The organism is Pseudomonas sp. NPDC077186, assembly GCF_044543505.1.
Taxonomy (GTDB): Bacteria; Pseudomonadota; Gammaproteobacteria; order Pseudomonadales; family Pseudomonadaceae; genus Aquipseudomonas.
The window spans coordinates 56,525-110,671 of the sequence record NZ_JBITWE010000007.1 but is presented as its reverse complement, the minus strand read 5'-3'; the positions used below and the strand labels follow the sequence as shown (position 1 = coordinate 110,671).

At 65.3% G+C, this 54,147-nt stretch carries 52 protein-coding genes, 3 tRNA genes and 2 pseudogenes (1 of these 57 running past the window's edge); 23 read left to right on the top strand and 34 right to left on the bottom strand.

All coding sequences use genetic code 11. The features are described from left to right. From ACIGKL_RS22475 to ACIGKL_RS22465, 3 genes and pseudogenes are all read left to right on the top strand, one after another. On the top strand, window positions 1–41 hold the final stretch of the coding sequence (locus ACIGKL_RS22475) for an integrase (protein ID WP_025986894.1). 160 nt of this gene lie to the left of the window's left edge; only the last 41 of its 201 coding nucleotides appear in the window; its start codon lies off the left edge, out of view; its stop codon occupies window positions 39–41. 109 nt (window positions 42–150) lie between these two features. Next, a pseudogene (locus tag ACIGKL_RS22470) lies at window positions 151–366 on the top strand (transposase domain-containing protein); the annotation flags it as partial. Window positions 367–369: 3 nt separating this feature from the next. Then, the gene (locus tag ACIGKL_RS22465; RefSeq protein WP_019396669.1) at window positions 370–948 is read left to right on the top strand and encodes a plasmid pRiA4b ORF-3 family protein; all 579 of its coding nucleotides are present in this window, start codon (window positions 370–372) and stop codon (window positions 946–948) included. Between the two features lie 84 nt (window positions 949–1,032). On the opposite strand, the gene ACIGKL_RS22460 is transcribed toward ACIGKL_RS22465, so the two are convergent. The 6 genes from ACIGKL_RS22460 to ACIGKL_RS22435 form a co-directional block, all read right to left on the bottom strand. Then, entirely contained in the window at window positions 1,033–1,329 is a 297-nt protein-coding gene (locus ACIGKL_RS22460) for a hypothetical protein (RefSeq protein ID WP_019396668.1), read from the bottom strand. After that, complete coding sequence (locus tag ACIGKL_RS22455; protein ID WP_019396667.1) at window positions 1,330–1,689, bottom strand: hypothetical protein; 360 nt, start codon at window positions 1,687–1,689, stop codon at window positions 1,330–1,332. It lies immediately after the preceding gene. Between the two features lie 176 nt (window positions 1,690–1,865). Then, window positions 1,866–3,152, bottom strand: a complete 1,287-nt coding sequence (locus ACIGKL_RS22450; protein ID WP_108193586.1) for a site-specific integrase — start codon at window positions 3,150–3,152, stop codon at window positions 1,866–1,868. Further along, window positions 3,149–3,688, bottom strand: a complete 540-nt coding sequence (locus tag ACIGKL_RS22445) for a hypothetical protein (protein WP_032489556.1) — start codon at window positions 3,686–3,688, stop codon at window positions 3,149–3,151. Before ACIGKL_RS22445 ends, ACIGKL_RS22450 begins: the two co-directional genes overlap by 4 nt. A 1-nt stretch (window position 3,689) precedes the next feature. Further along, window positions 3,690–5,552 carry a hypothetical protein gene (locus tag ACIGKL_RS22440; RefSeq protein WP_167137546.1) on the bottom strand — a complete coding sequence of 621 codons (1,863 nt, stop codon included), beginning with the start codon at window positions 5,550–5,552 and terminating at the stop codon, window positions 3,690–3,692. Further along, a complete protein-coding gene (locus ACIGKL_RS22435) occupies window positions 5,545–7,173 on the bottom strand; it encodes a hypothetical protein (protein ID WP_169715795.1) in 1,629 nt (542 codons plus the stop codon). The genes ACIGKL_RS22440 and ACIGKL_RS22435 overlap by 8 nt, the downstream gene beginning before the upstream one ends. A 266-nt stretch (window positions 7,174–7,439) precedes the next feature. On the opposite strand from ACIGKL_RS22435, the pseudogene ACIGKL_RS22430 reads away from it, so the two are divergent. Together ACIGKL_RS22430 and recX are read left to right on the top strand one after the other, a co-directional pair. Next, window positions 7,440–7,991 (top strand): annotated as a pseudogene (locus ACIGKL_RS22430) (DNA recombination/repair protein RecA); the annotation flags it as partial. Window positions 7,992–8,002: 11 nt separating this feature from the next. Continuing rightward, complete coding sequence (recX, locus tag ACIGKL_RS22425) at window positions 8,003–8,464, top strand: recombination regulator RecX (protein WP_021441849.1); 462 nt, start codon at window positions 8,003–8,005, stop codon at window positions 8,462–8,464. A gap of 83 nt (window positions 8,465–8,547) precedes the next feature. On the opposite strand, the gene ACIGKL_RS22420 is transcribed toward recX, so the two are convergent. Beyond that, the gene (locus tag ACIGKL_RS22420) at window positions 8,548–9,423 is read right to left on the bottom strand and encodes a DUF6685 family protein (RefSeq protein ID WP_397488631.1); all 876 of its coding nucleotides are present in this window, start codon (window positions 9,421–9,423) and stop codon (window positions 8,548–8,550) included. 141 nt (window positions 9,424–9,564) lie between these two features. On the opposite strand from ACIGKL_RS22420, the gene ACIGKL_RS22415 reads away from it, so the two are divergent. Together ACIGKL_RS22415 and ACIGKL_RS22410 are read left to right on the top strand one after the other, a co-directional pair. After that, window positions 9,565–9,786, top strand: a complete 222-nt coding sequence (locus tag ACIGKL_RS22415; RefSeq protein ID WP_397488630.1) for a DUF2835 domain-containing protein — start codon at window positions 9,565–9,567, stop codon at window positions 9,784–9,786. A gap of 84 nt (window positions 9,787–9,870) precedes the next feature. Continuing rightward, window positions 9,871–10,893 (top strand): quinone-dependent dihydroorotate dehydrogenase, encoded by a 1,023-nt coding sequence (locus ACIGKL_RS22410; RefSeq protein ID WP_397488629.1) that lies wholly within the window; start codon window positions 9,871–9,873, stop codon window positions 10,891–10,893. A gap of 71 nt (window positions 10,894–10,964) precedes the next feature. On the opposite strand, the gene rmf is transcribed toward ACIGKL_RS22410, so the two are convergent. Further along, a complete protein-coding gene (gene rmf, locus ACIGKL_RS22405) occupies window positions 10,965–11,180 on the bottom strand; it encodes a ribosome modulation factor (RefSeq protein WP_003244273.1) in 216 nt (71 codons plus the stop codon). Window positions 11,181–11,598: 418 nt separating this feature from the next. On the opposite strand from rmf, the gene rlmKL reads away from it, so the two are divergent. Next, complete coding sequence (gene rlmKL / locus ACIGKL_RS22400) at window positions 11,599–13,776, top strand: bifunctional 23S rRNA (guanine(2069)-N(7))-methyltransferase RlmK/23S rRNA (guanine(2445)-N(2))-methyltransferase RlmL (RefSeq protein ID WP_397488628.1); 2,178 nt, start codon at window positions 11,599–11,601, stop codon at window positions 13,774–13,776. 85 nt (window positions 13,777–13,861) lie between these two features. Here the strand turns inward: rlmKL and dacB are convergent, their stop codons facing one another. Further along, window positions 13,862–15,298: a D-alanyl-D-alanine carboxypeptidase/D-alanyl-D-alanine-endopeptidase gene (dacB, locus tag ACIGKL_RS22395; protein WP_397488627.1), complete on the bottom strand. Its 1,437-nt coding sequence runs from the start codon at window positions 15,296–15,298 to the stop codon at window positions 13,862–13,864. A gap of 333 nt (window positions 15,299–15,631) precedes the next feature. On the opposite strand from dacB, the gene ACIGKL_RS22390 reads away from it, so the two are divergent. Beyond that, the gene (locus tag ACIGKL_RS22390) at window positions 15,632–15,973 is read left to right on the top strand and encodes a YggL family protein (RefSeq protein ID WP_397488626.1); all 342 of its coding nucleotides are present in this window, start codon (window positions 15,632–15,634) and stop codon (window positions 15,971–15,973) included. A gap of 73 nt (window positions 15,974–16,046) precedes the next feature. Here the strand turns inward: ACIGKL_RS22390 and ACIGKL_RS22385 are convergent, their stop codons facing one another. From ACIGKL_RS22385 to ACIGKL_RS22375, 3 genes are all read right to left on the bottom strand, one after another. Next, window positions 16,047–18,995 carry an HD domain-containing phosphohydrolase gene (locus ACIGKL_RS22385; protein ID WP_397488625.1) on the bottom strand — a complete coding sequence of 983 codons (2,949 nt, stop codon included), beginning with the start codon at window positions 18,993–18,995 and terminating at the stop codon, window positions 16,047–16,049. Between the two features lie 315 nt (window positions 18,996–19,310). Next, on the bottom strand, window positions 19,311–20,372 hold the full coding sequence (locus ACIGKL_RS22380; RefSeq protein ID WP_397488624.1) for an FUSC family protein: 1,062 nt from the start codon (window positions 20,370–20,372) through the stop codon (window positions 19,311–19,313). A 6-nt stretch (window positions 20,373–20,378) separates the two neighbouring features. Continuing rightward, complete coding sequence (locus tag ACIGKL_RS22375) at window positions 20,379–21,710, bottom strand: deoxyguanosinetriphosphate triphosphohydrolase (RefSeq protein WP_397488623.1); 1,332 nt, start codon at window positions 21,708–21,710, stop codon at window positions 20,379–20,381. Window positions 21,711–22,360: 650 nt separating this feature from the next. On the opposite strand from ACIGKL_RS22375, the gene ACIGKL_RS22370 reads away from it, so the two are divergent. Then, window positions 22,361–24,166 carry a multicopper oxidase family protein gene (locus tag ACIGKL_RS22370; protein WP_397488622.1) on the top strand — a complete coding sequence of 602 codons (1,806 nt, stop codon included), beginning with the start codon at window positions 22,361–22,363 and terminating at the stop codon, window positions 24,164–24,166. Window positions 24,167–24,184: 18 nt separating this feature from the next. Next, window positions 24,185–24,847, top strand: a complete 663-nt coding sequence (locus ACIGKL_RS22365; RefSeq protein WP_397488621.1) for an SCO family protein — start codon at window positions 24,185–24,187, stop codon at window positions 24,845–24,847. Here the strand turns inward: ACIGKL_RS22365 and ACIGKL_RS22360 are convergent. The 5 genes from ACIGKL_RS22360 to ACIGKL_RS22340 all read right to left on the bottom strand — a co-directional run bounded on the left by ACIGKL_RS22360 (window position 24,833) and on the right by ACIGKL_RS22340 (window position 28,119). Further along, entirely contained in the window at window positions 24,833–25,732 is a 900-nt protein-coding gene (locus ACIGKL_RS22360) for a c-type cytochrome domain-containing protein (protein ID WP_397488620.1), read from the bottom strand. The genes ACIGKL_RS22365 and ACIGKL_RS22360 overlap by 15 nt on opposite strands. 136 nt (window positions 25,733–25,868) lie before the next feature. Then, window positions 25,869–27,032 (bottom strand): EAL domain-containing protein, encoded by a 1,164-nt coding sequence (locus ACIGKL_RS22355; RefSeq protein WP_397488685.1) that lies wholly within the window; start codon window positions 27,030–27,032, stop codon window positions 25,869–25,871. A 98-nt stretch (window positions 27,033–27,130) separates the two neighbouring features. Next, window positions 27,131–27,436 (bottom strand): hypothetical protein, encoded by a 306-nt coding sequence (locus ACIGKL_RS22350; protein ID WP_397488619.1) that lies wholly within the window; start codon window positions 27,434–27,436, stop codon window positions 27,131–27,133. Continuing rightward, window positions 27,433–27,792, bottom strand: a complete 360-nt coding sequence (locus ACIGKL_RS22345; RefSeq protein WP_397488618.1) for a phage holin family protein — start codon at window positions 27,790–27,792, stop codon at window positions 27,433–27,435. The genes ACIGKL_RS22350 and ACIGKL_RS22345 overlap by 4 nt, the downstream gene beginning before the upstream one ends. Before the next feature lie 9 nt (window positions 27,793–27,801). After that, window positions 27,802–28,119 carry a YqjD family protein gene (locus ACIGKL_RS22340; protein ID WP_397488617.1) on the bottom strand — a complete coding sequence of 106 codons (318 nt, stop codon included), beginning with the start codon at window positions 28,117–28,119 and terminating at the stop codon, window positions 27,802–27,804. A 371-nt stretch (window positions 28,120–28,490) separates the two neighbouring features. Between ACIGKL_RS22340 and ACIGKL_RS22335 the strand changes: the two genes are divergently transcribed. Continuing rightward, on the top strand, window positions 28,491–29,699 hold the full coding sequence (locus ACIGKL_RS22335) for an ammonium transporter (RefSeq protein ID WP_397488616.1): 1,209 nt from the start codon (window positions 28,491–28,493) through the stop codon (window positions 29,697–29,699). Between the two features lie 45 nt (window positions 29,700–29,744). On the opposite strand, the gene tsaA is transcribed toward ACIGKL_RS22335, so the two are convergent. From tsaA to ACIGKL_RS22295, 8 genes are all read right to left on the bottom strand, one after another. Next, window positions 29,745–30,443 carry a tRNA (N6-threonylcarbamoyladenosine(37)-N6)-methyltransferase TrmO gene (gene tsaA, locus ACIGKL_RS22330; RefSeq protein ID WP_397488615.1) on the bottom strand — a complete coding sequence of 233 codons (699 nt, stop codon included), beginning with the start codon at window positions 30,441–30,443 and terminating at the stop codon, window positions 29,745–29,747. Next, on the bottom strand, window positions 30,440–30,631 hold the full coding sequence (locus ACIGKL_RS22325; RefSeq protein WP_397488614.1) for a hypothetical protein: 192 nt from the start codon (window positions 30,629–30,631) through the stop codon (window positions 30,440–30,442). The genes tsaA and ACIGKL_RS22325 overlap by 4 nt, the downstream gene beginning before the upstream one ends. Before the next feature lie 44 nt (window positions 30,632–30,675). Then, window positions 30,676–31,386: an rRNA pseudouridine synthase gene (locus tag ACIGKL_RS22320; protein WP_397488613.1), complete on the bottom strand. Its 711-nt coding sequence runs from the start codon at window positions 31,384–31,386 to the stop codon at window positions 30,676–30,678. A gap of 60 nt (window positions 31,387–31,446) precedes the next feature. Continuing rightward, window positions 31,447–31,872 (bottom strand): VOC family protein, encoded by a 426-nt coding sequence (locus ACIGKL_RS22315; RefSeq protein WP_397488612.1) that lies wholly within the window; start codon window positions 31,870–31,872, stop codon window positions 31,447–31,449. Between the two features lie 64 nt (window positions 31,873–31,936). Continuing rightward, entirely contained in the window at window positions 31,937–32,365 is a 429-nt protein-coding gene (locus tag ACIGKL_RS22310) for a thiol-disulfide oxidoreductase DCC family protein (protein WP_397488611.1), read from the bottom strand. A gap of 38 nt (window positions 32,366–32,403) precedes the next feature. After that, the gene (gene rimO / locus ACIGKL_RS22305) at window positions 32,404–33,726 is read right to left on the bottom strand and encodes a 30S ribosomal protein S12 methylthiotransferase RimO (protein ID WP_021446054.1); all 1,323 of its coding nucleotides are present in this window, start codon (window positions 33,724–33,726) and stop codon (window positions 32,404–32,406) included. Window positions 33,727–33,868: 142 nt separating this feature from the next. Beyond that, window positions 33,869–33,945: transfer RNA gene (locus tag ACIGKL_RS22300), tRNA-Met, on the bottom strand. A gap of 115 nt (window positions 33,946–34,060) precedes the next feature. Beyond that, window positions 34,061–34,137: transfer RNA gene (locus ACIGKL_RS22295), tRNA-Met, on the bottom strand. Between the two features lie 144 nt (window positions 34,138–34,281). Here ACIGKL_RS22295 and dinB point away from each other — a divergent pair. Continuing rightward, window positions 34,282–35,334, top strand: coding sequence for a DNA polymerase IV (gene dinB, locus ACIGKL_RS22290; RefSeq protein WP_397488610.1), 1,053 nt, complete (start codon window positions 34,282–34,284; stop codon window positions 35,332–35,334). Window positions 35,335–35,421: 87 nt separating this feature from the next. Here dinB and ACIGKL_RS22285 read toward each other — a convergent pair whose 3' ends face one another. Genes ACIGKL_RS22285 through ACIGKL_RS22270 form a run of 4 tightly spaced genes read right to left on the bottom strand, consistent with a single transcriptional unit; the run spans window position 35,422 to window position 40,039 of the window. Further along, complete coding sequence (locus ACIGKL_RS22285) at window positions 35,422–35,820, bottom strand: META domain-containing protein (RefSeq protein WP_397488609.1); 399 nt, start codon at window positions 35,818–35,820, stop codon at window positions 35,422–35,424. A gap of 4 nt (window positions 35,821–35,824) precedes the next feature. After that, window positions 35,825–36,256, bottom strand: a complete 432-nt coding sequence (locus ACIGKL_RS22280) for a hypothetical protein (protein WP_397488608.1) — start codon at window positions 36,254–36,256, stop codon at window positions 35,825–35,827. Window positions 36,257–36,283: 27 nt separating this feature from the next. Continuing rightward, the gene (locus ACIGKL_RS22275) at window positions 36,284–37,279 is read right to left on the bottom strand and encodes a 2-hydroxyacid dehydrogenase (RefSeq protein ID WP_397488607.1); all 996 of its coding nucleotides are present in this window, start codon (window positions 37,277–37,279) and stop codon (window positions 36,284–36,286) included. Between the two features lie 9 nt (window positions 37,280–37,288). Beyond that, window positions 37,289–40,039, bottom strand: coding sequence for a response regulator (locus ACIGKL_RS22270; protein ID WP_397488606.1), 2,751 nt, complete (start codon window positions 40,037–40,039; stop codon window positions 37,289–37,291). Between the two features lie 119 nt (window positions 40,040–40,158). On the opposite strand from ACIGKL_RS22270, the gene ACIGKL_RS22265 reads away from it, so the two are divergent. From ACIGKL_RS22265 to ACIGKL_RS22235, 7 genes are all read left to right on the top strand, one after another. Further along, a complete protein-coding gene (locus tag ACIGKL_RS22265) occupies window positions 40,159–40,869 on the top strand; it encodes a response regulator transcription factor (RefSeq protein WP_397488605.1) in 711 nt (236 codons plus the stop codon). Beyond that, on the top strand, window positions 40,866–42,200 hold the full coding sequence (locus ACIGKL_RS22260) for a histidine kinase sensor domain-containing protein (protein ID WP_397488604.1): 1,335 nt from the start codon (window positions 40,866–40,868) through the stop codon (window positions 42,198–42,200). Before ACIGKL_RS22265 ends, ACIGKL_RS22260 begins: the two co-directional genes overlap by 4 nt. Window positions 42,201–42,455: 255 nt before the next feature. Further along, entirely contained in the window at window positions 42,456–43,367 is a 912-nt protein-coding gene (gene cysM, locus ACIGKL_RS22255) for a cysteine synthase CysM (RefSeq protein ID WP_397488603.1), read from the top strand. Window positions 43,368–43,370: 3 nt separating this feature from the next. Next, window positions 43,371–44,723 (top strand): 23S rRNA (uracil(1939)-C(5))-methyltransferase RlmD, encoded by a 1,353-nt coding sequence (gene rlmD / locus ACIGKL_RS22250; protein WP_397488602.1) that lies wholly within the window; start codon window positions 43,371–43,373, stop codon window positions 44,721–44,723. A 119-nt stretch (window positions 44,724–44,842) separates the two neighbouring features. Further along, the gene (gene relA, locus ACIGKL_RS22245) at window positions 44,843–47,086 is read left to right on the top strand and encodes a GTP diphosphokinase (protein WP_021442157.1); all 2,244 of its coding nucleotides are present in this window, start codon (window positions 44,843–44,845) and stop codon (window positions 47,084–47,086) included. 100 nt (window positions 47,087–47,186) lie between these two features. Next, a complete protein-coding gene (gene mazG, locus ACIGKL_RS22240; protein WP_397488601.1) occupies window positions 47,187–48,017 on the top strand; it encodes a nucleoside triphosphate pyrophosphohydrolase in 831 nt (276 codons plus the stop codon). Between the two features lie 125 nt (window positions 48,018–48,142). Beyond that, window positions 48,143–48,682: a DUF2058 domain-containing protein gene (locus ACIGKL_RS22235; RefSeq protein WP_397488600.1), complete on the top strand. Its 540-nt coding sequence runs from the start codon at window positions 48,143–48,145 to the stop codon at window positions 48,680–48,682. A 96-nt stretch (window positions 48,683–48,778) separates the two neighbouring features. Here ACIGKL_RS22235 and ACIGKL_RS22230 read toward each other — a convergent pair whose 3' ends face one another. The 3 genes from ACIGKL_RS22230 to ACIGKL_RS22220 all read right to left on the bottom strand — a co-directional run bounded on the left by ACIGKL_RS22230 (window position 48,779) and on the right by ACIGKL_RS22220 (window position 51,416). After that, window positions 48,779–49,054 carry a Rho-binding antiterminator gene (locus ACIGKL_RS22230; RefSeq protein ID WP_397488599.1) on the bottom strand — a complete coding sequence of 92 codons (276 nt, stop codon included), beginning with the start codon at window positions 49,052–49,054 and terminating at the stop codon, window positions 48,779–48,781. A gap of 115 nt (window positions 49,055–49,169) precedes the next feature. Continuing rightward, entirely contained in the window at window positions 49,170–50,414 is a 1,245-nt protein-coding gene (locus ACIGKL_RS22225) for an OprD family porin (RefSeq protein ID WP_397488598.1), read from the bottom strand. A gap of 141 nt (window positions 50,415–50,555) precedes the next feature. After that, window positions 50,556–51,416: an MBL fold metallo-hydrolase gene (locus ACIGKL_RS22220; RefSeq protein WP_397488597.1), complete on the bottom strand. Its 861-nt coding sequence runs from the start codon at window positions 51,414–51,416 to the stop codon at window positions 50,556–50,558. A gap of 138 nt (window positions 51,417–51,554) precedes the next feature. On the opposite strand from ACIGKL_RS22220, the gene ACIGKL_RS22215 reads away from it, so the two are divergent. The 3 genes from ACIGKL_RS22215 (at window position 51,555) to ACIGKL_RS22205 (ending at window position 53,618) form a co-directional block, all read left to right on the top strand. Next, on the top strand, window positions 51,555–52,112 hold the full coding sequence (locus ACIGKL_RS22215; RefSeq protein ID WP_397488596.1) for a TetR/AcrR family transcriptional regulator: 558 nt from the start codon (window positions 51,555–51,557) through the stop codon (window positions 52,110–52,112). 84 nt (window positions 52,113–52,196) lie between these two features. After that, entirely contained in the window at window positions 52,197–53,333 is a 1,137-nt protein-coding gene (locus ACIGKL_RS22210; RefSeq protein ID WP_397488595.1) for a DUF5610 domain-containing protein, read from the top strand. Between the two features lie 48 nt (window positions 53,334–53,381). Next, the gene (locus ACIGKL_RS22205) at window positions 53,382–53,618 is read left to right on the top strand and encodes a glutaredoxin family protein (RefSeq protein ID WP_021445715.1); all 237 of its coding nucleotides are present in this window, start codon (window positions 53,382–53,384) and stop codon (window positions 53,616–53,618) included. A gap of 74 nt (window positions 53,619–53,692) precedes the next feature. Here the strand turns inward: ACIGKL_RS22205 and ACIGKL_RS22200 are convergent. Both ACIGKL_RS22200 and ACIGKL_RS22195 read right to left on the bottom strand, forming a co-directional pair. Then, window positions 53,693–53,769: transfer RNA gene (locus ACIGKL_RS22200), tRNA-Pro, on the bottom strand. Between the two features lie 130 nt (window positions 53,770–53,899). Next, on the bottom strand, window positions 53,900–54,121 hold the full coding sequence (locus ACIGKL_RS22195) for a YgdI/YgdR family lipoprotein (RefSeq protein WP_021445716.1): 222 nt from the start codon (window positions 54,119–54,121) through the stop codon (window positions 53,900–53,902). Window positions 54,122–54,147 lie beyond the last annotated feature (26 nt).

Here is a 54,147-nt window from a genome sequence, read left to right as displayed (position 1 = left end):
GCCCAACGGATGCCCTGCTGAAGTTCCTGCAGGGGCTTTGATTATGCGTAGCTGACAGAGCTGGGTCGCCACAGACAGCGGGGCTGTCGCAGGCGACTCAACATAATCGCGGGCTGAACATAATTGCGGTTATGCCGAGCTCGGCATAACCGCAAAAATTACCTGTTTGCCGGATCCGATGCGGGAGGGGAACGAGCGGCGGCGATCTACAGCCTGGTGGGTACTGCCAAGCTAAACGGGTTAAATCCGCAGGCCTATCTGACCTACGTGCTTGAGCACATCGCCGAACATCCCGTTAACCGGGTGGGCGAACTGCTGCCCTGGAATATTTCCTTGAACCACACTGACCACTGCGAGGCCGCCTGATCCATGGTTAAAACTGTCAGCCTACCCAAACCTGCACCTGATCTCTTGCTGTTGCACATTGAGCTGAAGTGGATCACACCGACGATCTGGCGTCGTTTCGTAGTCCCTGAAAACATTACCTTGGGCAAGCTGCATCACGTGATTCAGGTCGTGATGGGCTGGAGCGACAGTCATCTGCATGAGTTTGAAATAGCAGGTGAAAAATACGGGATTCCCGATTCTGATGGCTGGGGGCCGCCGGTGAATCCAGAAGCTCGCAAGACATTGGTCAAAGCGCTGTTCGGTAAAAAGACGTTTGACTATCTCTACGACTTTGGTGACAGCTGGGATCACCGAATCAAAGTCGAGAAAAGGCTACCTGCCATCACAGCCCCTCAACTGCCGTATTGCATTGAAGGTGCCAATGCTTGCCCACCGGAAGATGTAGGTGGGGTGCCGGGTTACGAGGGTTTTCTAGAGGCCATGGCAGACCCCAAGCATCCAGAACACGACGACATGGTGGGTTGGTACGGTGAAATATTTGAGCCGGCGGCATTTGACTGCGAGCGCGTGAATCAGTGGTTTAAGAGGATCAAGGCTTGAGTTGCAAGACGGTGTAGCTCGGACGCTTACGTTCTATCGCTTTACCCAAGAAAAAGATTGATCAGTTATCAACCCTCGTGTTGCTCAAAAAGCTGCCGCCAGCGTCAGTTGTGCACGGGCCTCGATGATCTCAATCAGCTCGAAGTGCTTGGGGAACTCGCGCTTGAGCCAGCCGCTGGGCACGAAGTGGTGATCGAGGTGAACGACTGTGCTTTGGCCTTCGGCAGCCGCGCAGAGCATGACGTTCAACTCTGAGTCATCGCCAGCCATCGCAGCCGGCACGAAGACGATGCCGTTGTCGCTAATACCAAACGAGCGCCTCCATTCTGGGAAGCGCTTCTGCTCGGGGTTTGAAACGGCAAACCAATGGATTCTGTCCATCTATTCCTTCTCGAATGGGAGCAACGTGGAGTAAGGCAGCAAATCACCTTCGGCTGCGGCTAATACCTGGTCCAGCACAGCCTCGGGGGCATCGAGAGCACCGAGAATCACGTACAACTCGGAGAACACGTTCATCCTAGCGGCACGGTCGAAGCCAGCATCACCGCCTACCGACTCGGCATGGTCGAGCGCATTGGCAACGACATTCTCCCTGAGAAGATAACGTGCGCCGCATTCGCAGAGAAAAGGCTGTTTAGCGTTATAGAAACGATCCTGGGCTTCCCAACCATGCAGCCTCGGCTCCATGGGTTTGCCGCACTGAGGGCAATAGGCAGGCTGGACATCCGAAAGATAGAGCATAGCGTGAGTCCTTTTTCTGGAGCGGCGCTCCATATTTGGAGGGCCGTAGAATGCACGCTATTGTCATAACCCCGATTCACCGTTGTCCAGAAAAGGTACAAAGGTACAAATGTCCCTCTCGCTTGATGCCACTTCCGCTGACCACTCCGGGTTAGAAAAATAGAAGAAGTAGCATTTCAAGAGAGCTTGGCTTGTATCAATGCCGTTATTGCCGTGAGCTTCTCATCAGGGGATCTGTCGTCAGTTGCATCGACAATGCTTTGGATCGCATGGAGGGTCGTGGACGCATTTGGTTCTGCTTTCAGGATGTCTTGTATTTCAGCATCTTGTGTGAGATGGATATAAGTAGAGAGTGTGCTCTTGGATGCGTGGTATGAGTTTTTGCGAGCGATGGCCATCGCTACGTCTAGAATATTGGCTTTCGACATTTTTGAAAGCGTACTGATGTTCTTGGCGACTAATATGGTGAAGTATCGGTGGCGGAAGTTATGATAGGAGATACCTTTGAGGAGTTCTGCGTGTCTTGAAGTCTTGATGACTACGTTGTAATAGGAGTTAAAGGTGGTGCGCGCCAGAGGATATCCAGTATCTTCGCTAACGAATATCCTGTCATGAAGCTCGCTGTGAGGATGGCTGGAACGAGTGAGTAGAACGAATTTGTAGATTTCTTGAAGCTCGGTTCTCGGTATTAGTACCTGGCGTAAGCAACCTTTGTATTTTCCTTTTAAAACGGGGATGTTTGTTACAGGGCCGTTATTTTTATAGGCATTAATAATGGAGCTTGCTGGGATGTTAATGGCTTCTTCTATTCGGCTGCCTGTGTGTTCGAGTAATGTGGCAAGGATGTACCATCTATCAATTATATACTGGTTGGATGTGTAGTCGTGAATTGCTTCATGCCATGCGTTCAGTTCATTGTTTCTTATGAAGCTTGTTGGTTTGGTCGGAGTATCCCTTAGTTCATCTAGGCAGGGATGGGTTAGAAAACGCAGTGGCGTCCGCCTGTTAAGTCTGTAGAAGTCCTCTGTAGCATTAATTTGAAAGTTATGTGCGCGAGGGTCAGTGGTAAGTAGGTTCTGGAATTTGTTTTCTTTTTGCGTGTGCTCTAATAGAGCTAATATGCGTCGGACAATTTTCTTGATTGTGGTCGAGTTTGCCGTTCTAGAGTTTTGTTTGTACTTAACGAAGTCGTAAAGGGTTTCGTCAGTGACATCAAGAATGGTTAACTTGTTGCGTTCTATGTATTTCTGGAAGACGTTTAGAGTATCAGCATGGCTGAACACTGTTTTAATTGCTGGCCGGACCCCATAGCTGTTGGCACCACCGCCGATACTCGTAAGGTAGCTATTGAGCTCCCAGCAAAAGTTTCCTCGGGAGTCAAAAAGCATTGGAAGAGACGGAGGTGTGGTGTGGCCGTGATTAAAAAGGAAGTCAAGACGCGGAGCTTTTGCTACATGTATCATGGTTTCACCAAGGTGAGATGAGCTCTATCAAGTGCCAGGGTGTGGCTTTTCAAAACTTGCTGATATCTGATGTCCTGGCGAGTGTGTTCGTCCACTCTAGCAACCAGTTGCATGTACGCCCTGTAGACTTCGCCTAATGTATTTGTGAGGTAGTCGACTTGATTTTTTAGAGTGGAGATTTCTTCTTGCTGTGAACGCTGGGTTGTTCGCTTTTGAGGTGGGAGGGTTTGTGTGGCGGGCGTGAGGTTGTTGTATGTTTCTAAGGCGGCTGCTAGTTGATCTGAGTATTCAGTGTTGTAGGGTTCTCGCGATGTATTATAAGAGCAAGAAATAACTCCAAGGTCGGCATCTGACCAATTAAGGGCGGACTTGAACGGTATGCCTCTTTTGCTCTTAAGTGCGTCCAGGGAAGGAAGTCTTTGCCGGTCTTCGATTGCTTTTCTAATCAGCAATATTTTGGTAATCAGGCTTTGTGTTTTGGCTTGCTTCTCCTGAAGCTTGGCTGCTGAAGTTTCACCCTTTGAATAACGGCTCATATTATTTACTCGCGTACACAAAGATTTTTTTGTTGTTGATGATTTGGAGTCTTATTTCGCGATGGTTTGCCAGTTCCTGAAGGTGTTCAGATAATAAGGCGTGGTCGCCAAGTTTGATTTCAAGCTCACACTCAGCAAAATTTTCTTGTAGATCTTCGTCGACTAATACGTTTTTGCCTACATGCCCCTCCAAGTAGTCTATTAAGAATTCTAAGGTTTCTCGCTCCCAACCGGGCTGGTTCGCGATATTGGCGTAGTAAAGGGTCACGCTAGGTTCAATGTGCCCCATCATCCAGCGCAATGGTTCAATTTCTGTACTGCCGCTTAGGTAGAAGAAAAAGGCGGCGAAGAAACGCCTGAACTGATGAGGTCGTGCATACCATCTAGTTTCGCCTATCTTAGGTACTTGAATCCAATCGGAGTATTGATCCAGTTTTTTTAGTAGAGTCATTTCACTGCGATCTTTTCCTTTGAATGAGCCGGAGGGCCAGATGGAGGTCATGCCTGGGTGGCGATCCTCCATAAACTCTATGTACTCGTTAATGAAGTCCCAAATGACTTTAGGTATTGGGCGCTTTATAATCTCAAGCTCATGGCTGTTACTGGCTTTCGGGATTTTAAGCTTCAGATCCCACAAGCCATCCAGTTTTGAAATTGTAAGACAGTCAGCGTCGAGCAAGGCGGTACTCAATACTCGGCAAGCTGAAAAAGTATGGATAAGGATGCGTGTTGTGATAGCGTAAAAATCAATTAGTTCATCAGTGGAGATGTGTTCGCGCATAATCGAGTTGCAATAAATACCACCTCTGTTGCTGCCGCACTTACCATATGTTTTAATGTTTAGATGTTGTAGTGCCTTGGGGATTGGTACAGCCTCAAAGGTTTGCTTCTTGAAAATGTGCACATTTGATCTAATTGTGCTTGCGGCATATTTATCTATAATTTCTCTGTTGTAATGGTTGTCCAGTTGCTTTATGTAGGCTCGGATGTGTGGCGCATAGTTGCGATGAAAAACAATAGCATTGCTGATGTAGTGAAATGCAATATTTGTAGGCATCAGTGGGGTTTGGCTTTTATCTACAAATCTGCCGGTCATGCTGTTAATTACATCTGAGATGTCGTGCGTTCCTACCTTAAAGGAATGAATTTGATATTCTTTAGTGGAGTGTAGGTAGGTTAAGTTGGTGCATTTATTTTGGATTGTGGAGATGCTGAGTGTGTCCTCTTCATTCTCTTCATTTGCTGAGTGCGTACAGGTGAATTCCCGGCAGATGTCAGACCTGTTATTTTTAAGTTTCTGGATTAAGATCTTTTGTGTTATGGGTGGTATGTGCATTCCTGAAATGCAGGATGCAATGTTTTCGCGGCCTCTTGGCGTAGGCCCTAACTGCGTGTCGAGATTGAGTAAATTTATCCCCATGAGCGTGAGGTCGTGAGCTTCTAGGAAGGTCTTTATGTCTTCCAGGGTGATATCGGCTAGGGTGACGATTTTAGGGGGCTGATTTAAGCGGTGCCTGGCTTCATACACATGGTCGGCAATTTCAAAAGCCGTTCTAACAAAGCCGACTAATGCGCACGGTCGTTTTGACTTTGAGCTTTCGATGAGGGCTATCGCTGATGATTGTAAATCTCTGATAAATAAATTCCATATCAGATCTGATGTGGATGACCCATCAAATAGCTGGTAGTCAAAGCTAAGCTTTACATAGCGACTGCTGTTCGGATCTTCCGAAACTGTAACCTTGGTGCCGGTGCGAGGAAGATACCACTTCATATTTGAGGAGTTGGGGTGGATCCAACTAGGAAGGATCGCTTGGGAGGTTGCTGTAGATGGAGAGCTCTTCTTGATTTTTTCATTATTCATTTACGTGTACCTCAAGAAGCTCAAAGTTCATTGGTATCGGAGTAGCGTCCGCCAGTAGCTTGATCATCTTTCGACTGCCTTCGTCTTGGATTTTTGTGATGATTTTCTTGCAAGTCGAGATGAGCTCTTGTTTTGTCCCATATGTCGCGTAAGAGACTATCAACCCAATTGCTTCTGGTGAGCAAAGGAAACAGAATACTTGACCTGGGTTGTGGGTTGTCGTGTGGCGGCTGTTAGTTCTTAAAAATTTCACAGCCTCGATAAACTGCATCTTGGCGCACTCGTAATTATTATTCTTAATGCGGGGGGAGTGGGTTGAGATATCTTCTGCTATTAGTAGTTGAATTTTTTGATGGTCACGTATTCTCTTTCGGTAAACAAATTCTTGAATTGAAGGTGGGATGTAGTTTCTCAGGGCTGTTAGCAGGGAATTTCCTAGGTAAATGGTCGTTTCCAAAGTGTCTCCACCACTCTCAATCCATTTCAGCAGTCCTCGTGAAACCCTAATTTTAGGCATGGTTGGTTCAGCTTCAGCTACCCATGAAGGCAGCGAATCAATGATTGCTTTGAAAGTGTTTTTACGTCTCGTGTCTAAGATACGGTAGAGGTGTTCATCCCCGTGGCGAGTGGGGCTAGAACCATCCATGACGAAAAGATAGTTGGAATTCAAGGCTTTGGAGTGCTGGACTCTCATTTGCAATAGCATCCATAGCGCAGTATGGGCGTCTATACTTTCTGCATCGATTTCAATCTCGTCCGTAGCTTTTGGTGCGTGGCGCTCAATTAATTTGTTAGCCCTAGGTTTAAGGGTGGTGATAGTTATGCCGCCATCTTCTCGGATGGTGACAAATTGACCATCTTTTGTTTTCTTGACTTGGGCATTTGCTAAGTCGAAAACATTTATCCCGAGTTCGTCAATGATGATGCACATGGCCGCCACAGCAAACTCTTCGGTAATTCCCAGGTAGGATTTGATTTTCGTAGTAGACCAGGAATAAATGTGGTGCGCGCCAGGGAAAGATTTGCGTGTAAATAGACCATCTTGTTCTGTGGCTAGGTACGCAACAGAGTTGCTGAAGCCATTTGGATGTGATGGTGAGAAAAAGCTTATATGTTGGCCAGAGCGAGATCCTCTCAGGTTAGGATCTAGGTTGTCTTTTGTGAGTCGGATGGCGGCCACATCGCTTCTGCGAATCATGCCTGGAACTTCCAAAAACCGTGCATAACCCTCTGCTACAATGCGCTTGCATTTGGAGAGAATGACAGTTCTATGTTTTTCGATTTGATGGGCAATCTCGTTAAGAGCGTTTTCCATTGAATTCGCTTGAATGGCATGTTCCAAGGTCAGATAGCCAAGAATGTTGCATTCTTTTTCTGAGAATACGTCTGTCGAGTTTGGGACTGGTAGGATCAGCGCATTGCTAGGTAGCTTTTTGGCTTTTTGAAGCCTGTTCAAGTAATAACGAACGGCGGTGTAGTCAGAGATGACGGTGACTTCTTTGATTGGCTTGCCTGTAATTTCGGATATTGCACTGCGTCGATGAGAGAGAAATTGGCGGCAAGCATTGGTGATTGCCACAGGGTTCCGATACCACTCTGAATCAAGTTCGTGAGCGATCATGAAAAAAACGCGGATGAGGGGCGCCCGGCGCTTCGGAGGATGCTTTTCTACCCAGATTAGGATGTCCTCAGGGCAGCAAGCCCTGATACTATCGACCAAATCTTCCCGCATCCTGCTCATCGCTTTCCTACCTGAAATTGGTTCAGATAGACAGTGTAGTCAGGGATAGGGCTTCCGTAAGGGTAAAGTGTATGAACAGTATGGCTTTGCAACGTGTTGGTTTCTCAGGCGCCAGCCTATATGAACCCAAATCCGTACTGCTTCCCCTCCAGGCCCGTCTGATGAGCCAGGCGCTGCGCAAGATCACCGGCAACATCAAGAATGCCAACTGCCTGGTGATCTTCATCAACCAGATCCGCATGAAGATCGGCGTGATGTTCGGCAGCCCGGAAACCACCACCGGCGGTAACGCGCTGAAGTTCTACTCTTCGGTGCGCCTGGACATCCGCCGCACCGGCGCGGTGAAGGAAGGCGAGGAAGTGGTGGGCAGCGAAACCCGCGTGAAGATCGTCAAGAACAAGGTTGCGCCTCCTTTCCGCCAGGCGGAGTTCCAGATCCTCTACGGCAAGGGCATCTACCGCAACGGCGAGATCATCGACCTGGGCGTGCAGCAGGGCCTGGTGGAGAAATCCGGCGCCTGGTACAGCTACCAGGGCAACAAGATCGGCCAGGGCAAGGCCAACGCGGCCAAATACCTGGAAGACAACCCGGAAGTGGCGCGCGCCATCGAGGGCCAGGTTCGCGAGAAGCTGCTGGTCGGCGGTGCACCGGTGAAAGCCTCGGCCGATGACCTGGCCGACGCCGAAGTCGACTTCTAAGCCCGCGCAGCATGTCCGTGGTGCTGGATAACCCGCTCGCCGTCAGGCGGGCGGCCATGGATCTGCTGGCGCGGCGCGAACATGGGCGGGTAGAGCTGACGCGCAAGCTGCGCAAACGCGGCGCACCCGAGGCGCTGATCGAGGCTGCATTGCAGCGTTTGGCCGAAGAGGGCCTGCTCTCGGAGGCGCGTTACCTGGAAAGCTTCGTCGCCTACCGCGCCCGTGCCGGCTATGGCCCGCAGCGCATTCGCGAAGAGCTGGGCCAGCGCGGGCTGGCGCGCGGCGATATCGACCAGGCGCTGCGCGACAGCGGCATCGACTGGTTCGAACAGCTGCGCGAGACCTGGCAGCGCAAGTACGGCGGCCAACTGCCGGGCGATGTTCGCGAGCGCGCCCAGCAGGGGCGCTTTCTCGCCTATCGCGGTTATTCCTTGGAGATGATCGGCCGTCTATTACGCGGTTGCGACGAGTAATCGCAGGGTGCGCTGTGCGCACCAGCTCGGATGGTATGGCCGGTGCGCGCAGCGCACCCTACGCGAATGGGCCCGTCACCGGGTTACAGAGCCAGCTGGCGCAGATAACCCAGTACGTCGGGGGCGCCGGCCAGGCGCAGGCCTTCGCCGAGGGCGGTGGCCTGCGGATGTTCCTTGGGCAACAGGAGGAATTCCGGTGCGCCGGCGGTCTTCAGCAGCGACAGGCGCGCATAGGGCAGGCCGTTATCCAGCAGCAGGCCCATGAAGTGCGGGTCGCTCCAGGCTTCGCCCGGCATGGCCAGCACGTGGTAGCGCAGCTGCAGGTTTTCCAGCCCGCTGGCGCTCAGCCGGTAACGGGTCAGGTTGGCCGGCAACAGCACCTCCAGGCCGCGCCTGCGGGCATAGACGATGGCTCCGGCGAAGGCTTCGCCCTGCTGCTCGCCGGCCCAGAAGGTACGGGCGCCGTGCCAGCCGGCCTGACGCAACTCGACGGCCTCGCCGGCGAGAAAACGCGGCAAGGCCTGACTGATGGTCTTGACGAAATCCTTGTAGCTGATGATGCGCACCTGCTTGCAGTGCTCGCTCGCCGCATAGTCCTCGAAGCTGGCGTAGCCGTGCTGGCTGCTCGCGTTGCAGGCGAAACCGTCGACCAGGCGCAGGTCGAAGGCTTGCAGGTGTTGGCGTTCGGTCGTCACCACCTGGGTCAGGGCAGCATGGGCCTGGGCCTTGTCTTCCTGCACCGGACCCGAGAGTGCGCCGCGTGGCAGGTCGACCAGGCGTTGCAGGGGCGGTCCCTCGTGCCAGCAGATGCTCGTCCCGGGCGGCGGCAGCACCCGGAACGGCAGGCGCAGCGCGCTGGCGCGGGCGAATATCTGCCGCGAGCCGCGACCGATCAGCCCCAGGCGTTGGGCCAGAGCGGTCAGGCGGGTGCTGAGGGTTGAGGGCTCGGACAGGCTCATGGCCGGCAGGTCGCTCCAGGGGCGTCTACAGCAGTGTGGCAGACGCCGGTAGCTCCTGCTCGCGCGGCACAGCGCGACGCGTCAGCGGCGGCGGAACGGGTCTGTGGCAAAATAGCCGCATTCATTTGCGAGGGTGCCTCCATGCCCAGCTTGGTGCTGGATATTGCGTTATCGGCCGAACGGTTGCAGGCCGTCTACCGCGGCCATGCCAACCGGATTATGGCGCAAAGCCGCGACGGCCGCCGCGTCAGTTTGCCGGCCCACCATTTGCGGCCCTATCTGACCCACGAGGGGATCTATGGTTCCTTCGTGCTGGAGTTCAGTGCCGCCGGCGAGTTGCTGAGCTTACGCCCTTTGCCCTGATCCGGCGCACCCGCCTCGCGCCGGGGCGCCGCGCGCGGCTATAATCGCCGGCCTGCCCCCTCATCTATCGAGCTAAGCCTGCCCATGTACTCCCTGGCCCGCGAGCTGCTGTTCAAACTGTCCCCGGAAACCTCCCACGAGCTGTCCATCGACCTGATCGGCGCCGGTGGCCGCCTGGGCCTCAACGGCCTGCTGAGCAAGGCGCCGGCCAGCCTGCCGACCACGGTAATGGGCCTGCAGTTCGCCAACCCCGTGGGCCTGGCCGCCGGCCTGGACAAGAACGGCGACGCCATCGACGGCTTCGCCCAGCTGGGCTTCGGCTTCGTCGAGATCGGCACCGTCACCCCGAGGGCGCAGCCGGGCAACCCCAAGCCGCGGCTGTTCCGCCTGCCGGAGGCCGAGGCGGTGATCAACCGCATGGGCTTCAACAACCTGGGCGTCGACCACCTGCTGCAACGGGGGCAGGCGGCGAAGTTCAAGGGCGTGCTGGGGATCAATATCGGCAAGAACTTCGATACCCCGGTCGAGCGTGCGGTAGACGACTACCTGGCCTGCCTGGACAAGGTCTATGCCCACGCCAGCTATGTCACGGTCAACGTCAGTTCGCCGAATACCCCCGGCCTGCGCAGTCTGCAGTTCGGCGACTCGCTCAAGGAACTGCTCGAAGCCCTGCGCCAGCGCCAGGAGAACCTGGCCCAGCAGCACGGCAAGCGCGTGCCGCTGGCGATCAAGATCGCCCCGGACATGAGCGACGAGGAAACCGCGCTGGTGGCCGCGGCGCTGCTGGAGGCGGGAATGGATGCGGTGATCGCCACCAACACCACCCTCGGCCGCGAAGGCGTCGAAGGCCTTGCCCATGGCGACGAGGCCGGCGGGCTGTCGGGTGCGCCGGTGCGCGACAAGAGCACGCATATCGTCAAGGTGCTGGCCGGCGAGCTGGGCGGGCGTTTGCCGATCATCGCGGTCGGCGGCATCACCGAGGGCAGGCATGCGGCGGAGAAGATCGCCGCCGGTGCGAGCCTGGTGCAGATCTATTCGGGATTCATCTACAAGGGCCCGGCGCTGATTCGCGAGGCGGTGGATGCCATTGCGGCATTGCGCAAATAAAGAGGGCTCCCGAAGGAGCCCCTGGGCTTGCGCCCGCCGCCCGGAGGGGGTCGGCATGGTGAAGTTGGAATTCAGCCGACAGCGTGAAGTTCGTTGAGTCGATGAATACCGGCGGTGCCGGTCAGCCCATCCCAGTTGTCGCCGCGGCCCTCGCGCCAGCCATTGAGCCAGGCTTGACGTACCGAAGGCAGGGTGAAGGGGCAAAGTTCGCGGGATTTACCATTGATGCCGTACTGATAGCCGCGCAAAAAAGCTCGTTCTAACGGATCACGCTTAAGTCTTCTCATAGGGTGTTGCCCTCACTGTTGACTGTTATGTCCCGTTGGCCTTGTGGCAAGGCCGGGCAGAGAGTCTTCTGCCTGCGAAAGTTCGCTGCCGGCGTGGCGAACTTTCTATGCCCTCGCCGTTGCAGCGAAAGCCTTAAGTGGTGTTCTAACGAATGCGCTGGGGCCTGTGAATGATCGATTTGTCATAAGGGCGTAACCTAAACGAGGGTGAGGCCATAAGGGCGCTGGGCATATGTCCAGCGTCTTCCGGCCAGGCGCCGTGGGGCCTGGCCGCAGGCGGCAGTGGCGTCATTGTGCTAGTGCAAATGAGACTGCTTGCTTATTCCGACGAAGGGTCGCGATGTGACGTTTTGTCACTTATTTTGAGTCGAGGCGCGCAGGTCGCGCCTCCCTGATTGCCATAGGCACTGGAAAGTCCATGTCGGATCGTTACGAAATCGTTCTCACCTGCCCCAAGGGGCTCGAAGGCCTGCTGCTGGAAGAGGCCAAGGCGCTGGGCCTGGAGGAGGCGCGCGAGCAGACCGCCGCGGTGCGCGGCCAGGCCGAGCTGGAGACCGCCTACCGCCTGTGCCTGTGGTCGCGCCTGGCCAACCGCGTGCTGTTGGTGCTGGCGCGCTTCTCCATGAGCAACGCCGACGACCTCTACGAGGGCGTCCAGGCGGTGGACTGGCGCGATCACCTGGAGCCGGCCGGCAGCCTGGCGGTGGAGTTCAGCGGCCACGGCTCGGGCATCGACAACAGCCACTTCGGCGCGCTCAAGGTCAAGGACGCCATCGTCGACCGCCTGCGCACCAACAGCGGCGAGCGCCCCAGCATCGACAAGCTCAACCCGGATCTGCGCGTGCATCTGCGCCTGGACCGTGGCGAGGCCGTGCTGTCGCTGGATCTCTCGGGCCATAGCCTGCACCAGCGCGGCTACCGCCTGCAGCAGGGCGCCGCGCCGCTCAAGGAGAACCTCGCCGCCGCGGTGCTGATCCGCGCCGGCTGGCCGCGCATCGCCGCCGAGGGCGGGGCCCTGGCCGACCCCATGTGCGGCGTCGGCACCTTCCTCATCGAGGCGGCGCTGATGGCCGCCGATATCGCCCCCAACCTGCGGCGCGAGCGCTGGGGCTTCTCCAACTGGCTCGGCCATGTGCCGGCGCTGTGGAAGAAGCTGCATGCCGAGGCCGAGCAACGCGCTGCCGCCGGCCTGGCCAAGTCGCCGCTGTGGATTCGCGGCTATGAGGCCGACCCGCGACTGATCCAGCCCGGACGCAACAACGTCGAGCGTGCCGGCCTGTCCGACTGGGTGAAGATCTACCAGGGCGAGCTGGGCAGCTTCGAGCCGCGCCCGGACCAGAACCAGAAGGGCCTGGTGATCAGCAACCCGCCCTATGGCGAGCGTCTGGGCGACGAAGCCAGCCTGCTGTACCTCTACCAGAACCTCGGCGAGCGCCTGCGCCAGGCCTGCTTGGGCTGGGAGGCGGCGGTGTTCACCGGCGCGCCGGAACTGGGCAAGCGCATGGGCCTGCGCAGCCACAAGCAGTACGCCTTTTGGAACGGCGCATTGCCCTGCAAGTTGCTGCTGATCAAGGTGCAGACCGAGCAGTTCGTCACCGGCGAGCGGCGCGGACGCGAGGAGGCGGAGCCTGCGGCCGAAGCAGCGCCGCAGGCACGCCTGTCCGAAGGCGGGCAGATGTTCGCCAATCGCCTGCAGAAGAACCTCAAGCAACTGGGCAAGTGGGCGCGTCGCGAGGGCGTGGAGTGCTACCGCCTGTACGATGCCGACATGCCCGAGTACGCCCTGGCGGTGGATCTGTACCGCGACTGGGTGCACGTGCAGGAATATGCCGCGCCGCGCTCGATCGATCCGGACAAGGCCCAGGCGCGTCTGCTCGACGCCCTGGCGGCGATTCCCCAGGCCCTCGGCGTGGCGCAGAACCGGGTGGCGATCAAGCGCCGCGAGCGGCAGAGCGGCAGCAAGCAGTATCAGCGCCAGGCCGCCCAGGGCCAGTTCATGGAGGTCAGCGAGGGCGGGGTCAAGCTGCTGGTCAACCTCACCGATTACCTCGATACCGGGCTGTTCCTCGATCACCGTCCGCTGCGCCTGCGCATCCAGCGCGAGGCGGCCGGCAAGCGCTTCCTCAACCTGTTCTGCTACACCGCCACGGCCACCGTGCATGCGGCCAAGGGCGGCGCGCGCAGCACCACCAGCGTCGACCTGTCGAAGACCTACCTGGACTGGGCGCGGCGCAACCTGGCGCTTAACGGGTTTTCCGACAAGCACCGCCTGGAGCAGGGCGACGTGATGGCCTGGCTGGCCGAGGATCGCAACGAGTACGAGCTGATCTTCATCGACCCGCCGACCTTCTCCAACTCCAAGCGCATGGAGGGGGTGTTCGACGTGCAGCGCGACCACGTCGAGCTGCTCGACCTGGCCATGGCGCGCCTGGCCCGCGGCGGGGTGCTGTACTTCTCCAACAACTTCCGCAAGTTCCAGCTCGACGAGGGCCTGGCCGCGCGTTACCAGGTCGAGGAGATCAGCGCGCAGACCCTCGACCCCGACTTCGCCCGCAACCCGAAGATCCACCGCGCCTGGCGTTTCAGCGCGCGCTAGCCGCTAGCTAGCCCGGATGCCCTTCGGGAACTGTGGGAGGCGCTTCAGCGGCGACCGTCGCGGCTGAAGCCCCTCCCACAGATATTCAGCGCTTCGGCTGTTTGTAGGTCTCCAGCAGCACCTGGTCGAGGATCGAGGTGGCGCCCCAGGGCTTGGGGTCGTTGAGGATCGCCACCACCGCCCAGTCCTGGCCGTTGCTGTCGCGGCTGTAGCCGGCGATGGCGCGCACGTTGTTGAGGGTGCCGGTCTTGATATGCGCCTCGCCCACCAGCGGGGTGCGGCGCAGGCGCTTGCGCATGGTGCCGTCCAGCGCCACCAGCGGCATCGAGCTGCGGAACTCGGCGGCATAGGGGCTGCGCCAGGCGGCCTGGAGGATGGCCGCCATCTCCCTTGCGCTGATGCGTTCGGCACGCGACAGGCCGGAGCCGTTCTCCATCACCAGGTGCGGCGCGGTGATGCCCTTGCGCGCCAGCCAGCTGCGGATCACCCGCTGCGCGGCCATGGCGTCGTCCTGGTCGGCGGCGGTGCGAAACTGCGCGCCGAGGCTGAGGAACAGCTGCCGGGCCATGGTGTTGTTGCTGTACTTGTTGATGTCGCGGACGATCTCCACCACGTCCGGGGAATAGGCGCGCACCAGCAGGCGAGCCTTGTCCGGCACTTCGGCGAGGCGATCCTTGCCGAGGATCTTGCCGCCCAGCTCCTGCCAGATGCCGCGCACGGCGCCGGCGGCGTAGCTGGGGTGGTCGAGCAGCGACAGGTAGGTCTGCGCGCTGCAGCCGTCGGCCAACTGGCCGCTGACGATCAGGGTGGTGCCGTCGTACTGCTTCACGGCGTTGTAGCGCACGTCGGGCCAGGCCGGGCAGGGCGCGGCCTTGAGCAGCTTGACCTGGTTGTCGATGCGCACCGTGGCGATCGGCGGGTCCATGGCGACCTGTATCTTGCCGCCTTCGGCGCGGGTGATGAAGCGCTGCGCCTTGAGGTTGACCAGCAGCGAGTCGGGCGCCACCAGGAAGGGCTTGTTGGCGTCGCCGCCGTCGTCGTTGAAGGCCGGCAATTGCGGCGCGACGAAGAAGCTGCGGTCGAGCACTAGGTCGCCCTGCACCTGACGCACGCCGTTGAGGCGCAGATCGCGCAGCAGCAGCCAGAGCTTCTCCATGTTCAGCTTGGGATCGCCGCCGCCCTTGAGGTAGAGGTTGCCGTGCAGCACGCCGTCCTTGACCGGGCCGTCGGCGTAGAACTCGGTCGTCCACTGGTGGTTGGGGCCGAGCAGCTCCAGCGCGGCGTAGGTGGTCACCAGCTTCATGGTGGAGGCCGGGTTGACCGAGACATCGGCATTGAACTGCAGGCCGCCGCCCTGGCCGGCCAGCGGCAGGGTCACTACCGCCAGCGAGTGATTGGAGATCTTGTTGGCCTTCAGTGCCTGCTCGACCTTGGCCGGCAGGGCGCCGCCGGCGGCGTGGCAGGTGAGGGCGAGGGGTAGAAGCACGGCGCTCAGCGCCAGTTGGCGAAACCGCTGAATCATGATGAAAAACCTTGCGCACTGAGGCGGCGACAGCAAAGGGGTGAAGCGGATTTCCGTACGCCGGGTCGCCGAGCGAGCGCCATTGCGTGCGAGAACCCAAGGACGTTCTGAAAAGACCATTTACCGTCACTCCCGCGAAGGCGGGAGCCCAGGTACTACGGAGGCTCTGGATTCCCGCCTGCGCGGGAATGACGACTATTTCAGCGTTTCCCTAACGACAGCCAGCCGCCGGGAAAAGTTGCCGCACATTATGCCGCAAGGTGGCAGGGCAGCGAGCGACAAGTCGGGCGATCTGCTAGAGTGCCGCGCGTTATCACCTCTGAGGATTGTTTCATGGCGACCAACCGTTCCCGCCGTCTGCGCAAGAAGCTCTGTGTCGATGAATTCCAGGAGCTGGGCTTCGAGCTGACCCTGAACTTCAAGGCCGACCTGAACGACCAGACCGTCGATGCCTTCATCGACCAGTTCCTCGCTCAGGCCATCGCCGGCAACGGCCTGGATTACGTCGGCGGCGAAGACTACGGTCTGGTCTGCCTGGCCAAGCGCGGCTCGGTCGACGAGGCGCAGCGCACCGCCGTCGAGGCCTGGCTGAAGGGCCGCGACGAGCTGCAGGGCTTCGAGATCAGCCCGCTGCTGGACGTCTGGTACCCGGAAAACCCGATCAACCCGGCGTGATCCGCGTGCGGCGCCGGATGCTCCGGCGCCGCCTCTCCCGGATCAGCCGTTCGGCCGATCCAGGCCACGGCCGTCAGGCCAGCCCCGCCTTCTCCAGCAACGCCTGCTCGTCCACCGCATCGATCTGCTCGGCCAGCATGAACCGCTCGGCATAGCGCCGGTAGATGCCGGCGCGGATGAACAGGGCGAACAGCGGCGGGTCGATGTGCGCGCCCTGGCACATGCCGACCATGATGTTCAGCGCCTCCGACAGCGTCTTGCCCTTCTTGTAGGGGCGATCCACTGCGGTCAGCGCCTCGAAGATATCGGCAATCGCCATCATCCGTGCCGGCAGGCTCATCTCGTCGCGCGTCAGGCGCTTGGGATAGCCCGTGCCGTCCATCTTCTCGTGGTGGCCGCCGGCGATCTCGGCGACGTTCTGCAGGTGCTTGGGAAAGGGCAGCCGGCCGAGCATGAGGATGGTCTGCACGATGTGGTGGTTGATGATGTAGCGCTCCTCGGCGGTCAGGGTGCCGCGGGCGATGCTCAGGTTGTGCAGCTCGCCGCGATTGAACTTGTGCGGCGGCACCTCCAGCTTGAAGCCCCAGGGGTTGTCCGGGGCGATCAGCTCCTGCGCCGGGCGCTCGATCAGGTGCTCGGCCTTGTCCGCCAGCAGCGCTTCTGCCACCGGCAGGCTGGGCGCCGGGCTGCGCTGCTGGCGCTTGGCCTCTTCCCAGGACACGCCCAGGCGGTCGTCGAGGGTGCGTAGCCAGGTGCGTTCGGCGATCTGCTTGAGGCGCGCCTGGTCGGCCTCGGCCATGGCCTCGCCGCCGAGGTTGGTGCGCGCGACGAAGGCGAATTCCTCGTCCAGCTCGGTCAGCAGCTGCTCGCGCAGCGCCGTCAGCGCGGCGTCTTCGCCACCCTCGGCGCGGCCTTGCCAGTAGGCGATCCAGGCGTCGCGCTTGAGCACCTCGAAGCGCATGCGCACCTCGTGGATGCGGTCGTACAGGGTCTCCAGCTTGGTCGCCTTGTCCACCACGTATTCCGGGGTGGTGACCTTGCCGCAGTCGTGCAGCCAGGCGGCGATATGCAGCGCCTCCCATTCCTCGTCGCTGGGCCGGTAGTCGCGAAATTCCGGGGCGTCGCTGGCGGCGGCGGCGCGGGCGAGCATCAGGGTGATTTCCGGCACCCGCTGGCAGTGGCCGCCGGTGTAGGGACTCTTGGCGTCGATGGCGCCGGCGATCAGCTGGATGAAGGCGTCGAGCAGCTGCTTCTGCCGGGCCAGCAGGCGCTGGCTCTCGATGCACAGCGCGGCGCTGCCGGACACCGCGTCGACGAAGGCCAGTCGTTCCGGGCGCAGCATGCTGTCGCCGTCGCCGTTGTCGCGCTGCAGCAGCACCAGCACGCCGACGGTGTCGCCCTGGCGGTTGTGCAGGCCGGCGGCGATCAGGTGCAGGCGCGGGCTGTCCAGCGCCGAGAGCAGGCCGCGAAAGCTGCCGGCCTGGTCGAAGCCGAGGGACATGGCGACGCTGGCGCCGCCGCTGGCCGGCCCGCGCAGCCAGTCGGGCAGGTCGGCGTCGTCCAGGGCGAAGCCCTGCAGGCCCCGCTCGCCCAGGTCATGGGCTTGGCCGTCGAGCACCAGGCCCTGGGGTTCGAGGCGGCCGCTGTCGGCGTCGAGCAGGTAGATCACCCCGCCCTGCGCCTCGCTGATCGCCACGGTGGCGTCCATCACCCGGCGTAGCAGGGCGTCGAAGCGGGTTTCCGCCGAGAGGCTGGCGGCGATGTCGAGGAAGCGGCCGAGGGTGTCCTTCATCCGCGTCATCGACACCGCCAGTTGATCGACTTCGAGTATCGGCGAACGGCCGCTGGCCGGGTGGTCGAAGTCGAAGCGGCGAATCGCCTCGGCCTCCTGCACCAGCGCGCGCAGCGGTTTGACCACCAGGCGCGAGGCCAGCCAGCCCAGCGGCAGGCACAGCAGCAGGGTGGTGAGGGTGATCAACGCGCCCTGCCAGCGGATGCGGTAGGCGTCGGCGAGCAGTTCGCGCTCGGGCACCAGCAGCGCCAGGTGCAGGCCCTGCGGTCCGCCCTCTTGGATATGCCGGTGGGCCATGGCCCAGCGCTGCTGGGCCAGCACCACGGTGCCCTGGTCGCGTTCGTTGAGTTCGCCGTCGAGCAGCTCGCCCAGCACCGGGTTGATCTCGCGCACCTTGACCAGGCGCTTGCTGTCGCCCTCGACGCGGATCAGCCGGCTGCTGTCGGGGTAGGCCACGGCGTTGCCCTCGGCGTCGGCCAGCACCAGGTCGCTGTTGGGGGTGACGCGGTGTTCGGCGAGGGTGGCGGACAGATCGGCCAGGGTCAGGTCGGCGCCGAGCACCGCGGTCAGGCTGCTGCGCCGGGCCAGGGTGGTGCCGACCTCCTCGGTGGAGAAGAACACGTAGGGCGCGGTGGTGATCTGCCCGCCGTCGCCGCGGGCGCGCTGGTACCAGTCGCGGCTGCGCGGGTCGTAGCTTTCCTTGAGGCGCTGGCGACGGCTGAGCTGGTTCAGCGAGCCGTCGTAGAACAGGTAGTAGGCCTCGGTGCCGGTGGCGCTGCGGTCGATCGACCAGATCTGGTAGGCGGCGCCGGACGGGGCGTCGAAGCGCTGCTTGAGGGCGTCGCTGCGCAGCGGGCGAACCATGAAGAAGTCGCCGTCGTCGTAGCCCAGGTACAGCGAGCCGAGCTTGGGGTTGTCGCGCAGGGCCTGGACGAAGGGGCGCAGCAGGGCCAGGCGGGCCTCCAGGTCGTCGCCCTGGGTGGCCGGGTCGAGGGTCAGCAGGCTGAGCAGGTGGCGGATCGGCCGGTAGGTGCTGTCCAGGTCCTGTTGCACGTCGTGCTGGATGCGCTCGAACAGCTTGGCGCTGCTGGAGACGATCATCTGGCTGGTCTGCTGGTAGTTGAACAGCCCCAGTACCGCGCCGGTGAGCAGCAACAGCAGGGTGAACAGGGCGCTGATATGGACGTGTAACGGGAAGCGACGCTCGCGCGGAACGGCGGGTTTGGGCATCGCACTTCACTCCTTGGATGGCGCTGCGGGCAGAGCAAGCATAGTGAAGAGTGGCCGGGCCTGCTTGGCCGTTGGCTGTCTAGGCCGCAGCGTAGGGTGCGCTGTGCGCACCACGCCCCTTGTATGCTGAACCACTGCTTTTGTAGGAGCGGATTTATCCGCGAATGCGCGGGTTGAGACGGCGCTGCTGCGCGACTGCAAGGGTTCGCCGCCTGGCCGCTTCAATATGTAGGGTGGACATGGCGTAGCCTTGTCCACCATTGACCATGATGCCGGACGCATCGCAGCGGTGGACAAGCCTTCGGCATGTCCACCCTACGGCGATTGCTGCTGTCGTTGCAGCTTGTGCGGCTTGCTCAGTTGCAGGCGCAGGCCGTGCACCAGCAGGGCCACGGTCAGGGCCAGGGCGACGCCGATCAGCGCGTTGAGCAGGCGCACCTCGGCCAGGTGCCAGTCCTGCGCCAGGCTCTCGGCCAGCAGCACGAAGCACAGGCTGGTCTGCAGCACGAACAGGCCGTAGTGGTTGGCCTGCAGGGCGCGGCTGAGGATCACCAGCGGCAGCAGTGTCATCACCATCAGCGGCGGGTTCTGCAGGCTGTGGCCGAAGGCGATCAGCAGGCCGGCGGCGGCCAGGCTGGCCAGGCTGGCCTGCAGCGCGCGCACCAGGCTGCCCTGGAACTCCAGCTGCAGGGTGGTGATCACCGTCAGGGTCAGCCAGTAGCCGCGCGACAGCCCGGCCAGGTTGACGATCAGCCCGGAGGTGGCGAACGCCAGCACGCAGGCCAGCGCATGCAGGCGCCACTGCTGGCGCGGCAGGCGCTGGGCGTGGCGCTTGAGCACCTTGAGGATACTGATGAAGCGCGGCATGTACGGCCACATGCGCAGCCCGTGCAGGCCGCGCAGGCCGAAGGCCAGGAGCATCACCCAGAGCCCGCCGAGGATGAACAGCATGGCCACCGCGTAGGGGTTGTGCAGATTGCCGAGGCCGAACTGGCCCTGGCCCAGGCACAGGCAGATGGCCAGGCCGATGCCCAGCTTGCCGGCCTCGCTGCCGAAGCGCTGCAGCCAGGCCAGCAGCAGGCCGAAGGCGGCGAAAATACCGAGGCTGACCAGCGGATGGCTGGCGGCCCAGAAACCCAGGCCCGCGCTGCAGGCGCCGAGGCCGGTGAGCAGCAGCATGCGCAGCATGCCGAAGCGGTGCAACGGGTTGGCCTGGGCGGCCTGGAAGGCGCCGGCCGAGGCCCAGAGAAAGCCGCTGTGGGCGGTGAACAGGCCGAGCAGCAGGGGCAGGGCGCAGCCGAACCCGGCGACCAGCGCCGGGCCCCAGGCCGGCGGGCCGGCATGCCAGGTGAAACTGCTGCGGATCAGGTTCTTCATAGTTCGCTACACCGGGCTGGAGCGCCCGGTCATCTCCCTCGCCATTTCCGTAGCGTAGCTGTCGGTCATGCCGGCGATAAAGTCGATCACCCGCATAAAGGAGCGGTACAGCGGCCAGCTCGGGTCGGGGGCGTTGTGCCCGAGCAGGTCGAGGATGCGCCGGTGCTTGAACGACGGCGCGCGCCCGCCGTGCTGCTCCAGGGCGGCGCCGCAGAAGGCGTTGAGGAGGATTTCCAGGGTGGTGTAGGCGCCGATCTCGTGCAGGGTCTTGCGCTTGTCGTGGAAGATCTTTTCCCGCGCCAAGGATTTGGCGCTTTGTACGCAGTGCTTGGCCGCACCGTGCATGTGTTCCACCAGGTCGCCCTGCAGGCGGCCGGCGAGCAGGTCGCGCTGCTGCTCGACGAAGGCCCCGGCGGCGGCGTTGGTCAGGTGCTCGATGGCCTTGCCGCGCAGGATCGCCAGCCTGCGCCGGCGCGAATCCAGCGGTCCCAGCTGGCGGTAGGTTTCCGGAATATCGTCGCCAACCAAGTCGAGCAACAGTGCTTCAACTTCGCTGTACTCAAGCAACTCCATCTCCAGGCCGTCTTCCAGGTCGATCAGGCCGTAGCAGATGTCGTCGGCCGCCTCCATCAGGTACACCAGCGGGTGGCGCGCCCAGCGCTGCGCCTCCAGCTGCGGCAGCTCGAGCTTGGCGGCGATCTGCTCGAGCAGCGCCAGCTCGCTCTGGTAGCAGCCGAACTTGTGCTTCTTGTAGCCCTGGGCCTCGGCGTGGCGCGCGGTCCAGGGGTACTTGAGGTAGCTGCCGAGGGTGGCGTAGGTCAGCCGGGTGCCGCCGTCGAACTGGTGGTACTCCAGCTGGGTGAGCACGCGAAAGCCCTGGGCGTTGCCCTCGAAACTGAGAAAGTCGGCGCGCTCGGCCTCGCTCATCGCGTCCAGCCAGCCGCGCCCGGCGGCCTGCTGGAACCAGTGGCGGATGGCATCCTCGCCGGAGTGGCCGAACGGCGGGTTGCCGATGTCGTGGGCCAGGCAGGCCGACTGCACGACCATGCCCAGGTCGCTCGGCGCGCACCAGTCGGGCAGCTCGTCGCGCAGCATCTCGCCGACGCGCATGGCCAGCGAGCGGCCGACGCAGCTGACTTCCAGCGAGTGGGTCAGGCGCGTGTGGATATGGTCGTTGCTGCTCACCGGGTGCACCTGGGTCTTGCGCCCCAGGCGGCGGAAGGCGCCGGAGAAGATGATGCGGTCGTGATCCTTGTGGAAGGGGCTGCGGCCCAGTTCCGCGGAGCTGGGAGCGGGTTTGCCGAGACGTTCGCGGGTGAGCAGGGTGTGCCAATCCAAGGCCGATCCTCGCCGGAGATGAACAGAGCCCTAGCTTCGGCGTTCGCGCGGCGCGGCGCAAGCCGGGCGCGGGCGAGTCGAGGGCGATTCGCGGTTTTGCGCGGCGGATGGCCTTTGGCCAGTTGCATAAGGCGCTGCAGCCCAGGCGCGGCGCGGGCTGCAGGCCTTTACGTCAGAAAATTTACTTTCTTTACATATGTTTATTGTTTCTATGCGCTTGGATTCTGAGTTGTGACGATTATTTGACTCGTTGCTGGTATTGGACTTAAGTTAGGGCTGTAGTTGTTGGTTATTTGACGGTGGCCGGCGAAGGAGAGGGCGCTGGTCGTCGTGATTGAGAGCTTTGCCGCTAGGGAGAACGCCATGGACAGCTATTCGACGTGCCGTACCATGCACCCCGCCGGGCTCAGGCGCTTCTGGCGCCTGTTGCATGCCCCGCCCTTTATCCGCTGATTGCCTGCGCACCGACCCTGCCGGAGCCGAGTCGACTCGCTCCGGCGCACCTGCCCATCGGCTGGTGCGGTCGCTGAGAGTCATTGCGGCCCGGATGCCAAGTCGAGTCGACCCAATTTTCTGGCGGCGCGCGCTCGTTGCGCCCGCAGGTGGGATCGTACGCCTGCGCGCAGTGGCGCACGCCGGGGAGATGCAGCATGAAACCGGTATTACCGAGTCAGGGGCCGGACGAGGCGCAAGAGGTCGCCACGCCCGCCGATCCGCCTATGGCGCCGCCAGGCCAGTTGTCGCGGCGCGGCTTTCTTCAGGGCAGCGCGGCGCTGGCCGCGGCGCCGCTGATTCTGGCGCCCAGTCGCAGCGAGGCGGTGGTGCCGCCCAGCCCGGCCACCATTCCCTGGCAGGAGTTCCTGCCCGATGCGCCGCCGCTGCTGTACGGCAGTACGCTCAATCCGCCGCCCACCGAGCTGGCCAACACCGCCGCCGGCGAGGCCGGGCGCCCGGCGCACCAGCGTTGGGCCCAGTTCGGCCCGCAGGCCGAGCACTACGAGCTGCACGTCGCGCAGCGCGAGGGCTGGGTGTTCAACCCGGCCTACCCGCCGCAGCCGGTGTGGACCTACCAGGCCCCGCAGCCCGATCTCGCCGTGCTCGCTCCGGTAGTGCACTCGCACTATGGCCAGCCGATGATCTGCCGCATCTACAACGACCTGCCGGCCAACCACACCGGCTTCGGCACGCCGGAGATCAGCACCCACCTGCACAACGCCCACGTCGGCTCGGAGAGCGACGGCTTTCCCGGCGACTACTACAGCGCCACCAAGGCCGGCCCGACCCTGACCGCGCCGGGGGGCTTCAAGGATCACCTCTACTCCAATATCTACGCCGGCTACGACGAGCTGCAGAACGGCATCGGCGACTACCGCGAGGCGCTGGGCACGCTGTTCTACCACGACCATACGCTGGACTTCACCGCGCCCAATATCGTCCGCGGGTTGGTCGGCTTCTTCCTGCTGTTCGACCATCTCGACTCGGGCGACGAGAAGGACCCGAGCCCCAGTGCCCTGCGCCTGCCCAGCCACCCCTACGACTACCCGCTGGCCTTCGGCGACCGCCGTTTCGACCCCAACGGCATGCTCTACTACGACCAGGTCAGCCCCGAGGGCGTGCTCGGCGACAAGGTGGTGGTCAACGGCAAGATCGAGCCGGTGCTGCGGGTGGCCCGGCGCAAGTACCGCCTGCGTCTGCTCAACGGCGGCCCGAGCCGCTTCTACCAGTTCTACCTGGTGCGGCCGAACAACGTGATCCAGCCCTTCACCTATATCGCCAACGACGGCAACCTGCTGGACAAGCCGCTGCTCAACCAGACCAACGTGCGCCTGGGCGTGGCCGAGCGGGCCGATATCGTGGTGGATTTCTCTCGCTACCCGGTGGGCACCGAGCTGTACCTGGTCAACCGCCTGACCCACCGTCCGGAGGACACCCGTCGGCCCTATCAGGTCAAGGCACCGGGCGATCGGGTGCTGAAGTTCGTGGTCGATCGCGAGCCGCCGGAGCAGGATCTGAGCCGGGTGCCCAGCACCCTGCGGCCGTTGCCGCCGCTGCCGAGCACTGCCCAACTGGCGGCGCTGCCGGTGCGCAGGTTCGTCTTCGAGCGCAGGCAGAACATGTGGGCGATCAACGGCCAGTTCATCGACGTCAACGTGCCGCGCGCGGTGATTCCCATGGGCGCCATGGAGATCTGGGAGCTGACCAGCATCGACGACGGCTGGGATCACCCCATCCATATCCACTTCGAGGAGGGGCGCATCCTCAGCAAGTCGATCGATGGGCGCAACGTGACGGTGCCGGTCCACGAGCGCGGGCGCAAGGACGTCTTCGTCATCGAGGGCTTTGCCACCACTCGCGTGCTGATGCGCTTCCGCGACTACAAGGGCAAGTACGTGATGCATTGCCATAACCTGATCCACGAAGACCACGCCATGATGCTGCGTTGGGACATCGTCTGAGCCAGCCGGAGGTTTGCCATGAACACGCGAAGAAAGGTACTGGCAGGGCTGGGCGTCGCCGCGTTCGGCTGGGCCGCCTGGCGCTCGGGCAGCAGCCTGCAGCAGCCGGCTGCGCCGCTGGCCGGGGTGGGCGGCACGCGCTTTCCCAACGTCCCGCTGCTGACCCACGAGGGGCGTCAGGTGCGCTTCTACGACGACCTGGTGCGCGGCAAGGTGGTGGCGATCAACATGATGTACGCCCAGTGCACCAACAGTTGCCCGGCCACCACCGCCAACTTGCGCCTGGTGCAGAAGATGCTCGGCGAGCGGGTCGGGCGCGACGTGCACCTGTACTCGCTGACGCTGCAGCCGGAGCTGGACAGCCCCGAGCGCCTGCGCGAGTACGTCGAGCGCCACCATATCGGCCCGGGCTGGCAGTTCCTCACCGGCACCCGCGCCGATATCGAGCAGCTGCGCCGCGCCCTGGGCTTCTACGACGTCGATCCGGTGGTGGACCTCAATGATCTGACCCATACCGGCATGCTGCGCATCGGCAACGACGCGCTGGATCGCTGGACCATGGCGCCGGCGCAGACCGGCGCCGAGCAGATCATCGCCACCATCAATCACGTCGACAGCAAGATGGTGCATACCGCCTACAACGAGCCGCAGCCGTCGGCCGAGCAGCTAGCGCAGGCGTAGGCGTTCCACCCGCACGCGGCCGCCGGCGTCGAGGCGGCCGCGCACCTGCACGTAGGCGCCGGGACGTGGTGCATCGTCCAGGCGTGTGCGTGCGTCGATCAACAGCGCCAGGCCATCCAGCTTGCCGGCCTCATCCAGGCGGCCGTGCAGGCGCAGCTTGGCGCCCACCGGCAGCGGCGCCGGGCGCCCGGCGGCGTCGCGCGCGCCTTGCTCGATCCAGGCCACGATCAGGTCGACTTCCGCGTCCGTGAGATAGGGCGGGCCGTCGTAGGGCATGCGCGGCCGCGCCTGGCCGCGAATGCGCCGCACCAGCTCGCTGGCCGCGGGGTTGCCGGGCACCACCCGGGCGCGCTCGCCGCTGGCCAGAGTCGCCGCGTAGCTCGACAGCTGATAACCCTCGGGGGCGGCGCCCATCAGGCCGTTGGGGGAGTGGCAAGTGGCGCAGCGACGCAGCAGGATGGCCTCGACGTGGCGGTAGTCGACGGCCTCGCCGGGTCGTGGGCTCGGGATGGCAGGCTCGGCTGCGCGCGCGTCGCCCGGCGGCAGCCCGGCGTTGATCCAGCGTTCCACCAGGGCGATCTCGGCGGCAGCGAGAAAGGGTGGGCCGGTCAGCGGCATACGCGGCTGGCTGCTGCCGGTCAGGCGACGCAGCAGCTCGCTACCGGCGGCATCGCCGGGGTGCACCACCGGGCCGCGCTGGCTGCCGCGCAGCAGTTGCTCCAGACTGTCCAGGCGCAGGCCCAAGGGCGCCTGGGCGCCGCTGTGGCAGGCCAGGCAGCGGCTGGCCAGCAGCGGGGCGATGTCGGCGTGGTAGGTCGGCGCGTCGGCCAGCGCGGCGGCGCTGAGCAGCAGCGGGGCGAGCAGGCGCAGGGGGAACCCGGGCATAAACGCAGCCTCGACGGTTGATATGCAGGCGTTCGGCGCGGCGGACCCTGTAGGCGCGGATTTATCCGCGAATTTCGCGGCGGCATGCATGCACCGACAGAAACCGCATCGCCTAGCCCTAAGCCTAGTCGCGCACTCAGAGGCCGGCGGCGTCGATATCCACCAGCAGCAAGCGGCGGCCGTGGTCGATGAACTGCCCGGCGGTCAGGCAGTACTGGTTGCTGGTGGCGTCGCGGTAGGTGCTGGACAGGGTCAGGCGGCGCTCCTCCCAGCCTTCGGCGAGCAACTGGTAGAAGTAGGGGCGCCACGACCAGTTGTGGCCCAGGTAGCGGTCGTCGCTGCGCCAGGCCTGCTGGCGCCATTCCAGGTTGGGGGTGAGCTGGGTGCCGTGGCGGTCGCACTGGTAGATGCGCAGCAGCCAGGGGTAGTGCTTCGGCGCGCGCAGGCGGGCGGCCGGCGCGCCGCTCTCGGCCCACAGACGCAGCTCGTGCATCAGCTCCGCCAGTTGCTGGCGCAGGCTCACCAGCCGCGCGCGCTCGGCCAGCTTGTGCTGCACGTAGCTGTCGCGCAGGCGGGCGAAGCGGCCGGCGAAGGCGTCGCTGGCGAACAGCGCGCGGGCCGGCTTGGCGAACAGGAAACCCTGGACGTAGCGGGCGCCGCATTCCAGGGCGAAGTTCAGTTCCGCTTCGGTTTCCACGCCCTCGGCGATGATCCAGCAGCCGGTCTTTTCCGCCATCTGTGCCAGCGCCTTGACCACCTCGCCGCTGGGGCCGCCGCGGGCGGCGGCCTGGAACAGGCGCATGTCCAGCTTGAGGATGTCCGGTTGCAGCGCCAGCACCCGGTCGAGCTGCGAGTAGCCGGCGCCGAAGTCGTCGATGGCGATGCGCGCGCCGGCCTCGCGGTAGCGCGCCACCACGTCCGGCAAGCGCTGGCTGGCGCCGCCCAGTTCGGTGATCTCGAAGACGATGCGCGAAGGCTCGAGGCCGCTGCGCTGCAGTTGCAGCAGGCTGGGCAGCGGCTGCGCCGGACGCAGGCGGCTGATCCAGCGCGGCGAGATATTGAGGCTGAGAAACCAGTCCGCAGGCGCCTGGTGAAAGCGCGCCAGGGCCTCCTCGCGCACCTGGCGATCGAGGCGGCGCAGCGCCGCCGGCGGGGTCTTCGGGTCGGCGAACAGCGGCCCGGCGGAATGCGCCTGGCCGTTGGCGTCGCGCAGCCGGGCGAGCGCCTCGACCCCGGCGATGCGGCCGGTGGCGGTGTCGATAAAGGGCTGGAAGACGGCGAAGGGCTGTCCGTCGATCACCTGGGTGTCCTTAGCTGCGAGCATTGGGCCGCCACCGAGGCGGGCGGATCGCTCGGTCTAGCAAGATCGCGGCCAGCCCAGGTCTAGACCAGCGGCGTTCAGGCCTCGGCGGCCGGGCGGCGGCGCCGCAGCAGCGGGGCGACGATCAGCGCCAGGCGCAGCCAGCGGCGCCAGCCGCGCTTGCCGCCGAGCAGGCCGGCCAGGGCTAGGGCGCCGCCGGCGAGCCAAAATGGTGCGCTGCCCTGGCGCAGGCGCAGGCCGTAGTCGCGCGCCTGGCGCAGCGGCTGGCTGAGCTGCAGCGCTTCGTGGCGCAGCTCCTGGCGGTGCATTTCCAGGCGCATGCGCAGCACCGCCTTGCGCAGCTGCCGGCGCGAAGCGCCGTTGGGGAGGGTAGGCAGGCTCATGGCAGCAGTTGCTCGCGGTCGCGTTGCAGTTCTTCCAGGCTGGCGGCGAAGGGCGGCTCGGCGCGCTGCAGGCTGAGCGCCAGCCAGGCGCCGCTGGCCAGCAGGCCGGCGGCATAGAACAGGCACAGGCCGACGGCCACCGCCAGGCGGTGGCTGTCCCAGTAGAGGATCAGCAGCAGCGCCGACAGGCCGATCAGCAGCAGCAGGGCGAAGCCCAGGCATAGGCCGCCCAGCAGCAGGGCGCGCAGGGCCTGGTTGCGCTGGTCTTCCAGCTCATGGCCGAGCAGCGCCAGATGGCCCTGCAGCAGGCCGAGCAGGGCCGCGCCGAGGCGGCGGGGGGAGGGGCCGCTGGTCATGGCGTGCGCTCAGCGGCGGCCGAGCAGTAGGCCGAACAGCAGGCCCACCGCAGCCGCCAGGCCGAGTGCGCGCCAGGGGTGCTTGTGCACGTAGTCCTCGGTGGCGTCCACGGCGATCTTGCCCTGTTCGCGCAGGCCGGCTTCGGCGCGGTGCAGGGTCTCGCGGGCGCGGCCGAGGCTGTTGCGGATGTCGTCGCGCAGCGCTTCGGCCTGTTCGCCGGCGAGGCTGGCGGAGTGCTGCAGGAGTTTTTCGGTGTCGCTGACCAGGGCCTGGAATTCTTCCAGCAGGGCGTCCTGGCTGCTCGGGGTGGCGTTCTTACGGGGCATGGAGCGCGTCCTCTGCGTTGGGCATGTAAGGGTTACGAGTGCGTCGCGGCTTCAGGGTTCCGCAAGGGTAGTCGGGAAATGGCCGGGGGCCAGGCTGGTATAGCGCTTGCATTGTGCTGGTGCGCGAAGTCTCGGAAATGCCCCGTGTTGGGGCTTTTTCCGGTCTGGGTCAGGAAGGCCGATCGCAAGCCTAAGTTATTAATTAATAAGAAATTAGTACCAAGGAACCAGGTTTGAGCGGCGCCATTTTGGGGCCCTGGCCTGGCGCTTTTTGTGGGCATGGCTGTGCGGGTGGCTGCATTGTGGTGCTCGCCGACCGGTCGATGCCTTTCTTTGGTGCTTTTTCCCCAACGCCGGAGTTTTCTTCGCAGATGGAAAACATCAACAGCGCCGTGGAAACCCTGATCCACGGCTCCAATACCCTGTTCATCCTGCTCGGCGCGATCATGGTGTTGGCCATGCACGCCGGTTTCGCCTTCCTCGAAGTGGGCACGGTGCGGCAGAAGAACCAGGTCAACGCGCTGTCGAAGATCCTCTCGGACTTCGCCATCTCGGCCCTGGCCTATTTCTTCATCGGTTACTGGATCGCCTACGGGGTGACCTTCCTCGAGCCGGCGGCGGTGCTGACCGAGAACCACGGCTACGGCCTGGTGAAGTTCTTCTTCCTGCTGACCTTCGCCGCGGCCATCCCGGCGATCATCTCCGGCGGCATCGCCGAGCGCGCCAAGTTCGGCCCGCAGCTGTGCGCCACGGCGCTGATCGTGGCCTTCGTCTACCCCTTCTTCGAGGGCATGATCTGGAACGGCAACCATGGCCTGCAGGCCTGGCTGGAGGCACGCTTCGGCGCCGGCTTCCACGACTTCGCCGGCTCGGTGGTGGTGCACGCCATGGGCGGTTGGTTGGCGTTCGGCGCGGTGCTGCTGCTGGGGCGGCGCAACGGCCGCTATCGCGACGGCAAGCTGGTGGCCATGGCGCCGTCGAACATTCCCTTCCTCGCCCTCGGCTCGTGGATCCTGATCATCGGCTGGTTCGGCTTCAACGTGATGAGCGCGCAGACCCTCGACGGCGTCAGCGGCCTGGTGGCGGTCAACTCGCTGATGGCGATGGTCGGCGGCACCGTCGCCGCGCTGCTGGTCGGGCGCAACGACCCGGGCTTCCTGCACAACGGCCCGCTGGCCGGTCTGGTGGCGATCTGCGCCGGCTCCGACCTGATGCACCCGGTCGGCGCCCTGGTCACCGGCGCCATCGCCGGCGCGCTGTTCGTCTGGGCCTTCACCGCGACCCAGGTGAAATGGAAGATCGACGACGTGCTCGGCGTCTGGCCGCTGCACGGCCTGTGCGGCGTGTGGGGCGGCATCGCCTGCGGCATCTTCGGCCTGGAGGCCTTCGGCGGCCTGGGCGGCGTCAGCCTGGCCAGCCAGCTGATCGGCACCGCGCTCGGCGTGCTGGTGGCGCTGCTCGGCGGCTTTTTGGTCTACGGGGTGCTCAAGGCGCTGCTGGGCATTCGCCTGAGCCAGGAAGAGGAATACAACGGCGCCGATCTGTCGGTGCACAAGATCGGTTCGATCAACCTCGATTGAGCCTCGCGTCGCCGGCAGCCCCTGCCGGCGGCGCGCCCTGTGGCGCTACTGCGCCACGCGCTGCAGGTCCAGCACGCGGATGCGCCCCGGCTCGGGGTAGTGCCAGTGCACGTCCAGGTCCCACAGGCGCGCGCCGTAGCGGCGCTCGGGCTCGGGTCGCTGGTAGGCCGGGCGCGGGTCCTGCGCCAGGCACTGTTCGATCAATTCCACCAGCGGTTCGCCCAGGCGCAGGGCGTGCGCGCGGGCCTGCTGCAGCGCCTCGGCCTGCCAGGCCACCGGGATCAGCTGCGGCGCACCGTCGGCCATGGCGTTGCGCGCCTCGGGCCGGCAGTCGGCGTAGGGCACGTAGGGCTTGATGTCCAGCACCGGGGTGCCGTCGAGCAGGTCGATGCCGGACAGGTGCAGGCGACCCGGCTCGACCCGCTCCAGGCGCACTACCGACTGGCCGATGCCGTTGGGCCGGTGGGTGGCGCGGGTGCTGAACACGCCCACCGCCTGGTTGCCGCCCAGGCGCGGCGGACGCACCTTCAGCCGCGGCTGCTGCTCCAGCGCCCGGTGAAAGAGAAACAGCAGCCAGACATGGCTGACCTGCTCCAGCCCCTGCACCGCGTCGCCCTGGTCGAACGGCGGCAGCAGCTCCAGCACGCCGCGCGCGGCCGGCGCCAGGTGCGGCTGGCGGGGGATGGCGAATTTTTCCTTGAAGCAGGAACGGACGAAACCGATCGGCGACACGCTGTAGCTCATGGGCTGACGATCACCCGGCAACCGGCGTCGCGAAAGGGCCCGGCGAAGCGCACCCAGCCTTCGCCGGGGCTGACCTGGGCGCAGGTCAGGTGGCCGTCGGCCTTGCTCTGCCAGAGAAAGAACGGCGCCGGCGCGGCCAGGCTGGCGGCGCTCAGGGCGAGCAGGGCGGTCAGTAGCAGGGTACGCATGGCGATGGTCTCCGCAAGACGAGAGGCAAACCCTAGCATGGTTGTCAGAAGCGTTCCTTCTCGCCCAGGTAGCGCCACTGACCGAGCGGCAGCTTGGCCATGGGCACGCCGCCGATGCGGATGCGCTTCATGCCCCGCACCGTCAACCCCAGCGCCGCGCACATCTGCCGCAGCTGCTGCGGCTGCGGGTTCTTCAGGGCGAAGCGCAGGCGCTGCTCGCTCTGCCAGCTGGCCTTGCACGGCGGGAACTGCACGCCCTTGTGCAGCAGGCCCTTCTTCAGCCGTTCCAGGCCGTTCGGCGCCAGCTCGCCGCTGACCTCGACCAGGTATTCCTGTTCCAGCTTGTGGCCGTCCTCGCGCAGCTTGCGCTGCGTGCGCCAGTCCTGACTGAGCACCACCAGGCCGCTGGCGCCGACCTGCAGCGGCAGGCTCTGCTCCTGGCGGAGGAAATGCCCATGCAGCACGCGCTGCGCGTGCGGGTCGTCGCTCCAGTGGCTGACGGCGGCCAGCGACTGCTGGATGCGCGCGTTGTCGGCGTCGGCCGCGCAGTGCAGCAGCAGGGTCACCGGCGCCACCGGATCGAGGCTGGCCTCGGGGTGCAGTTCGACGCGCTGGCCCTCGACCTTGAACTGCGGCGCCTCGACCACCTGGCCGTCGACGCTGACCCAGCCGCCGGTGATGTACAGATCGGCCTCGCGCCGCGAGCAGCCCAGCAGTTCGATGACGCGTTTGGACAGGCGGACGGGCTCGCTCATGCGGGAGGCTCGGCAGGGAAAAGGGCGGCCATTGTAGCGCCGCAATGGCGCGACTGGGCGCTATTCGCCTCCTGCCGGCAACTGCGGGTTGTAGGTGATCTCCCAGAGGTGGCCGTCCGGGTCCTGGAAGTAGCCGGCATGGCCGCCCCAGAAGGTGGCCTGCGGCGCCTTGCGAAGGGTCGCGCCGGCCAGCTGCGCCTGCGTCATCAGCGCATCCACCGCCGCGCGGCTGTCCAGGTTGTGCGCCAGGCAAAAGGCGCCGGAAGCGCCAGCGGTCAGCGCCAGGCCGCTATCGTGGGCCAGGCTGGCTTTCGCCCAGAGCGCCAGCCTGAGCCCCGCCTGCAGGTCGAAGAAGGCCACCGCGCCGTGCTCGAACTCGCGGCCGACTATGCCTGCGCTGGGCAGACCGAGGCCATCGCGGTAGAAGCGCAGGCTGCGCTCGAGGTCGTCCACGCCGAGGGTGATCAGGCTGATGCGAGGTTGCATGGAGAATCTCCTGGAGGGGCAGGATGGCGACGCCGACCATTGACTTTGCCCAAGGCCACTCTAGCTAGCGGGTTCCGGCGGGCGGCCAGCGCCCCTGGCGGCGCAGGCGGCGCAGCACCCAGCGCCGGTAGAGCCATGACAGCAGCGGGCGCAGGCCGGGCAGGGCCAGCAGCCAGGCCAGCGGGCGCAGGCGCGCAGTGCGTTGCAGCAGCAGGATATAGGCGTCCAGCTCGCGGTGGATGCGGCCCTGTTCGTCCGCCACGTGCAGCTCGCTCAGTGCCGCTTGCGGGTCGATGCCGGCGGCGCGCAACTCCTCGTCGCGGCCGCCGATATCCAGCCACTGCACCTCGCCGGCAGCTTGCTGGCTGAGGCGTTCGTAGCGGCGGCGGTCGGCGACGCAGCGCGGACAGGCACCGTCGTAATAGACCTTGATCGGCATGGTGGCGAAGCGGTGAGGAACCTGCCGTTGAGTATAGGCCTGCAGAAATGACAAGCCCCGCACGGGGCGGGGCTTGGCGGTGCGGCGCAGGCTTAGATCAGTTCGCCCCACATGTCGTACTCGTCGGCATCGACGATGCGCACGCGCACCTTGTCGCCCGGCTTGACCGCGGTGGAGTCGATAAACACGCTGCCGTCGATCTCCGGGGCGTCGGCCCAGGAACGGGCCACGGCGCCTTCGCCGTCCACTTCGTCGACCAGCACGTCCATCTCCAGGCCGATCTTGGCCTGCAGGCGCGCGCTGCTGATCGCCTGCTGGTGGGCCATGAAACGCTCCCAACGCTGCTGCTTGATCTCGTCCGGCACAGGTTCGAGATCCATGTCGTTGGCCGGGGCGCCGTCGACCGGGCTGTACTGGAAGCAGCCGACGCGATCGAGCTGGGCTTCGCTGAGCCAGTCCAGCAGGTACTGGAAGTCTTCCTCGGTCTCGCCGGGGAAGCCGACGATAAAGGTGGAGCGGATGGTCAGCTCGGGGCAGATCTCGCGCCACTTCTTGATCCGCGCCAGGGTCTTGTCCTCGAAGGCCGGGCGCTTCATGGCCTTGAGCACTTTCGGGCTGGCGTGCTGGAAGGGGATGTCCAGGTAGGGCAGCAGCTTGCCGGCGGCCATCAGCGGGATCACGTCGTCGACGTTGGGGTAGGGGTAGACGTAGTGCAGGCGCACCCACACGCCCATCGCCGACAGCGCCTCGCACAGCTCGAGCATGCGCGTCTTCACCGGCTGGCCGTTCCAGAAGTCCAGCTTGTACTTGAGGTCGACGCCGTAGGCGCTGGTGTCCTGGCTGATCACCAGCAGTTCCTTGACGCCGGCCTTGACCAGGCGCTCGGCCTCGGAGAGCACGTCGCCGACCGGGCGGCTGACCAGCTTGCCGCGCATCGAGGGGATGATGCAGAAGCTGCAGCTGTGGTTGCAGCCCTCGGAAATCTTCAGGTAGGCGTAGTGGCGCGGGGTGAGCTTGATGCCCTGCGGCGGTACCAGGTCGATCAGCGGGTTGTGCTCGGTTTTGGGCGGGATCACCTCGTGCACGGCGTTGACCACTTGCTCGTACTGCTGCGGGCCGGTCACCGCCAGCACGCTGGGGTGCACGTCGCGGATGCTGTCTTCGGCCACGCCCATGCAGCCGGTGACGATCACCTTGCCGTTCTCGGCGATGGCCTCGCCGATGGCGTCCAGCGATTCGGCCTTGGCGCTGTCGATGAAGCCGCAGGTGTTGACCACCACCACGTCGGCATCCTGGTAGGTCGGCACGATCTCGTAACCTTCCATGCGCAGCTGGGTCAGGATGCGTTCGCTATCGACCGTGGCCTTGGGGCATCCCAGGGAAACGAAGCCGACTTTCGGTGTGGCGGTGGACATGCGGGCTAACCTCGATGGGCGCCTCGGGGGCGCCGCTGATCAAAAAGTGCGCAATTCTAGCGGCGGATCATACGCTTGACCAGTGCTGGTCAAGGAGCGGAAACGAAAAAGGCCACTCGTTTGAGTGGCCTTTTTCTGAAGGTGGTTGCGGGAGCAGGATTTGAACCTACGACCTTCGGGTTATGAGCCCGACGAGCTACCAGACTGCTCCATCCCGCGCCGGCCATTCTACGCCTGATTTAAATGCTGTCAATCGGTTTGTTCGTTTTAATCGACTGAATCAATTGAAGGCGCAAACAAAAAGGCCACTCGCTTGAGTGGCCTTTTCGATATTTGGTTGCGGGAGCAGGATTTGAACCTACGACCTTCGGGTTATGAGCCCGACGAGCTACCAGACTGCTCCATCCCGCGTCTGTGGGTCGGCATTCTACCCTCGGCTGCGCCGCTGTCAACCGTGTATTTGAAGAAAACTGTTTTCAACTCAGGTGCTTAGCGTTAAACAGCTGTTAGACTTCAGGGCTCCAGGCCAGGCCGGGCAAGGCTTTCGAGGGTGTCGTGCGCAAGATTATCCACGTGGACTGCGACTGCTTCTACGCCGCCATCGAGATGCGCGACGACCCGAGCCTGGCCAATCGGCCGCTGGCGGTGGGTGGCTCGGCCGAACGGCGCGGGGTGATCGCCACCTGCAACTACGAGGCGCGCGCCTATGGCGTGCGTTCGGCTATGTCGTCGCGGCATGCGCTGAAGTTGTGCCCGGAGCTTTTGATCGTCAAGCCGCGCTTCGAGGCGTACCGCGCGGTGTCGCGGGAGATTCACGGCATCTTTCGCCAGTTCACCGATCTGATCGAGCCGCTGTCGCTGGACGAGGCCTATCTCGACGTGAGCGACTCGGCGCATTTCGCCGGCAGCGCCACCCGTATCGCCCAGGAGATTCGCCGACGGGTGGCGCAGGAGCTGCACATCACCGTGTCGGCCGGGGTGGCGCCGAACAAGTTCCTGGCCAAGATCGCCAGCGACTGGCGCAAGCCCAACGGGCTGTTCGTCATCACGCCCGATCAGGTCGAGGATTTCGTCGCGGCGCTGCCGGTGAGCAAGCTGCACGGTGTCGGCAAGGTCACCGCGGACAAGCTGGCGCGCCTGGGGATTCGCACCTGCCTGGATCTGCGCGACTGGAACAAGCTGGCGCTGGTGCGCGAGTTCGGCAGTTTCGGCGAGCGCCTGTGGCGCCTGGCCCACGGCATCGACGAGCGTGCGGTGCAGGTGGACAGCCGCCGCCAGTCGCTCAGTGTCGAGCACACCTATGACCAGGATCTGCCCGATCTGGACAGCTGCCTGGCAAAGCTGCCGGCGCTGCTGGAGGAGATGAACGGGCGCCTGCAGCGGCTGGATGCCAGCTACCGACCGGACAAACCCTTCGTCAAGGTCAAGTTCCACGACTTCACCCAGACCACCCTGGAGCAGGCCGGCGCCAGTCGCGAGCTGGACAGCTATCGACAGCTGCTGAGCAACGCCTTCGCCCGCGGCGACAAACCGGTGCGCCTGCTCGGGGTCGGGGTGCGCTTGCACGATCTGCGCGGGCGGCAGGAGCAGCTGGAGTTGTTTGCGTAGTTGCCGTTGTGGGAGGGGCTTTAGCCGCGATCATCGATAAAGACATCGCCGCTGAAGCGCCTCCCACAGAGTACCTGCACGGCCCGATCACTGCGCCCAGAGGCGAATCGGCTTGCCGCTGGCCGGCCACAGCTGCAGCTGGCCGATGGCGTTGAAATCCCAGCGCTGCACCTGGCCGATGGCGTCGAGGAAGCGTTGTTCCTGTTCCATCAGCGCGGGGGCGCACAGCTTGCGGGTGCTGCCGGGGCGCTCGAAGGCGAGTGCGTTGCCCTGCAGCCGATAGCCGGCGAACCAGTGGTTGCAGCCGGCATGGCCGTGGGCGCGGCCGTCGGCGGCGAAGGTGACGGTCAGGTGGCTGCGGTCGATCAGCGGGCGTTCGCCGATCCACTCCACCTGGTAGCTGCGCTCGGTCTCCAGTTGCGGCGCGTCGCTGACGCAGCCGCCCAGGGCGGCGGCGAGCAGGGCGAGGGGCAGGGCGCGGGGCATGGTTTCAGGCCTCCCGACAGGCGGGGCACAGGTGCTGGCCATCAAGCTTGCGCCAGCCCAGTTCGAGGATGCGGGCCTCGGCGGCCGGCGCCTGGGCGGCCTTGCCCAGGGCGGCGTCGACGGCGAACTCGAAGTCCAGTTGCTTGCCACAGCCGTCGCAGTTCACCTGCCAGTTGTGGATGGCCAGCTCCTTGAACTGCGGGCCCTTGCACACCGCCAGCCACTGGCCGGGCGGGTTGATCAGGTGACGGACCTTTTCCACGTCCAGGCGCATATGCAGGTCGCGGCTGCCCTTGAGGGTGACCAGCAGGCTGTCGCCGGCCTGGATCGAGCCGCCGTTGCCGGTGACCTGATAGCGGCCCGGCGCCAGGGCGCGGCACTCGGTGAGGGTGTGTTGGGGATTGAGCAGGGAATAACGGAAATCGTGTTCGGCCATGGGTCCTCCGGATCAGCCGGCATGCTATCACGCGCCGGCCCTGACCTCATTGCACGGGCTGCCGGCGGCCCAGGCGGCGATATTGTCCAGGGTGGTGCGGGCGATGGCGGCCAGCGCCTCCTGGGTGAGGAAGGCCTGGTGGGCGGTGACGATGACGTTGGGGAAGGTCAGCAGGCGCGCCAGCACGTCGTCCTGCAGCGGCAGGTCGGAGCGGTCCTCGAAGAACAGCTCGGACTCTTCCTCGTAGACGTCCAGGCCCAGGTAGCCGAGCTGACCGCTCTTCAGCGCGCCGATCAGCGCCGGGGTGTCGACCAGCGCGCCGCGGCCGGTGTTGATCAGCATGGCGCCGCGTTTCATCTGTGCCAGGCGCGCGGCATCGATCAGGTGATGGCTGCTGGCGGTCAGCGGGCAGTGCAGGCTGAGGATGTCGCTCTGGCTTATCACTTCGTCGAGCGGCGCCTGGCGCGCGCCGATGGCATCGAGTCCGGTCACCGGCAAGGGGTCGTGGATCAGCACCCGGCAGCCGAAGCCGGCCATGATGCGGGCGAAGCTCAGGCCGATCTTGCCGGCGCCGATCACGCCGACGGTCTTGCCGTGCAGGTCGAAACCGGTCAGCCCGTGCAGGGAAAAATCGCCCTCGCGGGTGCGATTGAAGGCGCGGTGGATGCGCCGATTCAGCGCCAGGATCAACGCCACCGCATGCTCGGCCACCGCATGCGGCGAGTAGGCCGGCACCCGCACCACGCGCAACCCCAGGCGTTCGGCGGCCTTGAGATCGACATGGTTGTAGCCGGCCGAGCGCAGGGCGATCAGCCGCGTGCCGGCGGCGGCCAGGTGCTGCAGCACCGGCGCCGACAGCTCGTCGTTGATAAAGGCGCAGACCACCTCGCAGCCGCTTGCCAGCGCCGCGCTGGCCGCAGTCAGACGTGTCTCGTGGAACTGCAGCTGCCAGGCGTCCGGGCGCGCGGCGGCGAGGAAGCTGTCGCGGTCGTAGGGCTTGCTGCTGAACAGGCAGATGCGCATGCGGGCTCCTCAGGCGCTTTGCGCCGCGGCTTCGCTTAGGCGGGCGATGGCCGCATCCAGTTCGTCGAGGGCGCGCTGGGCGCCCGGGTCGTTCTGCTTGAGCAGGGTTTCGCTGCGCTGGCAGGCGGCGCGCAGCTGCGGCACACCGCAGTAACGGGTGGCGCCGTGCAGGCGGTGGACCCGTTCGATCAGTGCCGTGCGTTCGCCAGCGTCGCGAGCCTGGCGAATGGCCTGGCGGTCGCCGGGCAGCCCGGCCAGCAGCATGTTCAGCATGTCGGCGGCGAGGTCGGCCTTGCCGGCGGCCAGGCGCAGGCCTTCCTCGGCGTCGAGCACCTGCGGCTGTGCCGAGCTGGCGGCCACCTCGACGGCTTTCGCCGCGGGCTGGTTGCGCAGGCTCAGGCCGGTCCACTTGAGCACCACCTGGGCCAGCTGGCGTTCGCTGATCGGCTTGGTCAGGTAGTCGTCCATGCCACTCTGCAGCAACAGGCGCTTCTCGTTGGCCAGGGCATGGGCGGTCAGCGCGACGATCGGCGTGGCGCTGCGGCCCTGTTCGCTTTCCCACTGGCGGATCGCCTCGGTGGCCTGGCGGCCGTCCATGCCGGGCATCTGCACGTCCATGAACACCAGGTCGAAACTGCCGCGCTGCACCGCGTCGATGGCGGCATAGCCGCTGTCCACCGCGCTGACCTGGGCGCCCAGATCGTCGAGCAGGGTCTGCACCAGCAGCAGGTTGGCCGGGTTGTCGTCGACGCAGAGGATTTGCGGCCGGCGGCCGCTGGTCAGGAGTGTGGGCTCGCTGGCCGGGCGCTGCGGACAGGCCAGTTCGATTAACGCCTTGTGCAGTTTGCGCGTGCACGGTGGCTTGGCCTGCAGCTGGGTGTAGGCATCGGGCAGCGATTCGTGGAACAGCCCTAGCTCGGTGGTCGGGCACAGCACCAGGGCCTTGCAGCCGAGGCGGTCGAGGTCCCAGATGCGCTGGCCGAGGGCATCGGCCGGCAGCTGGGCGGCGGTGATGCCGAGCACCGCCAGGCTCAGCGGACGTTCGCGCTGCTGCTGGCTGGCCACGGCGTCGAGCAACTGGCCCAGGTCGGCGAAGCTTTCCACTTCCAGACCGCAGTCCTCCAGTTGATGGCTCAGGGCCTGGCGCGCCAGTTCGTGGCTTTCCAGCACCGCCACGCGGCGGCCCTGCAGCGGCGCGCGCGGCAGGTCGTCGGCGTCGTCGCGGGCCTTGGGCAGGGTCAGGCTGACCCAGAACTCCGAGCCTTCGCCCGGCGTGCTGTCGACGCCGATCTCGCCGCCCATCTGCTCGATCAGGCGCTTGGAGATCACCAGGCCCAGGCCGGTGCCGCCGGCCTGGCGGCTGAGCGAGTTGTCGGCCTGGCTGAAGGCCTGGAACAGCGCGCGCAGGTCGTCGTCGGTCAGGCCGATGCCGGTGTCCATCACGCTGATGCGCAGTTGGGCGCGGTCGGCGCTCTCGTCCTCGACCATGGCGCGCATGACGATGGTGCCTTCGCGGGTGAACTTGATGGCGTTGCTGACCAGGTTGGTCAGCACCTGTTTCAGCCGCAGCGGGTCGCCGCGCAGGGCCAGCGGGGTGTCGCGGTAGATCAGGCTGACCAGCTCCAGCTGCTTCTCGTGGGCGGCGGGGGCGAGGATGGTCAGGGTGTCCTGCAGCAGGTCGCGCAGGTTGAAGGGGATGCTCTCCAGCACCAGCTTGCCGGCCTCGATCTTGGAGAAGTCGAGCACCTCGTTGATGATGCCGAGCAGGCTGTCGGCGGACTTCTCGATGGTCGCCAGGTAGTCCTGCTGGCGCGGGCTGAGCTCGCTCTTCTGCAGCAGGTTGGTGAAGCCGAGGATGCCGTTGAGCGGGGTGCGGATCTCGTGGCTCATGTTGGCGAGGAACTCGGACTTGATGCGGCTGGCCTCCAGGGCCTCCTTGCGCGCGAAGTCCAGCTCGATGTTCTGGATCTCGATGGTCTCCAGGTTTTGCCGCACGTCCTCGGTGGCCTGCTCGATGCTGTGCTGCAGTTCTTCCTGGGCGTTCTGCAGGGCCTCGGCCATGCGGTTGATGCCGGCGGCCAGCTCGTCCAGCTCAACGCTGCCCAGCGGCGGCAGGCGGGTTTCCAGGTGGCCGTCCTTGAGCTGGGCGACGCCGGCCTTGATCGCGCGCAGCGGGCCATTGATGCTGCGGCTCATGCGCAGGGCGAGCAGGGCGGTGACGCCGAGGCCGCCGACGATCAGCAGCAGGCTGGCGAACAGGCTGCGGTAGCCGCTGAGCAGGGTGCCCTGGTGCGACAGTTCCAGCTCGACCCAGCCGAGCAGTTCGGCGCTGCGCTCGTCGCCTGCGTCGTCGCTGAGGGCCAGGTGCTGGTCGTACACCGGCAGCAGAAAACGCGTGGCGTCCTGGCCGCTGAGGCGGCTGAGCCCGGGCTGGTCGTTCGGCACCGGGTTGAGCATGCTCGGCCCGGCATGCGCCAGCGGCGCACGCTCGGCGGCGAGGAAGCGCACCGCGCGCACGTCCGGGTGCTCCAGCGACTGCCGGGCGATGCGTTCGAGCAGTGGCTTGTTCTGCTGCTGCAGGGCCGGCGCGGCCAGCGGCGCGAGGTGCTCGACCAGCATCTCGCCGCGCTGCAGCAGCTGCGCCTGCAGCCCGGACAGCTGCACCCAGGTGAAATAGCCGCCGAGCACCAGCGCCAGCAGGCTGGTGGGCAGCAGGGTGAGCAGCAGCACGCGGCCCTTGATGCCTAGTTCCTTGAACACGCCTGGTCTCCTTCTAAGACGTCTGGGCAGTGTAGCGATTCGCTGGCGTGGAATCTGTAGGTGAGTGGCCCGGGTTTAATAGGTAGAATTGTTCGCATTCGTCTTGTCGGTCGTTCGCCATGCTGTCCTCTGCCCATCCCGCCGCCCGCATCCTCGCCGTCGAAGACGACCCGCTGCTCGCCAGCCATTTGCAGACCCACCTGCTGGGCTGCGGCTATCACGTCACCCTCAGCCGCGACGGCAGCGAGGGCTTGCGTCTGGCCGAGAGCGAGGACTTCGACCTGATCCTGATGGACATCCTGCTGCCCGGCACCAATGGCCTGGACGCCCTGCAGCAACTGCGCCGGCGGCGCGGTGTGCCGGTGCTGCTGATGTCGGCGCTGGGCGACGAGCCCAATCGTATCGCCGGCTTCAGCCAGGGCGCCGACGATTTCCTGCCCAAGCCGTTCAGCCTCGGCGAGCTCAGCGTGCGCATCGAGGCGATCCTGCGCCGGGTCGCCTACGAGCGGCGCGAGCAGCTGCCGCGCGAATCGGCCGACGCCCTGTGCTTCGACGAGGGCCGCTGTGACGTGGCCCTGGCCGGCCACTGGGCGGGCCTGACCCCCAGCGAGTACCGCGTGCTGGAGCTGCTCTGGCGCCACCGCGACGAGGCGCTGAGCAAGCCCTTCCTCTATCAGCAGGCGTTGCGCCGCGGCTACGCCCTGCACGACCGCAGCCTGGACATGCACGTCAGCCATATCCGCCGCAAGCTGCAGAGCATCGGCTACCACGGCGGCCGGGTAGAAACCGTGTGGGGCCGGGGCTACGTGCTGGCGCGGGCGGGCACATGAGGCTGCCGGGGCGGCACTCGCTGCTGTGGAAACTGACCGGTGCGTTGGCGCTGTTCTGCCTGCTGCTGGTCAGCCTGCATGTCGACCTGGGGCGCCTGTTCATCGAGGCCACCTCGCGTCTGCCTGCGTCGACCCAGGCGCTGCTGCGCGCCTATGGCCAGGAGGCCGAGGTCGCCTGGCGCGAGGCGGGAGCGAGCGGGGTCGATGCCTTCCTGGCGCGCCTGCGCGAGCGCGAGCAGGTCTGGGCGGTGGTGGTCGACGGGCAGCATCGCTCGCTGTCGTCGCAGGCGCTGGACGAGGACGAGCGCGCGCAGCTGGACTTCGTGCGCCGCCTCGACTGGCTGGTGGGGCGACCCGGCGGTACGCCGACCTTCTATGTGCCGTTCAGCGACGGCGAATCGCGTCTGGTGATGGATCTGCCCCAGCGCCTGAACCCGCGCCAGCACCTCGAACTGTGGAACCTGCTGCTGCAGCGGATAGTGCCGGCAGTGCTCGCGGTGCTGCTTGGCGTGCTGCTCTATCGTGTGCTGATCGCCCCGCTGGCGGTCCTGCGGCGCCAGGCCAACGCCCTGCACGCCGACGATCTCGGCGCGCGGGCCGGCGGCGTGGCGCGGCGCCGCGACGAGCTGGGCGAGCTGGCCCGCGCCTTCGACCATATGGCCGAGCGCCTGCAGGCCACGGTGTCGCTGCAGCGCCAACTGCTGCGCGACCTCTCCCACGAGTTGCGCACTCCGCTCAGTCGCCTGCGGGTGGCCGGCGAGAGCGGTCTGGATGCCGAGCGGCTGAGCCAGCGCGTGCTGCAGGAGGTCGACGGCATGCAGCGCCTGGTGGCCGCTACCCTGGAGCTGGCCTGGCTCGACACCGAGCGCCCGCGGCTGAGCGCCGAGCAGGTCGAACTGGCCGCGCTGTGGGACGTGCTGGCGGAAAATGTGCGCTTCGAGAGCGGCTGGTCCGGCGACAGACTGCGCTACGAGGTGGCGGGCGACTGCCGCCTGCACTGCAACCTCAATGCCCTGGCCCAGGCCCTGGAGAACGTGCTGCGCAACGCCGTGCGCCATTCGCCGAGTGGCGGCACGGTGCACCTCGGCGGGCGCCGCGAGGGCGCCGGCTGGCACCTGTGGCTGAGCGACGAGGGCCCCGGCGTGGCCGAGGCGCAACTGGAGGCGATCTTCCTGCCCTTCACCCGCCTCGACGGTTCGCGCCCCGGCGACGGCGGTTTCGGCCTCGGCCTGAGCATCGCCCGCAGCGCCATCGCCGGGCAGGGCGGGCGCATCTGGGCGGAGAACGCTGCGCCCGGGCTATGCGTGCATTTTCAGCTGCCGGCCGCCTGAGAGCCTGTTCAAAGGCTGCTGCGCGTCGGCACTGCTGCGTTAAAAACAGGCTCGGAATGCTCATTTACACCAGTAAACTCCGCTTCCTCGCCTGTTTTTGCCTTGCATTGCTCTAGCTCGCGAGCCTTTGAGCAGGCTCTGAGTCCGGACGCCTCGCGCGCTTCTGTAGCGTCTTGCGCGACAGCATGGCGTGATGCCGTCGCGGGTTAGGCGTATCATGATGGCCCTTCGCGGCAGTCCGGATTCGAGCGACCCATGACCCTGCACTTTCCCACCATCGCCGATTGCGTCGGCAACACCCCGCTGGTGCGCCTGCAGCGCCTGCCGGGCGACACCTCCAACACCCTGCTGGTCAAGCTGGAAGGCAACAACCCGGCCGGGTCGGTCAAGGATCGGCCGGCGCTGTCGATGATCACCCGCGCCGAGCTGCGCGGCGACATCCAGCCCGGCGACACCCTGATCGAGGCCACCAGCGGCAACACCGGCATCGCCCTGGCCATGGCGGCGGCGATCAAGGGCTACCAGATGATGCTGATCATGCCCGACAACATGAGCGCCGAGCGCAAGGCGGCGATGACCGCCTACGGCGCCGAGCTGGTGCTGGTGAGCAAGGAAGACGGCATGGAAGGCGCCCGCGACCTGGCCGAGAGCCTGCAGCGCGGCGGCCGCGGCAAGGTGCTCGACCAGTTCGGCAACGGCGACAACCCCGAGGCCCACTACGTCGGCACCGGCCCGGAAATCTGGCAGCAGACCGGCGGGCGCATCACCCACTTCATCAGCTCGATGGGCACCACCGGCACCATCATGGGCGTGTCGCGCTACCTCAAGGAGCAGAACCCGGCGGTGCAGATCGTCGGCCTGCAGCCGCAGGAAGGCTCGGCCATCCCCGGCATCCGCCGCTGGCCGCAGGAATACCTGCCGAAGATCTACCAGGCCGAGCGCGTCGACCGCGTCATCGACATGGCCCAGGTCGAGGCGGAAACCGTGATGCGTCGCCTGGCGCGGGAGGAGGGGATCTTCTGCGGCGTGTCCTCCGGCGGTGCGGTGGCGGCCATGCTGCGCCTGTCGCGCGAGGTGGAGAACGCGGTGATGGTGGCGATCATCTGCGACCGCGGCGACCGCTACCTGTCCACCGGCGTCTACGACGAACCCGCGGCAGAGCACTAATTCATGGCCAAACGCAGCTCCGGCCTGCGCTTTCAACCCAGTGGCGGCAGCCGCGCTCCCCAGGTGCCGGTGGGCAAGAAGCAGCAACTGAGCATCGAGCGCCAGGCCGGCGACGGTCGCGGCATCGCCTTCGACGGCGGGCGCACCTGGTTCGTCAGCGGCGCCCTGGCCGGCGAGCGCGTCGAGGCCCGGGTGCTGGCCGCGCGCAGCCAGACCGTCGAGGCGCGCGCCGAACGCATCCTCGCGCCCAGCGCCGCGCGGCGTCAGCCGCCCTGTGCGCATGCCGGGCGTTGCGGCGGCTGCAGCCTGCAGCACATGCCCCATGCCGATCAGCTCGCCCTGAAACAGCGCACCCTGGCCGAGCAGCTCGCCCGCCTCGGCGGCGTGCAGCCGGACGAATGGGCGGCGCCGCTGGTGGGGCCGGAATTCGCCTACCGCCGCCGCGCGCGCATCGCCGTGCGCTGGGACGCCAAGGCGCGCCAGCTGCAGGTGGGTTTTCGCGCCGAGGCCAGCCAGGAGATAGTCGCGATCGACGACTGCGTGGTGCTGGTACAGCCCTTGCAACCGATTCTGCGCGGCCTGCCGGCGCTGCTGCGGCAGCTGGGCAAGCCGCAGGCGCTGGGCCATGTCGAGCTGTTCAGCGGCAGCGCCGAGGCCCTGCTGCTGCGCCACACCGCGCCGCTCGATGAAGCCGACCTGCTGCTGCTGCGCGCCTTCTGCGCCGAGCACGGCGCGCAGCTGTGGCTGCACGGCGAGGGCGAGCCGCAGGCCGATCAGATCGGCGCCGAGCTGGGTTTTCGCCTGGAGCGCTGGCAGTTGCAGCTGGCCTATCGGCCGGGGGATTTCGTCCAGGTCAACGGTCCGGTCAACGAGGCCATGGTCGCCCAGGCGCTAGACTGGTTGGCAGTGCGGCCCGGCGAACGGGTGCTGGATCTGTTCTGCGGCCTGGGCAATTTCGCCCTGCCGCTGGCGCGCCAGGCCGCCGAGGTGGTGGCAGTGGAGGGCGTTGCGACTATGGTCGCGCGCGCCGCTGCCAATGCCGCCGGCAACGGCCTGGACAACGCGCACTTTTTCCGTGCCGACCTGTCCAAGCCGCTGGCCGACGAGGCCTGGGCCGGCGGCGGTTTCGCCGCGGTGCTGCTCGATCCGCCGCGCGACGGCGCGCTGCAGGCGGTGCGCGGGATGACGGCGCTGGGCGCGCGGCGCCTGGTCTACGTCTCCTGCAACCCGACCACCCTGGCGCGCGACGCCGCCGAGTTGGCGCAGCAGGGCTACCGCCTGCGCCGTGCCGGGATTCTCGACATGTTTCCGCAGACCGCGCATGTCGAGGCCATGGCCCTGTTTGAGAAACCCTAGGCTGCGGCCTGGGGCACGAGGGATGCGCAGGACGCGCGTGCTTTCAGTTAATCCGACCGGTTCGCAGAAACCGGCGACTGCTCGGCGCACCTTGGGCGCGCCGTAGGGAAGGTAAGACGATGGTTCAGGTGAGAGCGCACCAGCCGATCAACGACGACGGCAGCATCAACCTCGAGGCCTGGCTCGACCATGCCGCGAGCGTCGATCCAGCGCTGGATCGCGAGGCCCTCAAGGAGGCCTGCGAATTCGCCCGCGATGTCGAGCAACAGGCCAATCCCACGCAGAACCTGTGGGTCGAGGGCACCTCCAGTTTCCGCGTCGGCCTGGAGATCGCCGAGATCCTCGCCGACCTCAAGCTCGACCAGGATTCGCTGGTGGCCGCGGTGCTCTACCGCGGCGTGCGCGAGGGCAAGGTGACCCTGGCTGCGGTGCACCAGCGCTTCGGCCCGGTGGTGGCCAAGCTGATCGAGGGCGTGCTGCGCATGGCGGCGATCAGCGCCTCGCTCAACCCGCGCGATTCCCTGGTGCTCGGCTCGCAGGCGCAGGTGGAGAACCTGCGCAAGATGCTGGTGGCCATGGTCGACGACGTGCGCGTGGCGCTGATCAAGCTGGCCGAGCGCACCTGCGCGATCCGCGCGGTCAAGGAAGCCGACGAGGAGAAGCGCCAGCGCGTGGCGCGCGAGGTGTTCGACATCTACGCGCCGCTGGCCCACCGCCTCGGCATCGGCCATATCAAGTGGGAGCTGGAGGACCTGTCGTTCCGCTACCTGGAACCGGTGCAGTACAAGCAGATCGCCAAGCTGCTGCACGAACGGCGGCTGGATCGCGAGCAGTACATCAACGACGTGATGAACCAGCTGCGCGCCGAACTGGAGGCCACCGGGATCAAGGCCGACATCAGCGGGCGGGCCAAACACATCTATTCGATCTGGCGCAAGATGCAGCGCAAGGGCCTGCAGTTCAGCCAGATCTACGACGTGCGCGCGGTGCGCGTGCTGGTGCCGGAGGTGCGCGATTGCTACACCGCCCTCGGCATCGTGCACACCCTGTGGCGGCACATTCCCAAGGAGTTCGACGACTACATCGCCAACCCCAAGGAGAACGGCTACCGCTCGCTGCACACCGCGGTGCTCGGCCCGGAGGGCAAGGTGCTGGAGGTGCAGATCCGCACCCACGCCATGCACGAGGAGGCCGAGCTGGGCGTGTGCGCGCACTGGCGCTACAAGGGTACCGACGTCAAGTCCGGCTCCAACCACTACGAGGAGAAGATCTCCTGGCTGCGCCAGGTCATCGAGTGGCACGAGGAACTGGGCGATATCGGCGGCCTGGCCGAGCAGCTGCGCGTGGATATCGAGCCGGACCGGGTCTACGTGTTCACCCCCGACGGCCACGCCATCGACCTGCCCAAGGGCGCCACGCCGCTGGATTTTGCCTACCGCGTGCACACCGAGATCGGTCACAACTGCCGCGGCGCCAAGATCAACGGGCGCATCGTGCCGCTCAACTACAGCCTGCAGACCGGCGAGCAGGTGGAGATCATCACCAGCAAGCAGGGCACGCCGAGCCGCGACTGGCTCAACCCCAACCTGGGCTATATCACCACCAGCCGCTCGCGGGCGAAGATCGTCCACTGGTTCAAGCTGCAGGACCGCGACCAGAACGTCGCCGCCGGCAAGACCATGCTCGAGCGCGAGCTGGGCCGACTGGCCCTGCCGCACGTGGACTACGACAAGCTGGCGGAGAAGGCCAACCTGAAGACCGCCGAGGATCTGTTCGCCTCGCTCGGCGCCGGCGACGTGCGCCTGGCCCATGCGGTCAACCTGGCCCAGCAGCTGGTGGAGCCGGAGCGCGCCAGCGAGCAGCTCGAGCTGATCCCGCGCAAGGCCCAGGGCTTCAAGCCGGGCAAGCGCGGCGACATCCAGATCCAGGGCGTCGGCAACCTGCTGACGCAGATGGCCGGCTGCTGCCAGCCGCTGCCGGGCGACCCGATCGTCGGCTACATCACCCTCGGTCGCGGCGTCACCATCCATCGCCAGGATTGCGCCACGGCGCTGCAGCAGGCCGCGCGCGAGCCGGAACGGATCATCCAGGTGAGTTGGGGCGAGGCGCCGGTGCAGACCTATCCGGTGGAAATCGTGATCAAGGCCTACGACCGCTCCGGCCTGCTGCGCGACGTGACCCAGGTGCTGCTCAACGAGAAGCTCAACGTGCTGGCGGTCAACACCCGCTCGAACAAGGAGGACAACACCGCCTCCATGTCGATCACCGTGGAGATCCCCGGCCTGGACGCCCTCGGCCGCCTGCTGGCGCGCATCAGCCAGTTGCCCAATATCATCGAGGCGCGCCGCCACCGCGCCAATTGAGCCTCAAGCGGCAAGCCTCAAGCCGCAAGAAAGCGTCGAGTGGCGCTTTTCACTTGCAGCTTGAAGCTTGTGGCTTGCAGCTTCCTGTCCAGGAGCTTCTATGTACCGACTCGACGACCTGCTGCATCTGATGGCCCGCCTGCGCGATCCTCAGCACGGCTGCCCTTGGGACCTCAAGCAGAGCTACGCGAGCATCGTCCCGCATACCCTCGAGGAGGCCTACGAGGTGGCCGACGCCATCGAGCGCGGCGACTTCGAGCACCTGCCGGGCGAACTCGGCGACCTGCTGTTCCAGGTGGTCTACTACAGCCAGCTGGCCGGCGAGGAAGGGCGCTTCGACTTCGCCCGGGTGGTCGACGGCATCACCCGCAAACTGATTCGCCGCCACCCCCACGTGTTCGTCGACGGCGACCTGTACGGCGCGCCGGATGCGGCGAAGCTGGAAGAGGCGGCGGTCAAGCAGCGCTGGGAGGAGCTCAAGGCCGAGGAGCGCGCCGAGAAGGCCGCCGCGCCCGAGCAGCTGTCCCTGCTCGACGACGTGCCCACCGCGCTGCCGGCGCTCTCCCGCGCGGCCAAGCTGCAGAAACGCGCCGCCCAGGTCGGCTTCGACTGGCCGGACGCGCTGCCGGTGGTGGACAAGGTGCGCGAGGAGCTGGACGAAGTGCTCGAGGCCATGAGCGAGAACGATGCCGAGGCGGTGTCCGAGGAGATCGGCGACCTGCTGTTCGTCGTCACCAACCTGGCCCGGCATCTCAAGGTCGACCCGGAAGGCGCCTTGCGCGCGGCCAACGGCAAGTTCGAGCGGCGCTTTCGCTTTATCGAGCAGAGCGTGCGCGAGGCCGGCCGCAGCCTGGACGGCTGCTCGCTGGAGGAACTGGATGCGCTGTGGGGCGAGGCGAAGAAACTGGAGAAGCAGACGCCGGGTTGCTGAGTAGAGTCGATGTCACGGCTACAGGCTGGAGCCGCGGCCGCTTAGCCCTTATGCTGGCGGCTTCGACCGGCGGCGCCGAGCGCTCGGCGCCGCTGCAACTGAATCATGTTCGGGATCGTTTAGTTATGGGTCTTTCCCTGCGCGACCAGCTGCTCAAAGCCGGCCTGGTCAACGAAAAACAGGCCAAGCAGGTTGGCAAGCAGCAGCAGAAGCAGAAGCGCCTGGCGCACAAGGGCCAGGCCGAACTGGACGACAGCGCTCGCCAGGCCGCGTTGCAGGCCCAGGCCGAGAAGGCCGCGCGCGACCAGGAACTCAATCGCCAGCAGCAGGAGAAGGCCGAGCAGAAGGCCCGCACCGCGCAGATCAAGCAGCTGATCGAGCGTTCGCGCCTGCCCAAGCTCAGCGGCGAGGACTACTACAACTTCGTCGACGACAAGAAGGTCAAGCGCCTGGCGGTCAACGCCCTGATGCGCAACAAGCTGTCCAACGGCTGGCTGGCCATCGTCCGCCACGGCGGCGGCTACGAGGTGATCCCGCGCGAGGCGGCGCTGAAGATCCAGGAGCGCGACCCCTCGCGCATCGTCCTGCTCAACACCCACGTCGAGGCGCCGGATGCCGACGACCCCTACGCGGCCTACCAGATCCCCGACGATCTCATGTGGTGACGCAGTAGGGTGCGTCGTGCGCACCAAGGACCATCCGTGACACAACGCGGTGCGCATGACCTGGGCGGCCCCGCGACACCCTAGGGATTGCCCCGCTTAGCAGCGTTCCCCGGCCAACAGCACCCGGCCGAAGCTCGCTTCGGCGTCCTGCGGGGTGATCGCCAGCAGGCGATCCAGGCGCAGGCGCCGCTCGCCAGCGGCGCAGCGCAGCAGCAGAAATTCCTCCTTGCTCGCCGTGGTCTCGGTGGTCAGCGCCTGGCCTTGCAGGCGCGTGCCGTCGAGCAGTTCGATCTCCAGGCGGTAGCGGTGCAGGCAGGCGATGTCCAGGTAGTCGTACAGCTCGCAGGTCAGGGGGCGGTAGTCGCTGTCCATCGAGTCGTCTTCCGCGGCGATCCGAGCCCAATCGAACGCCCAAACTAGAAAAAACGCCGCGACTCCGTAAGCGGAGTGGCGGCGCGTGGGGGCTGAGCGGTCGCCGCAGGCGGCCTTACATCAGCGGGATGGTGTAGCTGACGATCAGGCGGTTTTCGTCCAGGTCGCCGGTGCTGGCGTTGGAGCGCACCATGGCGTTGCGCCAACGCACGCCGAGGTTCTTCAGCGGGCCTTCCTGCACGGTGTAGCTGATGTCCAGGTCGCGTTCCCATTCCTTGCCGCTGACGCCGCCTACCCCATCGAAACCGTCGCCGGTGACGTAGCGCACGAAGGCCACCAGGCCGGGCACCCCGTAGTTGGCGAAGTTGATGTCGTAGCGCGCCTGCCAGGATTTCTCGTCCTTGCGGGTGAAGTCGAGGATCTGCAGGTAGTTGACGATATAGGGGTCGGTTTCATGGAGGAAGGGGAAGGCGTTGTCGCCGCCGACCTTCTGGTAACCGAGGCGGAAGGTGTGGGCGCCGATGCCGGCCCACAGGTTGACCGAGGTCAGGTCGTTGTCCAGCGTGCCGCCGAGTTTGCGGCCGTTGTCCTGAGAGTCGAAGTAGGCCAGGTTGGCGCCCAGCTTCCAGTCGCCGATGGGCTGCACGTGGATCAGGTTGTACAGCTTCTGGTCGTAGATGTCTTCCAGCTCGCCGTACCACAGGCCGACGGTGGTGTTGCCGGCGTTGAACTTGTAGTCGCCGCCGGCGAAGTTGTAGCGGTCGCTCTCGCCGCCGACGTTGGTCGCGGTGATGTCCTGGCTGTCGGTGGAGTCGCGGAAGTTCACCTCGCGCAGCTGGCCGCCGTTGAGGGTCAGGCCGTCGATTTCCTGCGAGGTGAGCAGGCCGCCGGTGAACACCTGCGGCAGCAGACGCGAGTCGCCGGAGGAGACGATCGGCAGCTTGGGCATCAGGCCGCCGACCTTGCCCACGGTCTTGGAGATACGCGCCTTGGCCGCTCCGGTGGCCTCGGAGTATTCGTCCGGCCCCTCGTTGCCGAAGGCATTGGGCAGCAGTTCGGTGCCGGCGCGCTCGTCCGCCGAATCGAGTTTCAGCCCCAGGCCGGCGTAGGCGTCCAGGCCGAAGCCGACAGTACCTTCGGTAAAGCCGGATTCGGCCTTGAGGATAAAGCCCTGGGCCCACTCCTCGCGCTTGGACTGGGCGACGCCCGGGTCGCGCAGGTCGCGGTTCATATAGAAGTTGCGCAGCTCCAAGGTGGCCTTGCTGTCGCCGATGAAGTCGGCATGAGCCACGCCAGGCAGGGTGAGGCTGGCGCCCAGCGTGGCGAGGGCCACGGCGCGGGCGAGGGGAGTCTTACTCATTATTGTTGTCTCCTCGTTCTTATAGTTGGGTCGGCCACGATGTGACCGGCCAGTTACGGCGCTGTGAAATAAAGCATTTCAGTGACGAGTCGACTGTAAGACTTTAGTCGGCACGGACCAGCGGCACGCCGCGCCAGGCTGCTACTGCAGCCACTGCGGGTAGATCGGCAAGGGCTGCTGGGCCACTGCGTCGTGCGCCGGTAGCACCTTTAGCTCGGGCTGTTGCTGCATCAGCCGGTGCACCTGCTGCAGGACGTCGGTGGTGGCGACGCGGTCGTGATCGACCAGTCGGCGGCTGATCCAGAATTTTTCCCGCGGGCCGGTGAAGCCTTCCAGGCGCCAGCTGGCGTCGCCGGTGAAGAACAGCCGGCGGCCGTCGTCCAGGGTGACGAACAGGCCGACCGAGCCGGGCGTGTGGCCATGCAGCGGCACCAGCACCAGGGCGCCGTCGCCGAACAGGTCGAGGCTCTCGGCGAAACCGAGAAAGGGCTGCGGCGCGAAGTCGTACGGCACCCAGCGCACGCCGTGCTCGAACTGGCTGGGCAGGATCGCCGGCGGCACGCCGATGCGGCTGAACTCGATCTCCGCGTGGGGCGCCCAGACCGGCACCTCGGGGAAGTCGGCCAGGCCCGAGGCATGATCCCAGTGGGCGTGGGACAGCAGGATGCGGTCGACGCGGATGCCGTCGCGCTGCAACTGGTCGCGCACCGGCCGCACCGCGCCGTACTGCATCAGTTGCCGGCTGTGCCAGGGCATCTCGGTGAACTGCCGGTCCACCTGGCGGCCCAGGCCGGTGTCGAACAGCAGGGTGGCGGCATGGTGCTCGATCAGCACCGCCACATGGTTGGCGGTGGCGCTCTGCGTCCACTTGCCGCCAGCCACGGTGAAGGCGTCCAGGGTCGTGGTCGCGGAGGTCTTGACCAGGCTCAGGCGCAGCTCGGCCTGGGCGCCGAACGCGAGGCCGGCCAGCAGCAGGGCGAAGGTGTAGCGGTAGCGGCGCATAGGTGCAGTGTCCTTGGGGCGGTGAGGGTTGAATGGATGTTAGACAGACAGGTCTGTATATTTCAAGCGACGATTTTCTCCCCGCGCGGTCGACCTTTGCCGCACCTTGCGCATAATGGCCGTCTCTGGAGGTTGCACATGGCTTCGAACAAACGCGAACAGCTGCTCGCCACCGCGCTGCAGCTGTTCTACCGCGAGGGTTACCACGGCACCGGCATCGACCGCATCCTGGCCGAGTCCGGGGTGGCGAAGATGACCCTGTACAAGCACTTCAAGTCCAAGGACGAGCTGATTCTCGCGGCCCTGCAGCTGCAGCACGAGCAGCTCGGCGCACGCCTGCAGGCGGCCCTGGCCGGTCTGGCGCCGCGCGAGGCGATCCTGGCGACGTTCGACGGGCTGCAGCAGCTGCTCGGCGAGGCGGATTTCTGCGGCTGCCTGTTCCTCCATGCCACGGCGGAGTTTCACGACCGCGCGCACCCCATCCACCGCCAGGCGGCGGCGCACAAGCGCGCCTTGCTCGAGCACTTCCGCCGGGCGCTGCAGGCCCTGGGGGCGACGGATGCCGATGTGCTCGCCGCACAGCTGCAGTTTCTCTTCGAGGGGGCGCTGAGCATGGCCCATGTCTACGGCCCGGGCGATCAGGCCCGCCAGGCCCGGGCGGCGGCGGTCAGCCTGCTGCAGGCAGCGGGGCATTGACTGGCAGACCGTTGGTCGTGTGCGGCTAAAGCTTGCCCGGCGGCGGCCGTTAACCCGGCAGATGTCCTGCCCCGGTACCTTGCCATGAACAGCCTGGCCTCGCTCAACCCCTCCGCCTCGCGCGCCGCCCACGCCGCGCAATCGCCGTCGCCGCGCAGCAATGCAGCCGATGCGCAGTCCGTGCTGGCCAACCGCTTGGCCGACAAGCTCGGTTTGCAACCCGGCGCACTGAGCGGCAAACAGGACGATTTCACCCCCGAGAAGGTCGCCGGGCGCATCCTCGGCTTTATCGAGCAGCGCCTGCAGAGCGAGGCCGCGGCGGGCGCCGATCCGGCCAAGCTGGAGAAACTCCTCGGCCAGGCGCGCGAAGGCGTGGAGAAGGGCTTCGCCGAAGCGCGCAAGATTCTCGACGGCATGGGCGTGCTGGCCGGCAAGGTGGCCGGCGATATCGACGATACCTATCAGCGTATCCAGGACGGCCTCGGCGATCTCGACCGGCGCTTCGGCGCTGCCGCACCGGCGTCGGGCTCGCTGGCCCTGGCCGGTTACAGCGAGCGCTTCAGCGCCCTGGCGGAAACCTTCGACCTTGCAGTCACCACCCGCGACGGCGACCGCCTGCGCATCTCCGTGGCGCAGGCTTCGGCCAGTTGGTCGCAGAGCAGCTTCGCCGCCGCCAGCAACGGCAGCGGCACGGCCGTGACGGCCAGCAGCCAGTCCGGCAGCCTGCAGATCGGCGGCTGGCAGGTCAGCGTCGAAGGCGAGCTGGACGCCGACGAGGTCAAGGCGCTGGAGAAGCTCTTCAGCCAGGTGCAGGAGCTGTCCAACCAGTTCTACGCCGGCGACCTGGGCGGCGCCTTCGACCGCGCCATGGCCCTGGAAATGGACGGTGAGCAACTGGCCTCGATGTCCCTGCGCCTGACCCAGACCAGCGTGCGCCAGGCCACCGATGCCTATGGCGCCGTGGCCGGACAGGGCGCCAGCGCGGTCAATGGCGACCTGCAGAACTATGCCCAGGGCCTGCTCGACGCGCTGCGCAGCGCCGAAGGCCTGGCGCAGGATGCCGGCGGCCTGCTCAAGGACCTGCTCAAGGGCGGCTTCTCGCTCGACGAGCGCTTCGACCTGCCGCGCCTGGAGAAGGCCGACAGCCTCAACCGCAGCCTGCTCGACGGCCTGCAGGCGCTGCTCGCCGGTCAGCTCGGCGAGGGCGCGGCCGCGAGCTGATTCGCGTCGGTGTTAAACTGCGCACCTTGCCGACAGTGAGGTGCGTACATGACGCCGGAATGCCAACTCTTCGGAACCCTGGGCTGCCACCTGTGCGAGGTGGCCGAGGCGCTGCTCATGCCGTTCGTCGAGAACGGCCTGCTGGTGGAGTTGATCGATATCGCCGAGCACGAGGGCATGGTCGAGCAGTACGGCCTGCGCATCCCGGTGCTGCGTCGTTGCGACACCGGCGCCGAACTGAACTGGCCGTTCGACGGCGAGCAGGTGGTGGCCTTTCTTCGCTGAGGCGTTGGCCGGCGCCAGGCGGGACGGTAATCGCAGGCATAAAAAAACCCGCCGGTTAAGGCGGGTTTTTGATTTGGTCGGAGAGACAGGATTCGAACCTGCGACCTTCTCGTCCCGAACGAGACGCGCTACCAAGCTGCGCTACACTCCGAATCAGCCGTATTCTACCGAAAAACTTTTACCGCACAAGGGGTTAGCCCGAAAAAATTGTGGGTGGCAGTCCTTCCATCGGCAATCCCGCAACCCGCCCGGGCCTCGCAGGGGAGGCCCGGGTCGTCGTTTCAGAGTTCCTTGACGGTCTGCACCTGATCCTTGTTGACGGTGGCGCGCTTGCCGTCGAGTTGCTCGAACTCGTAGAAGCCGGAGTCCTCGTCGAACTTGGGCTTGTCCACGGTCTGGATCTCGCGGCCGTCGTTCAGGGTGATCACCGACGGCGAGGCGCAGCCGGCCAGTGCGGCGAAACCGAGGGCGATAAGCAGGGCGGGGATGATCCGTTGAGTCATGGTCTGTCTCCTTGGGTGATACAACC

Coding starts and splice junctions, on each gene's coding strand:
- ACIGKL_RS22335 (WP_397488616.1), top strand. CDS start 28,491: ATGGAAAACATCAACAGCGCCGTGGAAACCCTGATCCACGGCTCCAAT.
- ACIGKL_RS22320 (WP_397488613.1), bottom strand. CDS start 31,386: ATGAGCGAGCCCGTCCGCCTGTCCAAACGCGTCATCGAACTGCTGGGC.
- rimO (WP_021446054.1), bottom strand. CDS start 33,726: ATGTCCACCGCCACACCGAAAGTCGGCTTCGTTTCCCTGGGATGCCCC.
- ACIGKL_RS22365 (WP_397488621.1), top strand. CDS start 24,185: ATGAACACGCGAAGAAAGGTACTGGCAGGGCTGGGCGTCGCCGCGTTC.
- ACIGKL_RS22265 (WP_397488605.1), top strand. CDS start 40,159: ATGCTGTCCTCTGCCCATCCCGCCGCCCGCATCCTCGCCGTCGAAGAC.
- rlmKL (WP_397488628.1), top strand. CDS start 11,599: ATGTCGGATCGTTACGAAATCGTTCTCACCTGCCCCAAGGGGCTCGAA.
- ACIGKL_RS22390 (WP_397488626.1), top strand. CDS start 15,632: ATGGCGACCAACCGTTCCCGCCGTCTGCGCAAGAAGCTCTGTGTCGAT.
- relA (WP_021442157.1), top strand. CDS start 44,843: ATGGTTCAGGTGAGAGCGCACCAGCCGATCAACGACGACGGCAGCATC.
- ACIGKL_RS22205 (WP_021445715.1), top strand. CDS start 53,382: ATGACGCCGGAATGCCAACTCTTCGGAACCCTGGGCTGCCACCTGTGC.
- ACIGKL_RS22385 (WP_397488625.1), bottom strand. CDS start 18,995: ATGCCCAAACCCGCCGTTCCGCGCGAGCGTCGCTTCCCGTTACACGTC.
- cysM (WP_397488603.1), top strand. CDS start 42,456: ATGACCCTGCACTTTCCCACCATCGCCGATTGCGTCGGCAACACCCCG.
- ACIGKL_RS22210 (WP_397488595.1), top strand. CDS start 52,197: ATGAACAGCCTGGCCTCGCTCAACCCCTCCGCCTCGCGCGCCGCCCAC.
- ACIGKL_RS22215 (WP_397488596.1), top strand. CDS start 51,555: ATGGCTTCGAACAAACGCGAACAGCTGCTCGCCACCGCGCTGCAGCTG.
- ACIGKL_RS22415 (WP_397488630.1), top strand. CDS start 9,565: ATGCCCAGCTTGGTGCTGGATATTGCGTTATCGGCCGAACGGTTGCAG.
- recX (WP_021441849.1), top strand. CDS start 8,003: ATGTCCGTGGTGCTGGATAACCCGCTCGCCGTCAGGCGGGCGGCCATG.
- ACIGKL_RS22455 (WP_019396667.1), bottom strand. CDS start 1,689: ATGCTCTATCTTTCGGATGTCCAGCCTGCCTATTGCCCTCAGTGCGGC.
- rmf (WP_003244273.1), bottom strand. CDS start 11,180: ATGAGAAGACTTAAGCGTGATCCGTTAGAACGAGCTTTTTTGCGCGGC.
- ACIGKL_RS22360 (WP_397488620.1), bottom strand. CDS start 25,732: ATGCCCGGGTTCCCCCTGCGCCTGCTCGCCCCGCTGCTGCTCAGCGCC.
- ACIGKL_RS22370 (WP_397488622.1), top strand. CDS start 22,361: ATGAAACCGGTATTACCGAGTCAGGGGCCGGACGAGGCGCAAGAGGTC.
- mazG (WP_397488601.1), top strand. CDS start 47,187: ATGTACCGACTCGACGACCTGCTGCATCTGATGGCCCGCCTGCGCGAT.
- ACIGKL_RS22460 (WP_019396668.1), bottom strand. CDS start 1,329: ATGGACAGAATCCATTGGTTTGCCGTTTCAAACCCCGAGCAGAAGCGC.
- tsaA (WP_397488615.1), bottom strand. CDS start 30,443: ATGAGCTACAGCGTGTCGCCGATCGGTTTCGTCCGTTCCTGCTTCAAG.
- ACIGKL_RS22235 (WP_397488600.1), top strand. CDS start 48,143: ATGGGTCTTTCCCTGCGCGACCAGCTGCTCAAAGCCGGCCTGGTCAAC.
- ACIGKL_RS22325 (WP_397488614.1), bottom strand. CDS start 30,631: ATGCGTACCCTGCTACTGACCGCCCTGCTCGCCCTGAGCGCCGCCAGC.
- ACIGKL_RS22345 (WP_397488618.1), bottom strand. CDS start 27,792: ATGACCAGCGGCCCCTCCCCCCGCCGCCTCGGCGCGGCCCTGCTCGGC.
- ACIGKL_RS22445 (WP_032489556.1), bottom strand. CDS start 3,688: ATGAGCCGTTATTCAAAGGGTGAAACTTCAGCAGCCAAGCTTCAGGAG.
- ACIGKL_RS22410 (WP_397488629.1), top strand. CDS start 9,871: ATGTACTCCCTGGCCCGCGAGCTGCTGTTCAAACTGTCCCCGGAAACC.
- ACIGKL_RS22260 (WP_397488604.1), top strand. CDS start 40,866: ATGAGGCTGCCGGGGCGGCACTCGCTGCTGTGGAAACTGACCGGTGCG.
- ACIGKL_RS22220 (WP_397488597.1), bottom strand. CDS start 51,416: ATGCGCCGCTACCGCTACACCTTCGCCCTGCTGCTGGCCGGCCTCGCG.
- ACIGKL_RS22275 (WP_397488607.1), bottom strand. CDS start 37,279: ATGCGCATCTGCCTGTTCAGCAGCAAGCCCTACGACCGCGACAGCTTC.
- ACIGKL_RS22340 (WP_397488617.1), bottom strand. CDS start 28,119: ATGCCCCGTAAGAACGCCACCCCGAGCAGCCAGGACGCCCTGCTGGAA.
- ACIGKL_RS22440 (WP_167137546.1), bottom strand. CDS start 5,552: ATGAATAATGAAAAAATCAAGAAGAGCTCTCCATCTACAGCAACCTCC.
- ACIGKL_RS22465 (WP_019396669.1), top strand. CDS start 370: ATGGTTAAAACTGTCAGCCTACCCAAACCTGCACCTGATCTCTTGCTG.
- dacB (WP_397488627.1), bottom strand. CDS start 15,298: ATGATTCAGCGGTTTCGCCAACTGGCGCTGAGCGCCGTGCTTCTACCC.
- rlmD (WP_397488602.1), top strand. CDS start 43,371: ATGGCCAAACGCAGCTCCGGCCTGCGCTTTCAACCCAGTGGCGGCAGC.
- ACIGKL_RS22380 (WP_397488624.1), bottom strand. CDS start 20,372: ATGAAGAACCTGATCCGCAGCAGTTTCACCTGGCATGCCGGCCCGCCG.
- ACIGKL_RS22435 (WP_169715795.1), bottom strand. CDS start 7,173: ATGATCGCTCACGAACTTGATTCAGAGTGGTATCGGAACCCTGTGGCA.
- ACIGKL_RS22225 (WP_397488598.1), bottom strand. CDS start 50,414: ATGAGTAAGACTCCCCTCGCCCGCGCCGTGGCCCTCGCCACGCTGGGC.
- ACIGKL_RS22315 (WP_397488612.1), bottom strand. CDS start 31,872: ATGCAACCTCGCATCAGCCTGATCACCCTCGGCGTGGACGACCTCGAG.
- ACIGKL_RS22280 (WP_397488608.1), bottom strand. CDS start 36,256: ATGGCCGAACACGATTTCCGTTATTCCCTGCTCAATCCCCAACACACC.
- ACIGKL_RS22230 (WP_397488599.1), bottom strand. CDS start 49,054: ATGGACAGCGACTACCGCCCCCTGACCTGCGAGCTGTACGACTACCTG.
- ACIGKL_RS22450 (WP_108193586.1), bottom strand. CDS start 3,152: ATGATACATGTAGCAAAAGCTCCGCGTCTTGACTTCCTTTTTAATCAC.
- ACIGKL_RS22195 (WP_021445716.1), bottom strand. CDS start 54,121: ATGACTCAACGGATCATCCCCGCCCTGCTTATCGCCCTCGGTTTCGCC.
- ACIGKL_RS22350 (WP_397488619.1), bottom strand. CDS start 27,436: ATGAGCCTGCCTACCCTCCCCAACGGCGCTTCGCGCCGGCAGCTGCGC.
- ACIGKL_RS22285 (WP_397488609.1), bottom strand. CDS start 35,820: ATGCCCCGCGCCCTGCCCCTCGCCCTGCTCGCCGCCGCCCTGGGCGGC.
- ACIGKL_RS22420 (WP_397488631.1), bottom strand. CDS start 9,423: ATGAGCCTGTCCGAGCCCTCAACCCTCAGCACCCGCCTGACCGCTCTG.